Here is a 57,671-nt window from a genome sequence, read left to right on the forward strand (position 1 = left end):
TCAACTCGTTAAAAAAGGAGAATTAGTTATGAAAGTAACCGATTTGAAGATTAACGGAATCCATAATCCGGTTGGGTATTCATTCGAAAGCCTGAAGTGCTCCTGGAAAGTCAGGGATTCATATGCTGGCAGCTCAAAGAGAATCAAGATAGAGGTAAGCACCAGCCCGAGCCTGAGCCCTGTTCTGTATGTTAAAGAAGGGGAAGCTTTAGATTCAACAGGAGAAACCTTGGACCTACAGTGTCAGCCAATGACCAAGTATTACTACAGAGTAGAGGTTGAAACCGATAGGGATGAGCTGGCAATCAGTGAAACAGGTTTTTTTGAAACCGGGAAATTGGGCGATGACTGGACAGCTGACTGGATCGGTACACAAGAAGAAGACAGGTTCCATCCGCTTTTTCGGAAAGGGTTTGGTCTGGCAGCCGAATCGCCGGTAACAAGGGCACGACTGTATATAACAGGGCTTGGATTGTATGAAGCTTATATTAACGGTCGAAAGGTAGGAAACGAGCTTCTGGCCCCGCTGTATAGTGATTACAACACGGAAATTCAGGTTCAAACCTATGATGTAACGGATTACTTCTCGGAGAATAACACTCTTGAGATTATGCTTGGCAACGGATGGTACAAAGGCCGCTTTGGTTTAGGGAATCTGAAGGAGAACTTTGGAAGTGAGTTTGCTTGTATAGCTGAGCTGCATATCACGCACCACAGTGGTGAAGCACAAATAATTAAAACAGATGAAAGCTGGCGTTACGTTGGCTCCGATATACAATTAAGCGATATTTACGATGGCGAAATCTTAAACCGTATGCTCTGGTCCGAAGAGGATAATCCCGAAAAACCGGTACGTATCCTTGGCCTTGACAAAAAAAAGCTGGTGAGCCGTTATAGTATACCGGTCATAGTAAAAGAGGAGCGGTATCCGCAAAGCATAATCCAAACACCGGCCGGAGAAACAGTGCTGGACATGGGTCAGAACTTTTCAGGCCTCATTTCATTCCATAATAAATTCCCTAAAGGAACAAAACTGATTTTTGATTTTGGTGAAATTTTACAGAATGGCAGCTTTTACAACGATAACTACCGCAGTGCCAAATCACAGTATGTTTATATCTCTGACGGTACTTCTGAATATGTGAGTCCCCGGTTCACTTTTTTTGGATTCCGCTACGTAAGGGTAACCGGTTGGATCGGAGAATTGGCGATAACCGATATTTCAGGTAAAGTCGTATATTCTGATCTCGAGCAGAGCGGATTTATCCAAACATCAAATGAGAATATTAACCGCCTCTTTGAAAATGCGCTGTGGGGACAGAAATCAAACTTTATTGACTTTCCGACAGACTGCCCGCAGCGAGATGAGAGACTGGCTTGGACCGGTGATGCGCAGGTCTTTGCCAGAACAGCATCCTATAATATGGACACACGGGCTTTCTATCATAAATTTATGCATGATTTAAGAACGGAGCAGCAAAAACACAACGGTATTATCTCGATATATATTCCAGTACTGGGAGAGCCGTTGGGCTGCAGTGTGTGGGGGGATATCGGAACATTTTTACCGATGGTGCTATACAAGCAATACGGGGATAAAGAGATGCTGGCGGAATACTTTCCAATGATGAAAGATTGGGTGGATTATATTACCCGCGAAGACTTAAAACGAGGACGGCAGTATCTGTACAATTTCGGGTCGCAAATAACCGACTGGCTGGCCCAGGACGGCAGATCTCCGCAGAGCTTTAAGGGTGGCACAGATGATTATTTTATCAGCTCCTGTTACTACTATGAATCGACCCATCTGGTGGCCGAGGCTGCAGTGTTGTTAGGAAAAGAGCAGCTTGCTGAAGAGTATAACGAAATGGCGGACAAGATCAGGGCAGCCATTCTAGCGGAATATTTTACTTCATCAGGTCGTTTAAGCATTGATACTCAGACCGGCTATCTGGTCGCCTTGAATTTCGGGATTTATCTTGATAAAACGAAGCTTATGGAAGGGCTGCGGGAAAGATTCTACAAAGATTGCCATAAACTTACGGGTGGATTTGTCGGTGCGCCGATCATGTGCAGAGTACTGGCTGAGAACGGAATGGAGGAAGAAGCACTTGATTTTCTGCTCCAGGAAGAATATCCGAGCTGGCTGTATTGTGTGAATTTGGGGGCAACTACCATTTGGGAGCGTTGGAATTCGGTATTACCTGACGGGACAATTAGCGGGACGATGATGAATTCGCTTAATCATTACGCATATGGTTCGGTGATTGAGTATTTATACCGGAATCTGGGCGGGATCGAGCCGCTGGAGCCCGGATTTAAAAAGGTCCGCTTTGCACCTCAAATCAACCGGAAATTCAAATCGTTTCATGCCATTTATGATTCGGTCAGCGGAACGTATGCATCCGAATGGAAGATTAATGATAACGGGACCGTGCAGATCCGCCTTGAGGTTCCGTTCGCGTGTACGGCAGAAGTAGTATTGCCACAGTATGATGGAGAAATATTTACTTTGGCGCCGGGAATTCATGAATTAACCTATCGTCCTTTAACGGATTACCGGAAGCTATTCTCTATGAACAGCCGTTTGGAAGAAATGGTTAAGAATGATAAAGCGCTAGAAGTGTTACAGCGCCAACTACCGGGAATATTCCATTTCCTCTCGCTTGATGATATCGACGGAAAGACGCATTCTTTAAGTACGCTTGGAAAGATGGATTTCTTCGGGATCACACAGGAGGATATTCAATTGGCTGCCGCGGAAATACTGGAAATCCAGGACTAGGAGAAATGGACGATGAAATACTATACGTCAGAGCAAATATCGCCGCGCGTGAGAAGGATAACGAGTCTGTCGCAAGAATTCATGTATCTTATTGAGGGGGAGCATGAAGCCGTGCTCGTAGATACCTGTCTTGGTGTGGGCAATCTGAGGGCATATGTTGAGAGTCTAACGGGCAAGCCGATTACGGTTATCCTGACACACGGGCATGTTGATCATGCTATGGGAGCTCCGGAATTCAACAAGGTCTATATGAGCTCATTAGATAACGTTATTTATACTGAACACCAGGAATTGAAGGTAAGGCAGGAATATATGGAAATGACCCTGGGGCCGGCGATGCCTGACCTGGAGGAGCTTGAATTTGTTCCTCCTCAGCCACCTGACTTTCTTGAACTGAAGGAAGGGGATCGGTTTGACCTTGGGGGCATTCATCTTGGAATCTATTCAGCTGCGGGTCATACCCCGGGGACAATGGCAATTCTAATTGAAGAAGAGCGAACATTAATACTAGGTGACGCCTGCAACCATTCTACTTTTCTGTTTGATGAGCAATCATATACTGTAGAAAAGTACAAGAAATCACTGGAGAAGCTTGCCCGGAATGTTCAAGGTAAATTTGACCGGGTGTATTTATGTCATCTTGCAAGTGAAGCTTCCAGCGAAATGCTGGGGGGGGTTATCAAGCTGTGCGGTGATATCATGAACAGGCAAACGGACGATGTACCGTTTACATTCATGGATTATACATGCTGTATTGCTAAGACAGTAGACCAGCGATTTATGAGAGTTGACGGTGGTATTGGCAATATTATTTATAGTGTTAACAAAATATTTGAGCACCAGATCGGACGCTGAAGCAGTCGGTGTTAGTAACACAAGAAACCCGGGGGAGCTCCTCCCGGGTTTCTTGTGCGCTTGCAGCGCATCGTGCTATCGGGTGAAAGTCCCGAGTACACCGTGAGATGGCGAAGTATATAGCTGACTCATAGTGCTCTGTCCGTGAGGAAGGGTGCTGAGGATGAGAAGGCGAAACCCGGAACAGACGGCAAAACCAAGTCGGCCGGCAGAGCGGGACAACCTTGCAAGAGAAAGGGACGTCTAATACCATCCCTAGCTCTGCAAGTTGAGAGGACTGGACTTATTATAGTCCGTTTATATTCCACAGGGCCCCGCCTTTTCTGTACAGTCGAGAATACCCATGGCTGTAGCGGTGTTGATGTCATAAAAGGATATGCAAAGCCACCGTTCCTCCACTGGAAGAAGCTTTGTGAGCGGGATGGGAATCGTGCTGACGACAGAAGGGGTCTCCATATCCTGTGAGGGCATGGTGAACATAGTAGTAGATTTGATAAATGAGCAATATTCAAAGGAAATCATTTCTAGTCATAGTATTCACAGCAACTCAAATGTAATATAATACTAGCCTACATAGAGTGAACTTAAGAATCTAACTTGCTGGAATGGAGAAATCCTTGGTCCTCAAGGGTTACTCCATTCAGCCGTCTATCATACTTAAGTTCAGTTTATATAGCTCATAGTTTTTTGTGTGCTCAGGGAGGTTTAATGTCGTACATAACCAAATAGCTATCTCCAATAAAAATTTGCTCTCTTTGGAACGGCCGCCCAGCAGGGGCTAACCTTCTGCAATCCGTTGTTTGCGATTGAACGGGAGCTGAAGGAAGGGACGCCGGAAGAACGAGAGGCTGTCCGAATAGAGCGTAGCCGCCCTTCTGTCGGGTTTATAGATCCTACCTCATCCTAATTGCCGCCCTCATCTTGATGTCAAGGTGTGGGCGCCAGCGGGAGGTTTTTTTCTATGGTTGAGCCTCCCGGACCATATTAATACCAAGGATTTAATTCCACTAGCTCTTCAAAGGGGAGTCGCTTATGTCCCTGGGCATTCATTCTATTCAGACAAATCAAGACATAACAATATACGGCTAAATTACTCCGGTGCTGCTGAGCCTGATTTGGTGCATGGAATACAAATATTAGGATCTTTATTCAGTGAGGTTTGCAGTTAATGGTATCTAAATGAGGTAATGAAAGGGAGGCGGCATAGTGAATGCGTTTATATTAGTCATCCCGCTCTTTCTCATAAGGTTTGGTCTATTGGGAAGGATGAACAGGTCCGCTTTAAGTCGTGCTGCTTTATTTGCTCCAACAGAAGGAGGCGAAAGAGTTGCCAGCTTGTTGTACCAGATAATGAATATTTTCATTATTTTGTATCCGCTTTTTTTGAAGGTACAAACAAAGCCGCCAAAGTTTTCGATGGGCTTGTTTATCTACATCTTAGGCATTATTGTTCTTATATTTTCTACGATTGCCTTTGCAAAGCCTAACCGGAGCGGGTTAAATGCAAACGGCATATATAAGGTTTCTCGTAACCCAATGTATATAGGGTATTTCTTATATTTTTTGGGCTGTGCCGTCTTAATGAATTCAATTCTGCTATTTATCACTCTACTTATTTTTCAAATTTCAGCACACTGGATTATACTTTCGGAAGAAAAATGGTGTATCAAAAATTTCGGGAGCGAATATGTAAGCTACATGAATAGAGTAAGACGCTATTTTTAATTCGGCTTCTCTATATAATTTAAAACCACCGCGCGGTGGTAACGAGAGAAAAAGACCGATGCGTAGATGGTCCATTAAGGGTGTTGTTTAACTTTTTGCAACTTCCTTTTTCAACTTTGGTGAGCCAACATATTGAATATATGTGGTTTTTCATTAGGTTGAGAAAATAAGTTGCATTCGTTTTTTTTTTGAATAAACATAGGACTCAATACAATAAATAAGTCAGTGATATTGTTTAATCTAGTAAAAAGTAGGTTATGCAATTTCATTATAGCGAAGAAACAATAAATATTTTAACGAAAAGCTGTTATGGGATTTTACAAACGGACTTCTTATTATTCGGCCGAACCTATCATGAAATTATGAAGCGTAACCGGAAAATGATTATAATTAGTCGGGTTATTACTCGGAAAGTGAAGGATAAAAAACATCAAAGAAAGCGTTGACATCTTGAATAGAGTATTCATATAATAGATTTGAAATCGATTTCATTTGTAGCCTTATTCGCTTCAGCTGGTTTATAAGGTTTTGAGAGTGGAAGGAATGAACAGGGGGGAATCTGTTTTTTTATATCAAAATGAAATCGATTTCAAGAAAATGGAGTCGAATGGAGTCATGCTACATTGGATGACTTAGGTACTCAAACTTTTTATACGGTTGAGAGAGGGAGGAATGAAAAATAATTCTGTTTTCTTTTATCTAAATGAAATCGATTTCAAATAAAGAGAGTCGAAAGGAGTATGTATGCAGTCCATAAGCAAATCGGTTAAGCGCAAGCGGGGGCATAACAAATATTTCGCGGCGGTCATGGCACTGGTCTTGCTGTTCCCGGTAGTATTCGGGGGAATAGCACGAGATACCGCTTACGCGCAGGAGACACCCCCGCAGACACCGCCACAGACGCAGACAGACAGCAAGTGGTATCAGAACTTTGAGCAGGCCGGGGAGGGGAAGACCTATGGGATTTCTGCCGTCGGTACCTCATCAACGGCGTCGGTTACAGACCGGACACCGGGAGGCGGAAGCCGGGGAAGTGTGCGCCTGACCCAGACGAACGACAATAATCCCAGCGGCGGAGCCTGGAACACTGATATTTACGGATTCACGGTAACGCCACAGAAGGAGACAGTTACAGAAGGCACCTATTATGATGCTTCTGACTATAGCTATCTAAATTTTTACGTTCTGGACACCGATGTTCATAACCCGAATGTTGTCATCCGGGATGCAGACGGGAAAGAATGGAATGCCAATACAGACCAAACCCTGTCGGTGAAGGATCAGTGGACTAGGCTTTCGATTCCGCTGGATAAGACAAAACTCGATTTTTCGCGGATTGTCTCCATTTCGCTAGGCGAGTATTGGGGCTGGGGCAACATCTATTATTTTGACGAGATGTACTTTTCTAAATCTGCTGCCGCTCTGCCGCCGACTTATCCGGATGATGGCAATGAGCCGGTTGCACCTGTCATGTACCAGAGCTTCGAGCAATCCGGCAGCGATGGCAGCTATGGTTTGGCAGGTCAGGGAACCGCGACGGTCGCCCAGCGTGTCACTACGGATGCTGCTTATTCCTCAAGCTCCGGCAGTCTTAAAATGGTGCAGAATACCTATACGGACGGGGAAGGGAAGGAGCGGAACGAAGCCTGGAACACCGGCGTTTATGGAGCCGGAATTAAACCGGAAAGCTCGACTGTATCCGGTGCAACTTATATAGATGCTTCCCCTTTCAGTTATCTGTTGTTCTACGTTAAGGATACGACAGCCGCCGCCGGATCCAGTATACATGTTGTATTCAAGGATACTGATGGCGGGATCTGGGACACGGAAACAAGCGCAGCAGTCAAGACGCAGTCGAAGCAATGGGTAAAAGTGACTGTGAAGTTGGACAAATCAAAAATTAATTTGTCCAGACTACAGCAAATTGAGCTTGGGACGTACTGGGGTTACGGTAATGTGTACTACTACGATGATCTTTATCTGGCCCAGAACGAAACAGATGCTTCGCCTGCTGTTAAGCCAGAGCGCACGGCCTTGTTCAATGATTTCGAGAGCCAAACCGGCTACTCTGCAGGCAGCGCTGCTACCGCCGAGACTTCAGCAGATATAGCCAACGCAGCGGGCATGGCCGGTGTCAAGGTCACGACTGTCAAAAATGACTGGCCTTATGCGGCGGGGAGTTACTTGAGCGTACAGCCCAAAGCAGGCGGGACGTTCGATGCGTCAGCTTATTCATATCTTGCTTTCTATCTGAAGGACACCCAGGGCAGCAATGGTGTGGAATTCCGTATCAAGGATGCCAACGGGGGCGTCTGGGACACGTGGGGAACCGCCAAATCTACCAAGAATAAATATGTCAATATGCAGCTTTCGCTGAAAGAAGCCTCGAAGATTGACATGACAAAAATCGTATCCGTCGATATCGGCTTTTACAATGCCGGAGTGTATTATCTCGATGATATGTATTTTGCCATGGCCGAAGACGATGTACTGGCCGGCTTCATCAGCGGAAACCAGAATATCGGAGCGGTCTGGTATCATAATTTCGAGACGAAAGGGCAGGACGGACAATACGGGATTACGGCAGGTACAGGGGTGAGTACCACACTCAGTATGGATAAGTCAGCCAATCCATACAACTCTGCGAGCATTCGGGCAGTGCTGTCCCAGGATTCGACCAACCCTGCCACGAATGGCATAAACGTCAAGCCGCAGGCGCTCGAAGAGTCTCCGGACAAGAACCAGCCTTACGACTATAAGGCGGAGTTCGACGCCACAAATTTCAGCCATCTGGTCTTTTATGTATGGGATGAGCAGGGCGGTCAGACGCTGTCCGTACAGTTGAAGGATGCTGGCGGTAAAACGGTAGACTGGCAGACCGGAAAGACGACAGCAGCCGGCTGGAACCGGATCGCTATGCCTTTGGACAAGAGTCTGAACTTCCAATTTGCACGCCTAAGCACGGTGACGGTGACGCCTGCAAAAGCGGGGACCTATTATCTGGATGAGTTTTATTTCGCTAAAAAAGAAAGTGCAGGCTTCCCGAATGCCGGCTTTACGCAATTGGTGCTGAAGGATGTGGACGGCGAAGCGATGCCTTATTCAGGCAGTCTACCGTTGGGTTCTTTCGAGAAGCAGAAGGACAGAACGTACCTTTCCTTAAACGGAGACTGGAAAAAAGAAAGAACCACACTGGATTCCAATCTGTCAGCAGCACCACGGGACAGTGCCAGAACTGCTGGCCTTGAAGATGAGGCGGGCGGCAGACAGGAGACTGGCTACAACGATTCCGGCTGGGCCGGTAAGACACTCCCTCTCCCGGAGGATGAGAGCACAGCTTACGAATCGCTGACCGGACCGGAGAACAAGAGTGACAAGTCGGGTTATCAGGGCGGGGTATGGTACCGCAAGCATTTTGAGGTGAATAGCTCTCTTGCGGGGCAGCCTGCACAGCTTACTTTCCTCGGCGTCAACTATTTCGCGGATGTATGGATCAATGGCAAATATGCGGGCGGGCATCAGGGCGGCTACACGCCGTTCGCACTGGACGCATCCAATCTACTCAATTATGGCGGCGACAATGTGATCGCTGTGCGTGTTGACAATCCGAAATGGGATAAGTTCAATAACGGGGAAATCGTGCCGTACGCGACGTCCGACTGGTTCAACTACACAGGAATCCTGCGGGACGCCTACGTTGAATTTATGCCGGACACCTATGTGGTGCGCAGTGATGTGCGTACGCTGGGTACGGATGGAGATCTGTCAGTCCGAACCTTTCTGAATCATACGGGTAAAACAGCTGAACAGGTTCAGCTGTCCTATACCATCTATGAAGCGAAGATCGGAGAGAATAACCAGCTCAGCGAATATGCGCAGGATCTGACGGGTACGGAAGCGGCAGCGGCCCAAGGAAGCGCATTAACGGTTCCAGCCAGCGGGCAGGCGGTACAAACACTCAAGGTAAAAGTACCTAAACCGAAGCTGTGGAGTCCGTCTGAACCGAATCTGTATATTTTAAAGGTAGAGCAGAAGACCGGCGGAGCAGTAACCGACACCTTCTATACCCAGTTCGGTATCCGTACACTGGAAGCGGATGGTGTACAGCTTAAGCTGAACGGAGAGTTGGCCCCGTTCCTCACCGGGGTAGGTTATACGGAGGACAGCAGCGACAAAGGACCTTCACTGAATGATGCAACCCGGTACAGCGACCTGCTGAAGATCAAGGAGGAGCTGAAGGCTAATTTCGTCCGGACCGGGCATTTTCCGCACAGCCTGCCGACCTATCAATTTGCCGACCGGATCGGTCTGGCCATCTGGCAGGAAATTCCGGCTTATTGGTTTAGCGGAGAAGCCTTCGACCTGCAGCGTCAGCGGGGTCAGGCCAAGCAAATGATGGAGGAAATGATTTTCAGTAATTACAACCGAGCTTCCGTCTGGTTTGACGGGGTCAGCAATGAGTCAGGCGGGCAGCTGGAGCGTGTCAACTTTATCCAGGAGCTGCGGGATGCTGCACATGCCATCGATGGAACAAGACTGGTCGGCCAGTCCGCCGTGGCGAATCCGTACAAAGGGGTGAGCGACCATTCGCATTCCCCGGCCGATATCATCGGAATGACCATGTATTTCGGCGCTTTTTACGGTGCGAATCCTGACTTGGAGACACAGGAGGAAATTGAAGCCATCCATGCACTGCATCCGGGTAAGCCGATTATTGCTACAGAGTACGGCTACTGGTCAGGGGATGAAACCGCCTCGGACACAAGGCAGACAACGCTGTTCACAGGTACGTTCAATGCATTTGCACGGACAGCTACACGGGCGGAGGATGGAACGCCGAACCCGGGTGGACTGTTGAGCGGTGCAGCCTGGTGGACTGCATACAACTGGTATACCAATATTACAGGCCTGCAAACGATGGGCTTGTATCATATGGACCGGACAACGCCGAAGCAAGTGAAGGATATTCTGGCCGAGCGGTATAACCGGTATAACCGGATTTCAGCCGGAACACAGCCGAACCCGACCGGTATCTCGGCTTGGTTCCAGAGCTTTGAGTCAGGCCGGGGGTATTTATCCTCCTCCCCTCAGCTGCAGCTGGAATCAGCAGCAGACAGTGCGGCCGGCAACGGTACGAAGAGCCTCAAGATCACAGCAGGCGCCGGCGCCGACGGGACTTATGCCGCATTTGTTCCGCAGGGCGGCGCGATCAACAGTGATCTGACAGGTTACAATTACCTGAACTTCTACGCTAAGGACAGCGTGGGGGACAGACCTCTTTCCGTTACGCTCGTGGATGCCGAAGGGCATTCCTGGACAACGGAGACGGATGGGAAGACGGTGAAAAACGCATGGACACGGCTGAGTGTTCCGCTTCTGAAGTCGCAGGGCGTTCCACTGTCCAGCCGTCAGCTGAATACGCTGGCGATTACCCAGATCAGGATCGGTATGAACGCTTCTGAGCAGCTATGGGTCGACAACTTCTTCGCGGCAACCTACAAGACCGGTGTGGAACCCGCTTCGTATCCTGTCGGTTCCAGCGGCTGGTTCCAATCCTTTGAGGAGCCAGATGTGCAGGTCGGCCAGGGTGTGAATGCCATCGCGACGGTGGACCGGACATTCGGGGTCAATCCTGGAGGAACAGGAAGTGTGAAGCTGGAAGTCACTGGAGACGCCGGCTCACCGGGTGCGGATAAGCAATCTGTCATCATTAAGCCACAGGGCGGCGCAGCTTCCATAGATGCTTCCGGCTTCAATTATCTGGCCTTCTATGTAAAGGATATGCAGGGATCGAACACCGTCCACGTTACCTTTGTGGATACGGACGGCACGGTCTCCGTGAACAACTGGACCGATGTCAGTTCCGTCAAGGGGCAGTGGACAAAAGTGTATCTTCCGCTGATGAAGACCTCTGCGGATATCAGCGCTCTGAAGGAAATCCGATTGTCGGAGTGGAATCCCGGCACCTATTATTTTGACGATCTGTACTTCGCTGAGTATCCGTCGGATGAAATTCCCGCCACATATACGGAAAAGATTCCAGAGAAGAACCGTCCGGAAGGTCAAATCAAGGTAGCAACGGTCGGAGATAGTATCACAGCGGGAGCCGGGCTGAAATATGCCGGGGTAACGAGTTATCCGGCGCAGCTCCAGTCGCTGCTCGGCAGCAACTTTGCCGTCAAGAACTTCGGCGTCAGCGGCCGCACGCTACAAAAGGACGGCGACGATCCGTACTGGAATGAAGCCGCATTTGCGGCCAGCAAGACCTATGCTCCTGACGTCGTGGTTATCCAGCTGGGTACCAATGATACGAAAGCCTGGAACTGGAAAGAGGGACAGAACCACTTCCTGAGTGATTATACAGAGCTGATACAATTGTATCAGGCGCTGCCAAGTCATCCGAAGGTCTTTGTCAATCTGCCGCCGGCAATATTCAACGACGATCCGAACCAGGCTTATGGCATTGTCAACTCTGTCCTGCAAAACGGGGTCATTCCTCTGATCCGGAAGGCGGCCGAAGCGACAGGCGCAACCCTGATCGACGTGAATGCGGCCACAACCGGAAGCAGCAGCGACTTCCCGGATAAGATTCATCCGAATCCGAAAGGCGCCTGGACTTTAGCTGATACAGTGGCCAAAGCGATCCGGGGCACACTTTTCAACATCGGGGATACGGAGGTCACCACTTGGAAAGACGGCAAGGCCGGTGCGTATTCGATTATGTATGATGATGGTATCTACGAATCTGATTTACGGTTTGCCGGATTGCATGAAAAATACAAGCTGAAAGGAACGCTCGCGCTGATCAGCGGCTGGATCGACAATGCCTATAATGACACTGGCGCTTCCACGGGCACATGGGAGCAGTGGAAAGCGCTTTTGGATAAAGGGATTTTCGATGTAGCCAGCCATACGGTTACTCACCGCAATCTGACCACGCTCAGCGCGTCAGAGATGTCCTCCGAGTTAAAGGATTCTGTCGCCCGGATCAAGGAGAAGACTGGTTATAAGCCGGAATCGCTGGCGCTCCCGTACAATACGGGAAATGCAGCGGTTGCGGCAGAAGCAGCCAAGTATTTCGTTGCTGCACGCCAGGGAGGTAACAATGCCGGCAACGCCAGCAGCACAGAGCAATATTACAATCTGAGCAGTACAATGGTTGAAAGTACGACAACAGCTGTCCAACTGGATGATTGGACCGACTTTGGTATCGCCAAGGGCAACTGGCTGATTCTGACCGGCCATGGCAATGATGGTGAAGGCTGGTCCTCACCACCGCTCAGCCTGTATGACAACCATTACGGATATGTAGCCCAGCGGAAAGATGCTCTTTGGAACGGTACCTTTGCCGAGGTGGGCAAATATTTGCGTGAAAGACAGAACGCTACAGCAAAGGTTACGAAAGCCGCTTCCGGTGCAATCGAGGTTAAGCTGGAGGGTACACTGGACCCGGCAGTTTACAATGAGCCGCTAACCCTGAGAACGAAGGTTCCGGCAGAGTGGAACGAGGTTACTCTCACACGGGGAGCCACTTCTTATAACCTGAAGCCGGTCCGGGAAGGTGAAGGTACATTCGTCTATTACGAAGCCGTACCTGGAACGCAAATGCTGGTTATCAGTAAGAAGGGAACGGACACTCCTACTCCGACTCCGACTCCGGCTCCCACTCCTGATGCCGGAACACCAACAGCGACCCCTTCCGTTACCGTAGGCGCAACAGACAGTACGAAGTCTGTTCTTGCTCCCGGCACAGCGGAGCTTACGAAGGCGCTCGCCGCCGCTCAGGCAGATGCCAATGGAGTGCGGACGCTTACGTTTAAGGCTGGATCAGCTGCGGGTAAAACAACATTCGAATTGCAGCTGCCTGCCTCATATCTGGCTTCGATGAAGCAGGTGCGGATCCAATACATTACTCCTGCAGGAAGTCTGCTACTTCCGGGCGATATGTTTGCGGGCATGGCTAAAGATGCGAAGCAGATCGCTGTGTCTGTTAAGCTCGCGGATCTGTCCGGTGCGGATGGAAACGTCAAGCAGGCTGCGGGCAGCCGTCCGGTTGTCGAGCTGGGCGCAGCTGTAGACGGCAACCCTGTCAGTTGGCAGAACAATCTAGCGACGGTTACGTTCCGTACGCCTTACCAGCTTTCCTCCTCCGAAGCGCTCAACCCGTCTCAGCTGACGTTCTGGCAGATCGGGGCAAACGGCAAGGGACAGCCGGTAGTCAGCGGACGATATGACAGCACAGGCAGTGAGATGCAATTCACCACACATCACTTCAGCCGCTATGCCGTTGTCTCTGTAGCCAAGAGTTTCGGCGATCTGGGCCGCTACGGCTGGGCGCAGGCAGCGGTGGAAGCTCTTGCCTCTAAGGGAGCTATCCAGGGAGTTTCAGAGCAATCGTATTCGCCTGCTCAAACGATTACCCGCGCAGATGCGGTGGTCATGATTATGCGGCTGTTTGATCTGCAGGCGCAAGCCTCCCATTCCTTTACGGATATAGCGCAGGCTGATTATTACTATGAAGATGTGAATGCTGCCCGGACATTAGGCATCGTTCGCGGTACGGGCAGTGATGAGTTCCGGCCGAAGCAGCCGGTAACCCGTCAGGAAATGATGATGATGCTGGACAACGCCATGCTTGCGGCAGGCAAGGAGCACTCCGTGGGCAGCGGGGAGGCATTGCCGGAATTCAGGGATGCTTCTAAAGTATCCGCTTATGCCAGGGAAAGTGTAGCCCGTGCGGTTTCGGCTGGTTTGTTCCAGGGCTATAACGGTTACTTGCAGCCCGTTTCGCCGATCACAAGGGCGGAAGCTGCTGTCACGCTTTACCGGTTGTATGGAATCATGTATTAGTTGAATTGGCGGACCGTTTCTGTGAATATTTTGCGGTGACAGGCCACCTTCAAGTTTAAAAGCATACAAGTTAATAAGAGCAGCGCTCCTCCAGTTATTGGGGGAGCGCTGCTCCATTTTTGGGTCCATGGCTTCTCGCTTCAATAGATTATGGGCTAGTGAAAGCCAACCGGCGTCGAGCGTTATTTATCCGAGATCCTGAAGCAGAAAACGCCGGAAGCCCCGGTTATTTTTCAGTGGTCCAAATACACTTTCCGGCTCTGTCATTCAACGTACAGCTCCTTTAGGGGGCAGCCGTTGGAAATGCAGCATTTTCCCGGCTGGACACGTCCAGTACTCCATTTCCCGCTTAAACAGCGGAGAGGACGGTACGAATGTGGAAAGTGGCAGCGGTCGCCTTGTCCCCGGATTTTCACCGCTAAGGAGAATAGATAAAATCTGGGACAACAACGATTGGAACAACGGTCCGTTCACGGAGCATCTACCCAAGTAGCTTACTTATCTCCACGTATAAAAAACGGCTGAAGAAAGGGAGCGAAAGGTTATTGAAATCGATTTCATTGATGTTATAATGGGTTTATCAAACCTTGAAAGTATGTGAACTGATGAAGGATAGCAAAATTATCGATGTTGCCCGGATTGCCAATGTCTCACCTGCGACGGTATCCCGCGTATTAAACGGCAGTCCTCTGGTAACCAAGGAAACGCAAAATAAGGTATTGAAGGCCATTCAGGAATTGAATTACACACCGAACGCCATGGGCAAGCAACTCCGATCCCGAAAGACCATGACGCTCGGCGTCGTCGTACTCGATATCGGGATATCTTATCATGCCGAGATTATTAAAGGGATAGAACAAAAGGCAAACGCAATGAATTACAAAATCCTCATCTGCAACTCACAGAATGAGAAGATGAAGGAACTGGAGTATTTGTCGCTGCTTCAGAACCGGACTGTGGACGGCATTATCCTGGTATCGCCAATGCTGAGCGACGGGGAGATCGCATCCTTCGCAGGTGAAGGCTATGCCATTGGGGTGATCGGACGGCGCCTTGGACACCTTAACATTCCTTGCTCCACTACGGATAACTGGAAAATCGGCCATGATGTTGTCACTCACCTGGTGGCAAACGGGCACCGGCGGATTGCTTATCTGAACGGCTATGAGGACGCGCTGGACAGCATCGACCGGCTGGAAGGGTTCAAGGCGGGGCTGGCTGAAGCGGGATTACCTTTTCTGCCGACACTGGTTGACAAGGGAGATTTCTCCGAAGATGGCGGATACGCGGCTTTCCGCCGTTTATGGAAAGAGAGCAGCGATTTTACCGCGGTATTTGCCGCCAATGACGAGATGGCACTTGGAGTATACAAAGCTTGCTCTGAATATGGCATTGCAATTCCGGACCGCATGGCGGTGGTGGGTGTCGACAATATCCGGATTACCAACTATGTATCGCCTAAGATTAGCTCCGTTGAACAGCCGCTGTATGAGTTGGGGGGGCTACTCGCGGACAAGGTTATTGATCAGATCAACGGTGATCTCGAGCCGGGTCAAAAGGATTTTGTGATCAATTCCAGGTTGATTGTCAAAGGTTCTTCGCAAAAAGGAGCTGATTCGATATGAATGCCTACTCACGCGGCTAAGAACAAAACTATCTTTTGAGGGGGGATCATACATGAAAATGCCGCACAGAAAAGTAGATCGCTACTTCGGGAAGTTTTTTTCAGTAATGGTAGTTACGATATTTCTGACTATTTCCATACTGTCCATCATTCTGTATATGAATTTTGAGAAAATCGCGCTCGGCCAGTCCTACGATCAGACGATGGACAATCTGGCGCAGACGACGCAGGAAGCCTCCGTGATGGCTGTGACCGCCGCCACGTTCGCCAAGCAGATTCATAGCGACCAGAATATCGCCAATCTGCTTAATTTTCCCGACCTCAGCGCTCAGGACATCGATAGTTCCATCCGCCAGTTAACCAATTACCGTGAAACCTCGCCGTTTATCGATTCCATCTATGTTTATAATGCCGAGTCACGCACCTTCTATATCACTTCGGATATGAGCGTGCCCTCGGTGTTCAGCGAGGCGGAATTTTACGACCAGGAACTGAGCAGCATGCTCCAGCATGTGAATGATTACAAAACACTGATGCCGATTCCCCGTAAGCTGAAGATCGACGGGCTTGTTGGAAACATCGCGGAGCGGGAAAGGGATACGTATACTTTTTTGCTGTATGACACGCTCAGCAAGAAGCCGCGGAAGAATGCGGTTGTCGTCAACATCAAGGAGACGCAGCTGCAAAAGCATATCGACGGTTCGCTGACGAATGATCCGACGAATACCTTTCTGATCGACGAGAACGGCACGCTTGTCACGAACAGCTGGAAGACACCGATGCTGACCAACCTTAAGGGGACGCCGTATATTGACCGGATCTTGCGCGAACCGGACGATTCCGGGTATTTTGCCGCTGAGGTGGATCATGTCAAAAGTCTAGTCACTTACAGCAGTCCGGACTATTTGGGCTGGAGATATATCCGCATTGTGCCTTATTCAGTGATCAGCCGGAATATCGATAGTATGCGGATCAAAACGCTGATCGTTGCGGGGGCTATCCTGTTCGCCGGACTCGCAATCTCCTCACTGCTGTCCCGGCGGATCTTCAGCGGGCTGAACCATAAGCTCTCCCGGCTGGGAAAGCTGGAAACAGAACAGCGGGAGAGCGTCCAGGCGATGCGCTCGGAATATCTCCGCAGCCTGTTGAACGGGTATACACAGATGAACGCCGGGCATGCAGCCGCGCGGTTTGAACGGTACGGCATTCCGCTGGATCCTGCGCAGCCGGTCCGTGTCCTGCTGATTTTGGTGGACGATCACCTGCTGTTCGTGAACCGGTACAAAGCGGAGGACCGCAAGCTGCTGCTCTACGGAGTGCTCAACATTGCCCAGGAGCTCTTCGCCGCCGCTGGCATTCCAGCCGCTGCGGCGGATATCGGGGATGAACAGGCGGCGGTGCTGCTTCAGATGTCCGGCGAAGCCGAAGTTGACCGGGAGCGGTGCAGAGATTATGCCACTTGGATTCAAACTGCGGTCAGCGAATATTTAAAGCTGTCGGTTACAGTATCCTCTAGCCTGAGCGGTCCGGGGATCGAAGCGGTGCATGCCCTGTATCAGCAAGCAGTGGAAGCCTCATACAGCTGGGTATTCAGCGGAGCCGGCAGCCATATCGAAGCCGAAGAGGTGGAACAGAACAAGACCAAACGTTATGAATATCCGCTGCAGAAAGAGAAGCAGATGATTGATGAGCTGATGCTGGGGCGGATAGCTGATGTAAGGCAGCTGTTCCGTGAGATCATTATAGATACGGCTGATTATACCTATATATCCTACCAGTTTGCTGTTTCACACCTGACCTTTGCGCTGCAGAACGCACTGCGGATTATCCGGCAGCATTCTCCATTGAACGAGGACTGGGAGTTCATTAACCTGCACCTGTATATGCCTCACTCCCGGGCAGAGACGATGGGGCAGTTCATTGACCGTTGTATGTCCCTGTTTGATCAGCTGGAGAATCAGATGAATGAACGGAAGAAGAGCCGGCAGGATGAATTGCCGTGCCGGATCAAAAAAATTCTCGATGAACGTTATGCCGATCCGAATCTGTCTCTGGACATGCTGGCAGACGAGCTCGGCATGTCCGCCACCTATCTCGGGCGCGTGTTCAAACAGCATACGCTGCAGACGATACTCGGTTATATCCAGGAGGTGCGGATGAGCAGAGTGCGTGAGCTGCTCCTGCATACGGATGCCCCTGTCGGAGAAATCGCAGAACGCGCCGGTTTCTCGAACAGCCCGTATTTTTTTAAAGCGTTCAAGAAGTACAACGGTGTAACGCCTGCGGAATACCGCAGAACGGGCCGGGACCGAACGGATGAGGACGGTGTAGGGTCAGGCATTGCAGCTGAATAGAAGGGAAGGCGTTCCTTGGCGGAAATCGCATAGGAACGCCTTTTTTTACGGATTGAGGTAGCAATTAAGCAGTCAGTTCGGGATAAATTAGTCTGCTTTTTAAGCGGAAAGTGAGTCATATCGCATATGGTAAGTTGCCCGGAAATAGTCTCTCTCCTAGTATAGAGTTTGTAGCCGGGAGTACCGGCGGAACATACATAACAGAAGGAGAAGGAGGCCGATTCGATGTCCGGAAAGGGCGGGATCATCCGGGAGCTGCGTCAGAGCAAGACGCTTCTGCTAATGATTGCACCAACCATTGTGTTTTTCATTGTGTTTAGTTACATCCCGATGATAGGCGTGTATTACGCCTTTACGAATTTTGATTTTGACGGAGGGCTGTTTGGAAGCCAGTTTGTCGGGCTGGAGAATTTTAAGTTCTTATTTAATACTGGAGTGCTGTGGAATCTGACCAAGAATACCGTGCTGTATAATCTGGCGTTCATTTTACTGGGTAATATCATGCAGATTATTTGTGCCGTATTCCTTGCTCAACTGTCCGGCAAGCTGTTTAAGAAGACAGCCCAGTCGCTGATGTTTCTTCCCTATTTTCTGTCCTGGGTGCTGGTAGGCGCATTCGTCTATAACCTGTTCTCAGATCTTGGGGTAGTCAACAGCGTACTTAAGCAGATTGGACTTCATTCTTATGATTTCTACCTGCATACGGCACCGTGGAAGTTCATTATTGTGTTCTTTAGTGTCTGGAAAGGCCTTGGCTATGGCACTGTCATTTATTTGGCGGCCATTATGGCGATCAGCGATGAATATTACGAAGCAGCGAAAATCGACGGGGCGACTATCTTTCAGCAAATCCGCAATATTACGCTGCCGTTGTTGAAGCCTACATTCATTCTGCTGATTCTGTTCAGTCTAGGCGGCATTATGAAGGGGCAATTCGATCTGTTCTATCAGATTATCGGCAACAACGGTATGCTCTACGATGCCACAGATATTATCGACACATTTGTGTTCCGTTCCCTGACAGTCAATTTTGACATCGGTATGGGTACGGCAGCCGGACTGTATCAATCATTCTTCGGCTTTGCTTTAATCATGATTGTCAATTACATCATCCGTAAGACGAACAAGGACTACTCTTTGTTTTAGAAAGGAGGTATACGCATGAGTACCCAAGTCAAACAACTAGCCAAAGCGGATGCCTCCAAAGGCAGCCGGATCAAGCAGGACAAAGAAACCATCGTTTTTAATATCATCGGCTACACGCTGTTGACACTCGTTTCCCTGATCTGTCTCATCCCCTTCTGGCTAATCGTCGTCGGTTCTTTTACCGATGAGATGGAGATTATCTCAAAAGGCTTTCAATTGTTCCCGGACACGGTCTCTTTCGAGGCGTATAAGTCCTTATTCAGTACGCCGGAGCAAATATACCGGGCTTATGGTGTAACGATCGGTGTGACCGTCGCCGGTTCGCTGCTGGGCATTTTCCTGACCTCGATGGCAGGGTATGTCCTTTCCCGCAAGGATTTCGCGATGCGCAACAGTATTTCGTTCTTTATTTACTTCACAACGCTGTTCAGCGGCGGCCTGATTCCCTGGTATATTCTCATGACCAAAAATCTGGGGCTCAAAGACAGCTATTGGGCGCTAATTCTGCCTCCACTGCTGAGTGCCTGGAACATTATCCTGATGCGCAGCTTCATGAAGTCGATCCCTGAATCTATAGTAGAGTCCGCCAAAATTGATGGCGCCGGTGATTTCAAAATCTACCAGAGGCTGATTCTGCCGCTGTCGACGCCGGGACTCGCCACAATCGGGCTGTTTCTAGCACTAGGCTACTGGAACGATTGGTTCAATGCCAATATGTTCATTACAACGGATAGTAAATATCCGCTGCAATTCCTGCTCTATAAAATCCTGTCCAGCGCAGCGGTGCTGCAGACGAATAACGGGGCCTACCTGGCCGCTAATGTCGTGCCGCCGACAGAAACACTCAAAATGGCCGTTGCTGTAGTGGCGACAGGGCCAATTATCCTGCTGTATCCTTTCGTTCAGCGCTACTTCGTGAAAGGGCTTACGGTTGGAGCGGTCAAAGGTTAGAACCGGCTTGCCGGCTAACATAGTATTTTTTGTAAGTAATAAAGGGCAAGGTCAGACAGGCTCGAAGCATTTAGCACATTCATTGAGGAGGAATCAAGTTGGGAAAAATCAAAAAAAGATGGACGCTGCTCGTATCGCTCTCCATGCTGGCATCACTGCTGGCAGGCTGTGGCGGATCGAATAACAATGCGGCGGGAAAGAACAATCCGGATCCGTCTGGAAGCAATGCCAGTCCGTCGGCAAGTGAGGCTACAGCAAAAAAGGTAAAACTGACCTGGTATCTGGTCGGCGATACGCATAAGGATATGGACGAGGTGATGGCCAAATGGAACAAGATGCTGGAAAAGGATCTGAACACTACGGTCGATCTCAAGTTTACTACCTGGAACGACTGGCAGACTAAATATAATCTGCTGCTAACCTCCGGTGAGAAGATTGACATGATCTTCGCATCAAGCTGGGCAGATTTCTACAAGTTGTCCAAGCAGGGAGCGTTCCTGGATCTGACGAAGCTGCTTCCTGAATATGCGCCGGTAACCTGGGGCAATGTGCCGAAGGATGACTGGGGCTCCGTCACGGTCGGCGGCGGTATCTATGCAGTGCCGAACACGAATCCGGAATACACGCCATCCGGCTACGTCTACCGGGAGGACTGGCGCAAGGAATTGGGCCTGCCGGAGTTCTCCGACCTGAATTCGATTGAGGCTTACATGGATGCCGTGAAGACGAAGAAGCATGTTACCCCGATCAATGGCTTGGTCTATGATAACGTGAACGTCTTGTTCAAATCCTGGAATGATTTCCAGATGATTGGTGGAACCGAGCTGATCGGAGCCACTTCTTACGATACTCCGCGTGATATTCAAATCGTACCGTTTACCGACAAGTATGAAGCTTGGGTCAAGAAGATGAAGGAGTGGGCAGACAAGGGCTACTGGAACAAAAACTCGCTGTCCTCGAAGCAGGAAGCCGGCGATTTCATCAAGACCGGACAAGGAGCAATCTACTGGCGTAACCCGTCCAGTGCCGGGGGCTTTATTAATGAGGTGAAGGCCAAAAAACTGAATATGGATATCGGCTACTTCCCATTCACTCGGTTCCACAATTATGTAATGCCGACACTGCCAAGCTCGAACGCGATGGCTATTCCGAAGAGCTCGGAGAATCCGGAACGCTCGCTGATGGTGCTCGACAAGCTTCGCAACGACCCTGTTTACTTTGATCTGATGACCTACGGGATCGAAGGCAAGCACTGGGCCAAGGGCAAAGACCCCAAAACGATTGTCATTCCGGCACCGGGTGTCGATCTTAATGTGACGCCTCGTTTCGATATCGCAAGCTGGGGCTGGCGCTATGCGCCCAACATGCTGAAAGAAGAAGGAGGCTGGGACGGTCTCGATAAGCTGAAGGAAGAATTCAAGCCAATCAGCAAGCCGGATATTTTCGGACCTATTTATATGGATTATGATCCGGTCAAAACCGAGCTTGCAGCAGTTAACCAGGTGTTTGAGCAATACGGCAAACCGCTGATGCTCGGACTGATACCTGATGTGGACGCTGCACTCAAGACCTACCGCGACAAGCTGAAAAAAGCCGGAATCGAAAAACTCCTGGCTTATGTGAAGGAACAATCGAATCAGTACTTTGACGAAAAAGGAATTAAATAATACTTGGAATGATGAGGAACAGCGGCGGAGGCAATTTCGCCGCTGTTCCGTTCATAATCAGAGAAGAAAGGGTCAAGTCATCCAAACTGTTAGCACTATAAGGGCATTTTGAGAAGTTCATATTATTCAGGGAGAGTGAACTGTTATGGCAATCAAAAAAATGCTGACTCTGGCAGTTGTTCTGGCTATTTCCGTGCCCATGGGGGCGGTGTCCTCACCTCAGCAGGCGCAGGCTGCAGGTGAAAACGTACAGGTATGGTTGTCCAATCCCAATACAAATACTTGGTTGGCAAGACAATCGGATGTCAGCTTCTCTGCATCCAGCGCAGGTGCCGACTATACGATTGGTGTCAATGAGGGAAGAACGTATCAGACGATGGACGGTTTCGGAGCTTCACTCACAGATTCATCCAGCTGGCTGCTGCAAAATAAACTGTCTGCAGCCAAAAGAACCGAGGTCATGAACCAGCTGTTCAGCGCTGGCGGCATCAACATCAGCGCCCTCCGCCAGCCGATCGGCGCTACTGACTTCAACTGGGAAATGTGGACTTATGATGATACGTACGGGAATAGTGATGATATGAACCTGAGCGCTTTCTCCCTCTGGAGGGATGAAGCCTATATCCGCCCTATGCTTAATCAGGCCTATAACGTTAATCCGGGCCGCATCAAGCTGTTCGCCGCCCCATGGAGTCCTCCCGCCTGGATGAAGGAATCAAAAAGCCTCTACGGTGATGCGAGCGGCACCTTGCGTAAGGAATGCTATGATGCCTATGCCAATTATCTGGTGAAATATCTACAGCAGTATGCCGCACTTGGAACGCCTATCTATGCCCTCTCCCTGCAGAATGAACCGAAAAATGCCCCACACTATCCCGGACTTCTAATGTCTGCCGGTGAACAAAGCAATCTGATCAAAGTGCTGGGACCGAAGCTGGCACAGAACGGACTTAACACTCAAATTATGGCTTATGACCATAACTATGACGATATTAGCTATGCCAAGTCAGTGCTGGAATCTGACGCATCTGTCTATACGCAGGGCAGTGCTTTTCATTATTATTCAGACCTCAGCCATTCCAACCTGACCACGCTGCATAACATGTTTCCAACCAAACGGATCTGGTTCACGGAAGGCGGCAGCGGAACATGGATTGGCGGCGGGACGAACGCAGGAATGTTCCAGGATCTGATGATGCATACGATCCGCTTCCCCAGAAACTGGGCAAAGTCCTATATCATGTGGAATGTCGCGCTGGATCAGAATGGCGGCCCTGCGCTCGCCGGAGTTGATACGGCCAACCGCGGCCTGCTGACCATCCGCTCTGACACTACGGACTCAGTTACCTACAATCCGCAATTTTACGGTCTGGGGCACAGCAGTAAATTTGTCGACCTGAATGCGTCCCGTATTGATTCGAATACGTTTGAGAACAGCATGGAGGACGTAGCCTATAAAAATCCGGACGGCTCCATTGCGCTTGTGTTGTCCAACCGGCTCTCCAGCACTAAAACCGTCAAGATTCAGTGGAATTCCCAGTCATTCACGTACACGGTTCCTGCCGGTGGTGCGATCACATTCAAATGGTGGTCCAACTCGGCCCCGGTGACCGGCGGCACCTATAAGATTTTGAGCAAAGCAAGCGAAATGGCCCTGGATGTGACTGATGGTTCTACGGAGAATGGCGCGCTTGTCCAGCAATGGGAATATGCAGGCGGAAATAACCAGCGGTGGACGATCAGCGATGCAGGAAGCGGGTATGTCAACATCGTTAACACAGCCAGCGGTAAAGGCCTGGATGTGATAGATGGCTCCACCGCGGATCGTGCGGGCGTTCAGCAGTGGGCGCTTACGGGTACAGGTGGATATAATCAGCAGTGGAAGCTTGAAGCAGTTGGCGGCGGCTATTATAAGGTTGTGAACAGACAAAGCGGCAAAGTGCTGGATATTCCAAGCTCTTCAACCATGAACGGTACCAAAATCCAGCAGTGGTCCTATTTCGGAGCGGACAATCAGCTATTCTTCTTTGTGGCACCGTAAGGTTTGATTTGTACGCCAAAAAGCCCGCACAAACGCGGGCTTTTTGGCGTGTGGTGCGCCCTGCACGGGCGATAACCTGGCGGTGGAAGTTCGTTACAGGCTTGACAGTTAGCGCCGCAAGTCGATTTCAAAAGTCTTAATCTCATAAGGTTCAAGGACAAAGCAGATGTCAGCATCGTTATGCATTTCGCCATCTGATTGTTCCATCAGGTTCGTTTCTCTCCATCCATGAATCTGCAGACCGCTCGTCAGCTCCAGCGTGTTGGAGCTTCCGGAGTAATCGTGAATACGCACGATGATGCAGTCTGAATCCTCTGCTTTTTTGACTGCCGAGATCATAGCAGTATCTCCCGACAAGGCGAACATGGAGCGGCTTGGCTGTTCTGCATGCCCCTTCGTATAGCGAATTGGGGCATTCAGGAACCAGGCTTGCTTGACGGTCTGTCCGGCCAGCCAATCCCCCTGATGCGGTAGAAGGGCATAGGTGAAGCGGTGCAGCCCCTGATCCGCATGCGGATCAGGATGTGTAGCGCTTTTGATCAGCGACAGCCGCAGGACATTGTTTTTAATATCATAACCGTACTTGGAGTCATTCAACAGGCTGACACCGTACCCTTTGTCGGACAGATCAGCCCATTGATGCCCGACCGATTCGAAGCGCGCCCAATCCCAGCTCGTATTCCAATGAGTCGGCCGTTTCACGTTGCCAAACTGAATGTCATAGGTTGCCTCTGTAGACCGGATGCCAACCGGAAAAGCTGCCTTCAGCAATTGCTGCTTCTCGTGCCAATCGACTTCGGTCACATAATCAATACGCCGGTTCGCGGCATAGACAATCAGGTTCTGCGTAATTGTGGAATTCCGGTACTGCCAATGGAACCGGATGACGGCCCGAAGCGAACCGGTCTCCATTACTTCGATTGCCGAACAATCTCGAATCTCAGTCATTTTTTCCTGATAGAAGATATCAATATCCCAAGCTTCATGTGCCAGAGGCTTGTCCTCAAACACCTGCAACAGATTACCGTTAGCTCCTTTAGCCAGTACTTCCCGCCGTGCTGCTTTATCGTAAATGCGGGTTAACTGCCCGGCTTCGTTCCACGCTAATTGATAAAAAGGGGTTTCGATTCCACGTTCTGTATGAATGAATGGTGCCAGCCCGGAATGGACGGATTCAGCATCGTCATGGAAATGTATCGTTGTATACCCGAGCGAAGGTATATCTTTCACCTCAATATACCAAATGCCAGTATCCAGCTGTGCATTCAAGCGCAGCCCTGCATCGTTTAACCAGTAGCCCTGCTCCATGCCCGTAGAAGCGGGAATAGTCACAAGCTCTGTAATACACCATGGTGAGGAATTCCATACTGAGAAGCTGCCTGCTGTTATCCCTGTAGCGATCGCAGCCCGGGCTTGTGTGTCGATCTGACTGCCGATCTGCCACGCTTCTTCGTATTCGACTCGGCTGTCTTCGTACACCTCCTGGATGGAAGAGCCGGGAATGATGTCATGGAACTGATTGCGCAGAATGATTTTCCAGCCTGAAGCCAGCGGTTTGGCTTGGTACAGATTCCAGTCTTCCTGCAAAATGCTTTGCAGAGCATTCAGCCACTCGGCTTCACGATAGGCCAGTTCGAGCTTACGGTTCATCTGTTTGTTATAAGCTTGGCTGGTATACGTTCCGCGGTGATACTCCAGATACAATTCGCCGTCCCAGGTATGAATGTATGAATTGGTATCCGCCACCGTCTGCTGCAGCTTGTCAAAATAGGCATCCGCACGTCCGGTAGTTACCTTTGGGAGCCCGGGCAACTGATCCAGCCGCCGCCGCATCTCGAGCATTTCGCGGTTCACGCCGCCACCGCCGTCACCATAGCCATAGGACAGCAGCAGTTCCTGATTCATCTCCTTGTCGCGGTAGGCATCCCATATTCCTTTGACCGTCTTGGGGATGATTTTCCCGTTATAGGTGTAGAACCATGACCCTGGCTCCGACCACGGTTCAGGTGTTGTGATGAAATGGGTCAATACCTCCGAGCCGTCAATGCCGCGCCAATGGAACGTATCGAAAGGCATCCGGTTATACTGGTTCCAGCTGATTTTCGTGGTCATGAAGGTATGAATGCCCGATTTTTTCAAAATTTGCGGCAGGGACCAGCTGTAGCCGAACACGTCCGGCAACCATAAGTATCTGCATTCGGAACCGAACTCCTCCTTAAGGAAACGTGTACCGATCAGCAATTGCCGAACTAGCGATTCGCCCGAGGTAAGATTGCAGTCGGCTTCAAGCCACATGCCGCCACCAGCTTCCCAGCGTCCTTCCGCAATTCGCTCCTTGATGGATTCGTATAACTCCGGGTAATCTTCTTTCACATATTCATATAGCTGGGGCTGTGTCTGCAAAAAAACATACTCCGGGAACATCTCCATCAGCCGCATCACCGTAGAGAAGGACCTCGCACATTTCTCGCGTGTATGCTTAAGACGCCACAGCCAGGCAACGTCAATATGGGTATGGCCAATACAGGTGATGGTCACATCGGAAAGTTTGTCCATAGCTTCCAGGCAGGCGGTAAGATGGTCTCTGGCTTCGTAGACAGAGATGAAAAATGCCTCTGATCCGGGGTCTGCCCAGTCGATCATACGGAAGGATTGCTGGAGCACTTGCAGCAGCTTGGTCCGCTCCGGCGCATTTGGGTCCAGGATTTTTACGGTTTCGAGAATGGCCGTCCCGGTGAACACAAGATCGTCTATTTTCTCATCCAGCCAACATAACTCCGCCTGTTTGAGGGTATGGGTCTGATTGCGCGGTTGTCCGCCTCCTTCAAGACCCGACCATAAACGGAAGACCAGCTCAGCAGAGTGGCCTGCCGCCGAAGCCGGAAGAAACACTTCCTTATGATTGGAATCGACGCCTTGAAAGGGTTTGCCTTCCCAATAGAAAAGGGATTCAAATCCGGAGTTGTTTCCACCCCCGGTATCGCCAAAATCAAACAACCCGACGATGCGCTTATTTTCCCATGATAAAGGGATTTCAGCATGCGTATGCAGCCACAAATAGAGATCCCGGCCACTCCAGGTCTCGTTAATATGCATGGTCTGCCAATGGGCTTCGGCACCTGGTACTGTAGGATTAATATCTTCCCGGCGGTCTTCACAAGCAAGAAATACGCTCAGCGTCTTCCGGTCCCGGTAACGGAGTGTGGATAATTCATGAATACGTGCCTGTAGCTTGTTTTCGGTAAGGAACATTGTGTGGACCTCCAATTCATATAATCGGAGGGTGAATGGTTTATAGGGAAAGATCCAAATGGGGTAAAAGTGAAAAACTTAGGGGAATGCGCTCATTATAGCGGGTTCTTTTCCTTTTGACAATTGAAAGTTGAGGGGAAGGCACTGCATGTTCTATTTATTGCCTAAATTTAACGAACGGTGATACACTGAGTTGAAAATTGGCTCCGAAGGAGGCGGTCAGGCGCGAATGTCCAAGATACGGATTTTTTATCAAAATCATCTGAAGAAAAAAATGTTTAACAAGATCCTCCTGTTCTACTCCATGGTCATGGTTCTCTTGTTTATTAGTGTCTCTATTCTGGCTTATCGCTATTACGAGCAGCGGCTCGTACGGGAGCAGATGGATGCGAGTCTTCAGGAACTGGACATCATCAGCATCAGTCTGAATCAGCAGAACGAACGGATGTATGGTGCGGTGCAGCAGATTTATACGGATGCGATGATTGGAGACGATCTGAAGTATTTTTTGACTCATGAATATGAGAACTTCCTCAAGTGGCGTCTGAATCAATATGCAAACAGCTACAGGACAGAACGTAACAGCTTTGATTATCATTTGCGACAGCTGCTGAAGGAGGAGGCATCCATCTCGAACATTGTCCTGTACAGCTCGGATCAGGACTTTTTTTACGTTCTGAACCGGGAAACACAGCATTTTTACGATCAGCCGCCGTTATCCGCTGAGCACCAGTACTGGTACGAACGGTTCCAGAATCAGCCTTGGCAGTATACGGGCAACGAGCCGCTATTCAAGGGAAAAGCCATGGGGGAATCAACACCTTACAGTTACGTGAATGTGCTCAAAGATCCTGTGACGCTGAAAGAATACGGTGCCATTCTGTTCGAACTCAACACCAACCGTATTAAAGGGCTGCTGCAGGAAAAGTTGAAAAATACGAGCAGCCGGATCATGCTGATCACATCGCAGGGGCAAGTGATTTTTGATTCGCAGGGGCGATACGATAATACTGTCTATCCCTACTGGAAGCAGATGACGAAGCCTGGAGATTGGGTGAATCTGGAGGAACGTTCAAAAGTACAATTGCTGAATATCGGGAATACAGGAATGGCCGCTGCTGCTATTATTCCGGAGTCTCAAATTGTACAGAGCCTTCAGACCTTACGGTTTAGTCTTACAGGGATCGTGATCTTATGCATCATGATCAGCATCTCCGTGACATTCACCGTTATCCGCCGCTACTCCAAAAAAATCCACAGAATTATCGTCTACATGCGGCGCTGGCAGGAGGGTGATTTGAGCAAGCGGATCAAAATGGAAGGGGAGGACGAACTGCAGCAGATCTCGCAAAGCTTTAACCATATGTGTGACCGGCTGGAGTCCTATATCCAGACTGTCTACATCTCTGAGATCAAGCAGAAAAATGCACAGCTCGTGGCTCTGCAGGCGCAGATTAATCCGCATTTCCTGTATAATACGCTCGAGAGTATACGCATGAAGGCCATCAGTTCTGGGGCCAGGGATGTCGGTCAAATGATATATATTCTCGCCACAATGTTCAGGCATTTGGTCAAAAAACAGACCCATGTCACGTTGGCAGAAGAAATCGAACTGTGCGGGATGTATTTGGCCTTAATCCAATACCGGTACGAGAATAAGCTGCAGGTGGAAACGAATATCGAGATGGCAGTCGCCGGCACCATCGTAGTGAAATTGCTGATTCAGCCGATTATCGAAAATTACATCGTTCACGGCTTTCGGGCGGATGATGACGATAACCGGATTTCCATAACGGCTGCAGAACAGGGGAGACATATCATTATTCGTGTGCAGGATAACGGCAAGGGCATTGCGCCTGAGAAAATGATCGAGCTGCGCAAGGCGCTGCGAAATGAGGGGGGAGCACCCTTGCTATCCAGTGATTCTCTGGGTCTAAAAAATGTACATGAACGTATTCGTTTGAATTATGGCAGCGAGTATGGAATAAGTGTGATCAGCGAGCAGGGTAACGGTTGTGAAGTCATCATCGAAATTCCATTCACAAGGGAGGACTAACCGAATGAGGAACGTATTGCTGGTGGATGATGAGCCACTCATTGTCCAAGGGATGCAGTCCATCATCGATTGGAATGCGAATCAAATGCAAATTGCAGGTACAGCACGAAATGGCGTGGAAGCGCTAGCAACGCTGGACGGCTTATCCGTAGATTTAATTATCACGGACATCATGATGCCCCGGATGACAGGACTTGAGCTGATCCGGGAAGTCAAAGTACGCAGTCCCCTCACTAAGTTCATCATTCTGAGCGGTTACGAGGAATTCAATTACGTGCGGGAAGGCATCACGCTGGGTGTCGAGAACTATTTGCTCAAGCCGGTCAATATCGGCGAATTAGAAGCGACGATTAAGCATATGCAGCATGATTGGGAGCGGGAGGAAGTCAGACAAATCCATATAGATCAGAGCTGGCGGATTCTGAGAACCAATATATTGCAGCGGTGGGCGAACGAAACCATTGATGCCCAAGAGTTCCGGGAGCGTGCGCAGCTGCTGGAAATCCCTTTAACCAAGTCACGTTACAGTGCTGCTGCGCTGCGGATTGTAACCGGTCACGATATGGAGGAACCACAGTTGTACAGACCCATTATCGCTGAGCAATGTGAAATCATAGGCGGGGAATATGTACCGGACGGCTGTGAGATCATCTGTTTTCCTGATCAGGAAGGAGATATCATTGTGCTGTTCGCTTCAACCGGCAGGGAAGAAGAAGAATGGGAATATCATGCGCTGTGCGGGATGAAGCAGTGGATCGTCTCTAATACAGGAGCCTGTGTATGGGGGGTGAAGGGACAGTCCGAGCAATCCTATCTGGGATTTCCGCAAAGCTGCAGACAAGTGAAGCTGTGGTTTCAGAATCATTTGTTAGGCGATTCAGAGACTGTCTTAGTGACAGTGGACAACGGAAGTGAAGCTGATCTTGCGTATGAAAAAAGAGAGCCCGCTATGGATCAATTCCATAAGTTGCTCCGGGACGGGCAGCGTCTTGAGGTTGACGGGTTCATCGACGACTTCTTTGATGCTCAGGCAGAGGCCGGGCACTCCGCAAGAATGCCGTTTTTCAACTCCGCTATTCAGCTTATGCTGGCGGCCAAGACTCTGGAAAAGACACCGGATTACGGAGAGGTATTCGGTCCCTTATCCAGAATTCATACTCGCAGCGGGCTGAAGCAGCTGGTGACAAATGTGGTCCATCAAACCCTCGATACTTACCATGCGGCAGAAAGAGACTATAGCCCCCATGTAATGGCTGTACTGGATTTTGTAAAAAACACCTACAAAGAGGAGCTTTCGCTGAAGACGCTCAGCCAGAAGTTGGACCTTCATCCCAACTATCTGGGGCAGTTGTTTCAACAGGAGGCGGGCACCAGCTTTTCCGATTATGTCAATCAGTACCGGATTGAACGTGCCACCCATCTGCTGCTGTACTCGGACAAAAAGACGGCGGAGGTGGCAACGGAGGTTGGCTATTGGGATACTTCCTACTTTTACAGACAGTTCAAGAAATATGCCGGCGTTTCCCCGACGGAGCTGCGTTCAATGTATATGAAAAAGTAGGCTGCGGCCTGCTTTCTACCAAAACACACCTTGCAAAGGTGTGTTTTTTAGTGAAATGAAGGCGCTATCTTTAATTAATCCATCATTTTATTGTATTTTTCAACTTTCTCGGCGGCTGCCCGGCTTTCATAATAAAGACAGGGGTGAACGGGAAGATCCAAAACACCGAATGAGCTGAAGTTAACCATTGTTGATTATAGGGGATGAACAGTGGATGAACTCAGCTGCAAGTGAATCAAAGGAGGGACAGCCGTGCAAGGCATCTTGAAGAAACTGATAAAGAATAGGGCGTTTCTTCTGCTGGTATTACCGGGAGCAGCGTGGTTTATTATTTTTGCATATTTGCCGATGTTTGGGACGATTATTGCCTTTAAGGATTTCCGGATTCATCCGGGGGGATTTTTTGAAAGCGTTTTAAAAAGTGAGTGGGTCGGGTTCAAAAATTTCGAGTTTCTGTTCTCGACAGATGATGCTTATATCATAACGCGCAATACGATTCTGTATAACGTCGGTTTGATCATGCTTGGACTGGTGCTCGCGGTTACGCTTGCCATCATTATGAATGAGCTGTTAAACAAACGGCTGGCGAAATTTTACCAAACTGCGATGTTTATGCCGTATTTCCTCTCATGGGTTATTATTAGCTATTTTGTATTCTCGTTCCTCAATGTAGAAAAGGGCGTGTTCAACCAGCTCCTTGTCTTCTTTGGCGAAGACCCGGTCAGCTGGTATAGTGAGACGAAATTCTGGCCGTATTTTCTTATCTTTCTGGGTCTCTGGAAAAATGCCGGATACGGGAGCGTCGTCTATCTTGCAGCAATCGCCGGCATCGACCGCTCTTATTATGAGGCGGCAATGATCGACGGTGCCACCAAATGGAATCAGATCCGGTTTATTACACTGCCGATGCTGAAGCCGCTTATGATCATTTTGACAGTTCTGGCACTCGGCGGCATCTTCCGCTCGGATTTCGGGTTATTCTACCAGGTTCCGCGGGATTCCGGCGCATTGTATCCGGTCACTAACGTTATTGACACATTCGTGTATCGGGGATTGACGATCATGGGCGATACAGGTATGAGTACGGCTACGGGTCTATATCAATCCGTTGTCGGTCTGATTCTCGTTCTGCTCGCGAATTATGCGGTACGCAAAATTGAAAAGGATTATGCCGTATTCTAAAAAATCGGCAAGGGGGTGCTGCAATGAATGACTTAAGCAAATCAATGGAGAGAACAGTGCTCTCTGCTCCCGGGAAAAAGAAAGCCAGGGACATCAATGCGATTAGTCCATTATGGAATTTTATATTTAATGTGGGTGTGGGCTTATTCGCCCTATCCTGTATCTTCCCGTTTATTTTTATCATTGTCATTTCGTTTACGGACGAGAAGACATTGGCTCTCAACGGCTTCAGCATTCTGCCCGAGGTGCTCAGTCTGGACGCCTACCGGTTTCTGATGCGGTCCGGTGAGCAAATGGTTCAATCCTTGGGTGTGACCCTGGCTGTAACGGTCATTGGAACCGTTCTGACGCTGTATCTCGTTTCTACATATGCGTACGCAATCTCACGCAAGAACTTTGACCAGCGCCGGTTCTTCAGCTTTCTCGCTTTCTTCACCATGCTGTTCTCCGGAGGGCTGGTCCCGGGATATATCGTTGTTACGCAAGTACTCCATTTGCGGGATACCCTTTGGGCGCTGATCTTCCCGTCTATTCTGAACGCCTTCTATATTATCGTCATGCGCACCTTTTTTACGACAACGGTACCGGATGCGATCATTGAATCGGCCAAGATCGACGGAGCAACCGAATTCGGCATTTACACACGTATCGTGCTGCCAATCTCGCTGCCGGGTATTGCGACTATCGGGCTTTTCAGTACACTTGGTTTCTGGAATGACTGGTTCAATGCGCTTCTGTATATTGATAATCCTAATTTAATACCACTGCAGACACTTTTAATCCGGATTCAGAACAATATGGATTTCATCGTACAGAACAGCAGCCAGGTAGTATCTTACGATATTGCTGCGACCTTGCCGACAGAGACCGTACGTATGGCTATGGTTGTGCTGGCTACACTGCCAATCGCACTGGCGTATCCTTTTTTCCAAAAGTATTTTATCCAAGGGCTTACGATTGGTTCGGTTAAAGAATAAGTTGGATAAGTTGTATCTGCCCGATCCAGGGCAGTAACAATAGATATTTATATTGATTAGGGGGAGACATATGAAGTCCAAGAAAATGGTATTGCTGATGGTTGTGTTTCTGTTTGCACTCGCTTCCACATTGGCTGGTTGTGGCAACAACAACACGAAGGAGAACGGTAATGGGAATAAGCCGTCCGGGTCCCAATCAGCCAACTCAACTGAATCCGGCGATCAGACCGGGGATAAGCTGGAACCGGTGAAGCTCAAGGTATACCTGATCGGTGGTCCACAGCGTGACCTGCCAACGGTTCAAGAGGAAATGAATAAATATTTGACGGACAAAATCAATGCAACCGTTGACATCACAATGATTGACTGGGGCGACTATTCGAAACGGTTGCCGGTAATCACTGCTTCCGGGGAGAATTATGATATCGCCTTTACCTCCTCCTGGGCTTTTGACTATCTGCCGAATGCGACTCGGGGTGCATTTTTGCCAATCAATGATTTGCTGGAAAAATACGGTCAGGATATCATAAAAGAGCTCGACCCGCGTTTCCTGACTGGATCGCAGGTGAATGGTAAAAATTATGCTGTGCCGGTCAACAAGGAGTTGGCCTCGCAGTGGGTATGGCGATTCAACAAACAGTATGTTGATAAGTATAAGATGGATATTACCAAAATCCGTACCCTAGAGGATCTCGAACCATATTTGAAACAAATCAAGGAAGGCGAGCCGGCAGACATTACACCACTGGCCGTACCGAAAGGCTTCAAGCCTTATATGCCTTTTGACTTCCTCCTGGGCGATGAATTCCCGGTTGGGATAAACATGAACTCAACGGATGGGAAGTACGTCAATATCCTTGAATCCGACGAACTGAAAAGCTCGCTCAAAACCATTCGGAAATACTATCAAGCCGGTTATCTGCGCAAAGATGTCGCAACTCTGGAAGGTATTGATAACATCAAGACAGGCAAATGGTTCGCGGACCGCGAGCAAACGCAGCCTTATGCAGAATTGGGCTGGTCGAGAAGTGCGGGCTATGACATCGTGACCTCGCCTATGCAGGATCCGGTTATCTTCACAGGCTCCGCTACCGGTTCTATGCACGCAATCTCGGCGAATTCCAAAAATCCGGAGCGTGCGATGATGTTCTTGAACCTGCTCAATTCGGACAAATATTTGCGCAATCTGATCAACTACGGTATCGAAGGCACACATTACAAGAAGATCTCTGAAGACGTCATTGAAGATCTGCCGGCCATGAAAGACGGTTATCAGATGCCGGGATTCGCACTAGGCAATCTGTTCCTGACCTACAGCCACAAGGAAGATCCTGCAGATAAATGGCAAGCGTTCAAGGAGTTCAACAATTCCGCGAAGGTGGCACCAAGCTTTGGCTTCAACTTCAACCCTGATCCAGTGAAGACAGAAGTAGCGTCTATCTCGGCGATCGTAAAAGAATTTTATCCACCTATCATGACAGGTGCAGTCGACCCGGATGAACATCTGCCGAAGGCAATCGCCAAGATGAAGGATGCCGGTCTGGATAAAGTCATTGCCGAAGCACAGAAGCAATATGACGAGTGGAAAGCAGCCCATAAATAGGCTGACATTCACATCAATTGATCCATTGGAGGAGGATGGCATGAAAAAGATAGGTGCAGGTTTTATCTTCTTAGTTGTGATATGTGCTGCATTATCCACTTCTGCGTTAGCCAAACAGCCTTATTCATCCTATTGGTTTCCAGAGCAATTGCTTCAGTGGAGTCCGGCATCAGACCCGGACGCCGCTTTCAACCGCAGTACTATCCCGCTGCAGGACCGTTTTGTGGGAGCAGGGGTCAACTCTCATGCGACTAAAGCGCCGAAAGTCATGGCTTTATCAGCAATGAATCCGGGAACAAGCGGAGTCCCCTCCCAGGGCTCGGACAAATTCGGGGCAAACACGTTTACCTATTGGCAATATGTTGACCAACTGGTCTATTGGGGCGGCTCGGCCGGGGAAGGGATCATCGTGCCTCCAAGTGCCGATACGATCGACGCTGCTCATAAGAATGGCGTGCCGATCCTCGGAACGGTGTTCTTCCCGCCAGCCGTGTATGGCGGTAAATATGAATGGGTGAAGGAAATGCTGGAGCAGAAGAGTGACGGCTCCTTTCCTGCCGCTGACAAGCTGATCCAGGTTGCGGAGTACTACGGATTTGACGGCTGGTTCATTAACCAGGAGACAGAGGGTGGAACGCCGGCTGACGCACAGCAAATGAAGGCTTTCCTGAGTTATCTGGAATCGCACCAAACTGCATCTCTGCACACCGTATGGTACGATTCGATGACCAAAGAAGGCAGTATCAGCTGGCAGAATGCCCTAAATGATAAGAATGCGATGTTCTTGCAGGACAATGGAAAGCAGATATCAGACAGTATGTTCCTGAACTTCTGGTGGAAGGATCTTGGAAGCTCGGCGGAAAAGGCCAAAAGCTTGGGCAGAAGCCCATTTGCCCTGTATGCAGGCATTGACGTTGAAGCCAAAGGTTACGATACGAAGGTGAACTGGAATCTGTTGTTCCCGGAAGGGAAGCCTGCAGTCACATCTCTGGGGATTTACCGCCCGGACTGGGCATTTAACAGTGCGGAGAGTATGGAGGATTTCTTCATCCGCGAGAACAAGTTCTGGGTGGGTCCTAACGGAAATCCGGGCAATACCGCGAGCAACCAGACCTGGAAAGGAATCGCGAACGATGTGGTGGAAGCATCCCCTGTAAATAAGCTGCCCTTCATCACCAGCTTCAACACTGGAAGTGGACAGAAGTATTACGTTCACGGGAAGCAGGTACGGGATAAAGGATGGAATAACCGGAGCCTGCAGGATATCCTGCCGACATGGCGCTGGATCGCAGACAGCAAAGGAACACCGCTCACACCGGTGCTGGATTGGTCCGATGCGTATTACGGCGGAAGCTCGTTGAAGGTATCAGGTGTTCTGAGTCATGACAATGCGACACATCTGAAGCTCTATAAAACAGATCTGAAGATCGAAGCAAGTACGAAGCTGTCGGTTACGTACAAAACACAGAACAAGCCGAGTCTGAAGGTTGGCCTTGCTTTCGCAGACCAACCCGACCAATTTGTCTTTCTTAACGTGAAGGATAAAACATCACCAGGCTGGACTACAGAAACACTGAATTTGACCCCCTATAAAGGGAAACGGATCGTGGCGTTGTCACTGTATTTTGATACCAGGGATACGATAAGTGATTATGCCATACACATTGGCCAGCTCGCCATCCAAAATGCCAATGACTCGATTCAGCCGCTCCCGGCGGTTAGTGAGCTGAAAGCCACTTCTTCTGATTTCCGCAATGGAATCTATGGAGATGCCAGATTGCAGTGGAATCCGCTTGATCAGCAGGTGAAGCAGTATGAAATCTACCGGGTATTGCCCGATGGCAATGAGGTGCTAATGGGGGCAACGCCGAATCATGTGTTTTACGTCCCTGAGATGAGAAGAATAGACAAGGAAGCGGTAACAGTATTGAAGGTCGTTGCGGTCAATGGAAGATACGGGCAAGGTCAGGCCTCCAGCGTGAAGATCAGCTGGCCGGCTTATCCGAAGCCGACTGCAGACTTCAAGGCCGGTCGGACGCTGGTGGCTCCAGGTGAGAGTGTAAACTTCACCGACCTGTCGACTGAAGTGACAGAAGGCTGGTCATGGACCTTCGACGGCGGAAGCCCGGCTGTCAGCACCACGAAGAATCCGGTGGTAATGTTCAATCAGGAAGGTGTATACAGCGTGACACTGACTGCAACTAACAGCTCGGGCCAAGACACAATGTCAAAAAAGGCACTAATCACAGTAAGCAAGGAAGCCGGATCAGTGAAGAATCTGGCACTTGGTAAATCTGTAACAGCCGATCAGGCCTGCGGGGATAAGGAAGGAGCACCGAATGCCGTAGACGGTAAAGTGACGGACAACAGCAAATGGTGCGCGCTTGGCAATCTGCCTCACTGGCTTCAAGTCGATCTGGGCGCCGAGCATCCAATCAGTGCCTTTGTCATCAAGCATGCTGAGAGCGGAGGAGAATGGTCCGGGTTCAATACCAGCGATTATACTATTCAGGTGAGCAGTGACGGTACGAACTGGACCGATGCCGTCAAGGTCCAAGGAAACACGGCAGCAGAGACGACTGAGGCGATTGCGCTAGTTAAAGCCCGCTATGTAAAACTGATCATTACTAAGCCCTCACAGGGGGCCGATACAGCCGCGCGAATCTATGAGTTTGAAGTTAAGGGACTGTAATCATACACATAAAATATCATCCTTATAATGAAGCAAATAAACCGTACGCCCTTCATAAGGCATACGGTTTATTTGCTATAGCTATTGGATCACTTCATAACGTGCTAATGGCTGGCAAACAAAAAAGTTACTCAACTTAGCAAAAAAAAAGAAATAAAGAGTATTTAAGTATATTATAATTGACAAGTATGACTTAGATTAAATGAAAAGGTGAGACTAATGAAAAGGGAGTTATACCATTTAATCCAAATGGGCATCTTTGCAAACAATTGGAGGTTGAATAAGATTGAATAGGCATGAAAAAAGCAGCAATGCACCAAGCCTGCTTCGCAATCGGTTCCTGCAGACCATTCTATTATCAAGCGTGCTGCTACAGATCGGCATTTGGGTCCGTAATTTCGCTATTCTCCTGTATGTTGCGGAAAAAACAAACAATGATCCCTACGCCATTTCACTGATCAGCGTAGCAGAGTTCGCACCTATTTTTGTTTTTTCGTTCATCGGAGGTACCTTTGCCGACCGCTGGAAGCCGAAGCGAACGATGATCTGGTGCGATTTATTATCTGCGGTATCCGTATTCGCAGTACTTTTGACCATACATTTCGGTTCATGGCATTCCGTCTACCTTGTAGCATTCATATCAGCGATTCTATCGCAGTTCTCACAGCCCTCAAGCATGCGATTGTTTAAGTATCATGTACCGGAAGAACAGTTGCAGCAAGGGATGGCTCTATTCCAATCGCTCATGGCTATCTTCATGGTGCTCGGCCCTATGCTCGGCACCTTCGTGTACAGCACGTTTGGCCTTGAAACGTCGATTGCTATAATGGGCGTGGTCTTTCTGCTGTCCGCACTCGTCCTTATTCGCCTGCCTGAGGATCATTTGAAACCTCAAACGGCCGCTGGAAAAGGGCAATTCCGTAAGGATTTCAATGAAGGCTTCCGCTATGTCTGGCACAGTAAAGTACTGCGCATGCTCGGTCTCGCGTTTATTCTCGCCGGACTCGCAGTTGGGGTTGCCCAAGCGCTCAACTTGTTTATCGTAACGGAGCGGCTGGGCAAAAGTAAGGAGTTCCTGCAATATCTGCTGATGGTGAATGGCGCAGCCATGCTGATCGGCGGCGGGATCGTAGCCGTCTTCGCGAAACGGGTTCCGCCGCAGCTTCTGCTGGCAATAGGTATGCTGGCAGGCGCAATTTGCACTGTCATTGTCGGATATTCGACTAGTGTTCCGCTCACGCTGACCGTTCAATTCCTGAATGGGCTTGTATTCCCTTGCATTCATATCGGGATCAGCACAATGATCCTGAAATGGTCACATAGCTCCATTGTCGGCCGGGTAAATGGGGTTCTGAATCCGATGTTCGTAGGCATGATGGTCATTTCCATGTCTTTCGCTGGCGCGTTAAAGGATGCCTTTTCGCTAGGTACAATCTATAGCGGGGCAGGATTATTATTTTTTCTTGGTGCACTGGTCATGGTGCCGATTATGAACCAAAAAGCACCGGATCACTCACATGTTGCACAAGAGGCATAATATTGCGATGTGTATAAGGTTGTATACAGAAGAGCCCGTGTACGGTTCCTTCGCGATAGGGATTCTAACGTAACCAATAGACTGCTCCCCCGGGGCGGTCTATTGGTTGTTCCAACCTCTATTTCTTCGTACGAATCTGAAAAACCTTCCTCGGCCTCACCGCCCGAGTTACACCACACCCTGCTTCGCCTTCATGCATTTCAGATTGTAAGTCCGCCCATAGGCCTTGCCATATCTAACGATTCGGTTGATCATACGACGGTCCTGCAGTTTGGTGAACGGGCAGGGATCGGGAGCTGTATTCACTTCCAAGATCCAGGGCTTCAGATGCCGGTCCAAGGCAATATCTGCACCGATTTCCTGAAGGCCGGGGAAGGCAGTGCTTAACTGATGAGCGGACTTCACTCCAATTTCCTTCATTGCTGCGATCAATGCTGCACGCTTTTCTACATTTGTGTAGGCGTTCAACAACACCTCAACCGGATAAATAGTCCCGCCTTGACTGCCGTTGGTTACCACCTTGTGAGGATGCGCCACGCGTCCTGCAATCCCCGTAGCCTCCCACTCCCTCTTAAGATTCCGTTGCACCATCACCCGGATATCGAAGGGACGGCCATCATAGGTAAGCAGCCGGATTCCCTTTTGAACTAAATAGGATCTTTCTTTGGTTTCCCTATAGATTGCACGATAGGCGGTGTCGTAATCGGAGAATCTATGCACTTGCGAACCGGATTGATAGCGGTAGGACATCTCTTGCCCCGGGTCATGATCTCTTCCGCTGGTGCGTTTCAAGCATTTGACCGGAAGTTTATCAACCCGGATCACCCCCTGCCCCAATGAACCGCAGCATGGCTTAATGTACACCATGTGATATTTTTGCAGCATCTCTTTTAACACGCTAGGATTCATTTTTCTCGTTACCGGGATATGCATCCTTAATTCTTGGCTTCCAGCCAGCACCTTTGTTTTCGTCAGCTTGTTGGATATACGTGTGATTTGTTCCTTCATTTTGTCCCTCCGTCGCAATAAGCCTATAGGCTATCTTACGGGGATAGTTGAACTTTTGATTGGGCAGCAGACGGTAAAAGAACACACCCGGAGCGTGCTACATATGATGATTGAAGGTATGTATCTATTAGAGGCTGCAGCATGCAGTAGAGCGGGAGGCGGCGAAGATGCTGCTGGACAAATTACAGGATAAAGTGCTTGAGGTTATCGGGGTATTTCCCTGGTACAAGGGGTTGACCGGCGGTGGACAAACTAATTACAGCCTTCAGAAGCTTCCGCTGCTGACGACGGAGATTCTTGAAACCTATTATTATACAGAGCCAGCTGACCCTTCTCTTGCCGTATACAGGACATCGGGCACAAGCACTGGCGACCGGAAGGCGATTCTCTACTCGGAAGAAGATGACCAGCACTACATAGATATCAAAACAAAGCTGTTCGGTGAGCTTATCGCAGGAAGCGGGTGCACAAGAGCTTTGGCAGACATGGGTACCGGACATGCAGCGAACACTGCGCTAACCATATTTGAACGGCTGGGCCTGGAAAATAGCTCGATCCCCTTTGAACTGCCGATTCAGCAGCATATTGAACAGCTTGAGGCGTTTCAGCCGGACCTGCTGTATACGATGCCTTCTATCCTCGACCACATCGTATATGCTACGGATAATCCGCTTGCCTTCGGAATCCGCAAGATCATTCTGGTCGGGGAAATCGCCACACCTGAGTGGCAGTGCAACATGGCCCGCCTGTTCGGTCTGGAGCCTCGTGACATCATCGATACGTACGGCTCCATTGAAATCGGGACGATTGCTTATTACTCCCATGATCTTGGCCGGTATATTCTCGCTGACGGCATTTATGCGGAAGGGATTGGAACACAGGAGTTAGGCGGGGAATGGAGACCACTGGCAAAGGACGAGAGTATCCTGGTGCTTACCTCAAGCGTCCGCAAGATGCTGCCTGCCATCCGTTTTGTTACCTATGACGTTGTAAGAGACTTCAGGCCTGTGATGGATGGCGGTGTAGAGAGGCAGAGCTTTGCGTCTATTGTCAAACGGGTGGGCCGGGAATTGAAGCACGGGGAAAAAATCAGCCTGTACGATATTGAACGGGTTGTATACCGTCATCTTGAGGATGCGATCATCCGCGTAAGCGTAGAAAACAATGCGCTGACTGTATACATTCAGAGCAAATCTGCGAAAAACTCTGCTATTCCGGCCATCCGGGAGGAAATCGGGGAGTGCATTCCCGAAATCGGCAGAATGATTCGTAACCATCTGCTTGATGCGATTGAGGTCATTATCGTAGCTGCGGAGGAGCCACTGGAGCGCGGGCAGGTGAAGAACAAAAAACTGTATTACCAGAAAGACAAAGATAATAGCAGACCAGATATATACCTGAATGGCGGAATTTTGTCGGCCATCGGAAACACGCCCTTAATCAAGCTGAGTAACTTGTTCCAGAAAAGCGGATTTGAGGTTTACGCAAAAATGGAGCTGCTGAACCCCGGCGGAAGTGCGAAGGACCGTCCGGCTCTGCGGATGATCCGGGAAGCCTGGAAGGAAGGGGTCATTGGGCCGGGAACTTCCGTCATTGAATCGAGCTCGGGAAATATGGCGATCAGCCTGGCGATGATTTGCAAGGTTTTGGGGATGCGTTTTATCAGCGTGGTCGACCCCAGAACAACAGACACGAATCTGCAAATCCTGAAGGCATTGGACGCAAAAATAGATCTGGTCCCGGGTCCCGACCCCGAAACAGGCGAGTATTTACCCGCCAGGCTGAACCGTGTGCAGCAGCTGCTGGCGGAAATACCGGGCAGCTACTGGCCGAATCAGTATGCGAATCCCCATAATTATCTGTCCCACTACCATACGACCATGAAGGAAATTGTGGCTGAGCTTGGGCGGGTAGATTATCTGTTCTGCAGCGTCAGTACCTGCGGCACGATTCGGGGCCTCGCGGAATATGCAAGGGATCACGGGCTTAAGACTAAGATCGTGGCTGTTGACGCAGAGGGGAGCGTTATTTTTGGCGGAAATAAGGGCCAGCGGCGCTTCCCGGGACTCGGTGCCGGTATCGTACCGCCTTTCTGCAGAACCGGTCTGATCGACCGTATCATCCATGTCTCGGACTCGGATATTGTCAAAGGCTGCCGGGCACTCGCCCGGAGCGAATCGGTTCTGGCTGGCGCATCCTCCGGGGGAATTATTGCAGCTGTTAAAAAGATGGAGCCGGAATTGACACCGGGATCAGTCTGTGCGGTCATTCTGCATGACAAGGGAGAACGTTACCTCGATACTGTATATTCAGACGCCTGGATTCAGAGCCAATTCGGCCGGGAACTTTCGGCTGAGGACAGAACCGACCTTGGAAGATAAGACAGGATATGGGGAGGAAGCGGGATGCTGTACTTAAACGACCGGGATCTTCGGGAAGTTGGGCTGGATTGGCCTGCCCTTGTGGAGTCGGTAGAGTCTACAGTGCGCATTATGGATTCAGGTGATTACGCCCAGCCAGTAAAGCCATACCTAAGGTATAACAATCCCCGAAACCGGATTATTGCCATGCCAGCGTACGCTGGAGGAGAGGTGAATGCAGCAGGGATCAAGTGGATCTCCAGCTTCCCGGATAATATCCAGGCGGGTCTTCCCCGCGCGCATAGCATTATCGTGCTCAATAATCCCGCTACGGGCGAACCTTCAGCCATCCTCAACTCGCCGATGCCCAGCATTGTAAGGACGGCCTCCATCAGCGGGCTGATGATTCGTTATTTTATAGAGGCACGCCCGCTGGTCCGAATTCATCTAGGCATTATCGGCTGGGGGCCGATTGGTCAGTATCATTTTCAAATGGCTGCAGCATTGTATGGAGACCGGATCGAATCTATCCGTATCTTTGACATAAGGGGAGCAGATTTGTCAGGAATCCCGCCTATATACAGGGACAGGATCGAAGTAGCTAAGACTTGGGCAGATGTCTACCGGCATTCCAATATCTTCATCACTTGTACCGTATCCAATCATCGGTATATTGATCTTCCCCCTGCAAAAGGCAGTCTTTTGCTGAATGTTTCACTGCGTGATTATAAGCCGGAGGCGTTAGCTTCAGTAAAAGCCATCATCGTGGACGATTGGGATGAAGTGTGCCGTGAGAATACCGACATTGAGCAGCTCCATCTGGAGCAGGGACTAACTTGTGAAGGTACGCGAACGATTACCGATGTCGTCAGCCGCCGCTGCTTTGCGGATTTCGCCGCAGATGAGCCGATCTTTTTCTGCCCGATGGGTATGGCCGTCTTCGATATCGCTACAGCGGTGTACTACGTAAAGATTGCAAGGGAAAAAGGGATAGGAACGGAGCTTGAGTAGGGGGTGGGTCTGTCTTACTGAAGCTGTTTCGGTCCCCAAGAGGGTGTTGATATGGCTCATACTTCAGCAGAGGACGGACTGATTGTGGAAAAGCGGCAGCGGCCGCCTTGATCTCCGGATTTTCACCGCTAAGGGGAATGAAAAAAATCTGGAGAGCACAGCGATTGGAACAACGGTCCGTTCGCGCAGCGTCATCACCAAGTTCCCATGTGCATCCTACTTCAAAACCAAGGGGCGTCCCAAGAAGCCATTCATGGCTTTTGGGACGCCCCTGTTTTTTTGCATGATGAGAGATGTATCTGAAATGCATCATAAAGGGAAGTATCAAATAACCCAGACTTTATAAAAGCTAGAAGTTAAAGACTTTACTCCTGTCATAATCTCCTGAAGTCTCCACGTTTTTTGACAGCTAGCACACCACTGAGGCATAGAAGGATTTTCTACCCGGTCAAGACTGGGTGTGTAGGGCTTAATATCCAAAATGGGGGATCCATGCCCGACATCCATATAGGCTAACCCGATCACACCATTTTCTGAGTTCCCTCTCTATCTACGCAAACTTTTCCAATTGATTTAACTGTAAATAATTCCATGAGTAAAACTCCTATTTAGTTTATTACGGCGCCGTTAAATCAATTATATCTTTGTGTTTTTACACTACAAGCGTTATTTTTGATGATCCCCCCTATGTATGTGAACCATGGAAAAATGGATAATAATGTAATTCGGTAGTGTGATCAGCTGTTGTGAAAATGCAAAATCAGCAGAATAAGAAAAATATTTTATTTTATATTGTTAGATTTATTAGAAAAACTGTGTTCATTCTGGTGGGATTTGTAAGATTTAATGAACGTGAAGGATCAATTCCCCGGTTATTTTATCTCTGCCCCAATATAGGATGTTCGGGTGTTGCTATTTTGCGACTGTTGCTGAAAGCGATAGCGGGAAAAGCGGGATTCATATTACCGGTCGATACTGCCTGGGGTAGATATTATTAGGGGGGAATGCTCCCTCATAAGGGGGCTTCCCGTAAGGGGAGTCGCAATTTATCTACAGAAAAACGGCTCGGTTTTAAGCCGTTTTAGGAGCCTTGACCCTATATATTTTCTGTAATACTATGACGGTGTGAAATGTTTCACAATCACTTTTGACCTTAGGCATACTACGGATTTATTGACTTTGTTATGAATGTGAAAATGTTCACGAAAGAGGAGTGGGGAAATGACAAAAGTAATTTCAGCCGCAAAAGCTGCAGAACTGATTCAAGATGGAAGTACAGTCGCAGCAAGCGGTTTTGGATTATCCTGTTGGGCAGAAGAAATGGGTATTGCGATTGAAGAGCGGTTCTTACAAACCGGACATCCGAAGAACTTGACGGTGATGCATGCTAGTGCAGTAGGCAACCGCCGTGATAAAGGAATGACCCACCTGGGTCATGAGGGGTTAATTAAACGCTGGATCGGCGGGATCGCAATCGCTTCCCCCGGCATGGCAAAACTCATCGAAGAAGACAAATGTGAGGCATACAATTTGCCCCAAGGCGTAATCACTCAGCTGTACCGTGAAATTGCAGGTAAACGTCCAGGAGTCATTACTAAAGTGGGTATGGAGACGTTTGTGGATCCCCGGGTAGAAGGCGGAAAAATGTCTCCATCTACAAAGGAAGACATTGTGAAGGTCATTGAACTCGAAGGTGAAGAGTGGTTATTCTATAAATCTTTTCCGATTCAGGTTGGATTGATCCGCGGAACCGTGGCTGATGAAAAGGGGAACTTAACGCTTGAAAAGGAAGGTCTTCATATGGAGGTTCTTCCTATTGCCCAGGCTGTGCGGAACTCCGGAGGTATCGTCATCGCTCAAGTGGAGACGGTTGCCAAGAATGGCACACTGAATCCGAAAGATGTCAAGGTGCCGGGAATTTTAGTGGATTATATTGTGGTCTCTAAACCAGAAAATCACTTCCAGACTGAAAACACCTACTATAATCCGGCATTCTCCGGTCATGTAAAAGTTCCTGTTGAGAACATAGATACCATACCTTTAGATGAGCGTAAAATCATTTCCCGCCGGACTGCAGTTGAACTGGTACCGAACACCATCTTGAACCTTGGCGTAGGAATTCCGGTGAATGTTGCAACTATCGCTGCAGAAGAAGGAGTAAGTGACCAGCTTATTCTAACCACAGAGGCGGGATCCATTGGCGGTGTGCCAGCCAGTCTGAAGGACTTTGGACATGCCTTTAACTCCGAGGCTATTGTAGATCATGATGCACAGTTTGATTTTTATGATGGCGGCGGGATTGATTTATCCGTGCTTGGCCTAGCTCAGACCGACGAATATGGCAATGTGAATGTGAGCAAGTTTGGAACTCGTGTAGCGGGTTGCGGTGGGTTTATCAACATTTCCCAGGCAGCCAAAAAACTTGTTTTTGCCGGAACATTTACCGCGGGCGGTCTTGAGATCAAGGTGGAGAATGGAAAACTGCAAATCGTTCAAGAAGGAAAAGCAAAGAAGTTTATTAAAAAGGTGCAGCAAATCACGTTCAGTGGCTCTTATGCCGCGAAAGTACAACAACCGGTTGTATATGTGACTGAACGGGCAGTGTTCGAACTGCTGGACGGAAAAGTTACGTTAACGGAAATCGCACCAGGGATTGACCTTCAAACGCATATCTTAGACCAAATGGAATTTGAACCGGTTATCTCACCAGACCTCAAAGAAATGGATTCTGCCATGTTCGAGGAACACTGGGGAAAACTGAAGTCTATTATTAACGGGAAAAACTAAAATATACAATAGAGAGGGAAGATGATATGAACGTAGTGTTGAACCGGTGGAGGATCCTGATCGCGTCAGTGATCATTAATATCTGTGTGGGTGCAGTGTACGCCTTTAGTATCTTTGCATTGCCTTTAACCAAAGTTTTCGATGTAACAATGCCGGATATTATGTTGGCATTTACCATTAACGCGGCTATCGCTCCAATTCCAATGATTTTAGGCGGGAAATTGGTGGACAAAGGGGGAGCCAAAACAGCCATATTCATTGGCGGTGCCATGTTTGGGCTTGGATTTATCTTATCCGGCTTGGCAACCGCACCATGGATGCTGTACATCACTTATGGTGTGATTACCGGGGTGGGCCAGGGGATTGTATATTCCGCAACCATTGGTAACACAGTTAAGCTATTCCCGGATAAAAGAGGGCTGGCTACAGGGATTGTAACAGCTGGATATGGCGGTGGAACCATCGTTATTGCTCCTATAGCGAATGCGCTAATTTCCAGCAATGGTGTCCAGTCTGCACTCATTACGCTCGGTATTGCCTTTTTAGCACTTATTTTAAGCCTGGGCCTATTGGTTAAACCAACCCCGGTCGGTTATATCCCTCAGGGTTGGACGCCTCCAACTGCTGGAGCTTCTAAGGGCGGGGTTAATATCCCATGGTACGAAATGATCAAGAAGCCGATATTTTATGTAATCGCCTGTCTATTCCTGATCGGTGCATTGTCAGGAATGATGGTAACCGCAAATGCTTCCGTAATCGGCCAGAAAATGTTTGGTCTTTCAGCCGCAGCCGCAGCCCTGTATGTAAGTTTATATGCTTTCAGTAACTGCATGGGCCGTATCTTCTGGGGGGCCGTATCAGACAAAATCGGACGTGTGAAATGTCTGCTCATGATCTACCTGGTCATTGCCGGCATGATGTTGACCATAGCTTTGTCTAACTCAGTAGCCGGATTTGGAATAGCAATCGTAGGAATTGGCTTGTGCTTTGGAGGAACGATGGGGATCTTCCCGTCTATTGTCGGTGAGAAATTCGGTATGAAATACTACGGCGTGAACTATGGTGTAACGTTTATCGGGTATTCAGGAGCTGCGTTCTTCGGACCGAGAATTGCCAATAAGGTTGCAGCAGCGAACGATGGAATGTTTACGAATGCTTTTTACATCGCTTTGGTGATCTCCTTGGTTGGTTTTGCCTTAACCTTTGTTTTCAAAGCAATGGAAAAACCAAAAACCAAACAGGAGTTAACAAAAGCAGCATAGTACTCTTCAATAGAATAATATTTATAAAAATGGAGGATTTCAAACATGTCTATTACCAAATTATTAGGGATTAAATATCCAATATTCCAAGGAGGCATGGCTCAAATTGCCGTCTCTCCTCTAGTAGGCGCTGTTTCGAATGCGGGAGGACTCGGCGTCATTGGCTCAGGCGGATTTACAGCGGAACGTCTTCGTGAAGAGATCTGCAAGGCCAAAGCCAGTACGAACAAACCCTTTGCCGTTAACTTGATGTTGATGATGAACAATATCCCGGAACTGATCGAAGTGATTATTGAAGAAGGCGTAAAAATTGTTACCACAGGCGCAGGCACTCCTGCCCCATACATGCAAACCTTTAAAGAAAATGGGATTATCGTTATTCCAGTAGTGCCATCTGTAAAAATCGCTAAGAAGATGGAAGCCTTAGGGGTGGATGCCATTGTAGCTGAGGGGACTGAAGCAGGGGGTCATGTAGGTGAAACAACGACGATGGCTCTGCTCCCTCAAGTGGTTAGTGCGGTTTCCATTCCGGTTGTCGGCGCCGGGGGGATTGCGGATGGCCGTGGAGTCGCAGCAGCCTTTGCTTTGGGAGCTCAGGGAGTTCAAGTGGGCACCCGTTTCTTAGCTACTGTTGAATGTCCTACTCACGAGAACTTCAAGCAAGCCGTAATTGCAGCAGACGATACCAGCACAACGGTTACCGGACGCAGTCTAGGCGGGCCTGTAAGAAGTATTAAGAATAGTATGATTGCAGAATTTCTTAAGCTTGAAAATGAAAATGCATCCCGTGAAGAGTTAGAGAAATTAAGCTTGGGATCTTTGCGTAAAGCGGTGTTTGAAGGCGATACTGAACATGGTTCAGTAATGGCCGGACAAATCTGCGGGATGTGTAATGAAATTACAACAGTTGAAGAAATGATTACCACGATGTTTGAAGAAGCTCAAGCCGTTCTGCAGAACCTGAGTAAAATATCTGTTATTGGCGCATAATTAATTTCTGTATAATTAAAAGCTGAGTGGTATCTGTACATGATGATACCACTTGGCTTTTTTTCTAAGCGGTATCTTAAATGAAAGCGGTATTTTATAATGAAGTAAGCATTTAATATAACGATATGGGACTGATAACTATGACTAAAAAAAACAAAAAGACAGCTAAATGTCCTATAGACGAAACGAATCAGGAATTGCCCTCTACTTTATTTGTCACTGATGCCAATGGAAATATATTAATTTCAAACGAATTTACGGCGTTGACCATTGGGGTTCCGCTGGAAGAGCTGCTCAAAGCCAATGTACAGGATTTGGTGAAGGCAGGCTTTTATAATCCATCCATTACGATGGAAGCCATTCAAACGAAACAAAAAGTGTCACGGAATGTAAATACAGCCAGAGGGTTTCATGTATTTTCTACAGCTATTCCTATTTTGGACAAGGATGGGGAAGTACAGCTTGTAGTGACCTCTTCCAATGAATTCAAGAAGGAAAATATAAATTTAGAAGCAAATGCCCTTGCAGCCCTCCAAATTAGAAAGAAATTAGAAGAAACATCAGCTGCGGGAAAAACGACAGGAATTATTGCTGAGAGCTTAGCCATGAAGCAAATTATTAAAGTCTGCAATCAAATTGCCTCTTACGACAGTAAAGTATTAATTTATGGTGAATCCGGAACGGGTAAAGAGGTCATCGCGAAATACATCCACCGGAAAAGTGAAAAGTGGAAGGGGCCCTTTATTGCCATTAACTGTGCGGCCATCCCTTCTGCTGTTTTTGAGTATGAATTATTTGGCTATGAAAAGGGAGCTTTTGCAGGCCAGGCAGAAGAGAAAAAGGGCATGATCGAAATCGCCAATGACGGGGTTCTTTTTCTGGATGAAATTGCTGAAATGCCATTGGATATGCAAGTCAAATTGTTGCGTGTTCTGGAGAACAATGAAGTGAGAAGAGTCGGCGGGATTAGTAATATTCCCATCAATTGCCGAATCATCTCAGCGACGAACCGGGATTTATGGGCATTGGTGAAAAAAGGCCTGTTTCGGGAAGATCTGTATTACCGGATTAATGTGATTCCGATTCATATTCCACCGCTCCGCAACCGGAAATTAGACCTTGTGGGATTAATCTCAAGTTTTATCGCTAACTTCAATCAAATGTACGGGAAAAAATTCAAGTTAAGTGCAGAAGAATTCCAGAACATGTTAGTACAGCCTTGGCAAGGAAATGCAAGAGAGCTTAGAAATTATGTGGAGAGGCTTGTTGTTACGGAACCCACAGATTTCAACCCGCAGCCTGAGGAGAATGTTGCAGATTGGTTTTCTATCGACCACTTTATAGATAAAAATCAACATAACCTCTCGAATCTAAAAGACTTCACAGCAGTTGTAGAGGGCCGTTACATCAGACAAGTACTGAAAGGATGTAAGGGTAACGGCACCGAGGCGGCTAAAAAACTGGGTGTGGACCGATCGGTCATCTACAGAAAGTTAAAGAAGATGGAGGAAGTGCTGGATTCAAATGGTGACTCATCATCACAATAAAGCTAGATTTCATATGATAAACAATCTTACGAGCTGTAGATCGGCTGATCATCATCCTTTTCTTGAAGTGTCCGTATCTCAATCAGCTTCATTGCGGTAACAGCTGTGATTCCATGGCTGTCTCCCCTGGAGAATGTAAATATTCCGCCTGACTGTGCTTCAATGGTCAGGCCGTTCAGAATGACTGCGCCGTCTCCGGACAAGATCACCCAGCTCTTACTGGAATGGTGACAGAGCTGTTCGGGTAGTGTCTGGCCTGGCAGCAGGGACAATTTCAGCGTAAGAACCAGGCCGGCACTGCTAGAGGTCCGGTCGAGGACGGTATAGCTTCCCCATTTGGTTTCGCCATATCTGGGTTCTGCTGAAGCGTCCTGGATGATTTCTTTTATCCCGTTTGCGTCCTCTTTTCGGGCAAGCAGGATCCCCTCCGGACCACTTACAGCAACTACGCCGGATAAACCGATTACATGCAGCGGAATGTCCAGTTCGTTAACAATGTGGGTATTCCGGCATTCCCCCCAAATTCCGCCTGCTCCAACCACCGGCTGAGCAAGCTGGGCGGTGAGCGTTCCCCAGCTTCCCAGATCCAGCCATTCACCTTCATGCCGAAGTACGACAGCTTTGCTGCTGCGTTCAGCAATCTCCTTGTCAAAGCTGCGGACCGGGAATCCGGGATACTGTTCTGTAAATGCAGCCAGTTCCACGGGCAGACCCATCTGCTGTAAATGGGAGAGCATGAAACGTAACGAAAAAGCAAAAACTCCACAGTTCCATAAGGCGTTGTGCCCGATCAACTCCTCAGCCTTGGCAGTATCCGGTTTTTCTGCAAAAGAAATCACCGGAGAATACCGCTTGCCAGCGGCGTCTCCCGGGACAATATAGCCATACTGGTCTGAGGGGTGGGCGGGCCTTGTCCCAAGCAACACAAGATCGGCCTTAGATTCAGCCAAAACATCCGAAAATTGATGAAATAACCGGAAGAATCCGTCATCCGCATACATATCCGCGGGGGCCACACACAAGGTGTCTTCCGGTTTAGCTGTTCCTGAGGAATATAAATAGAGGGCCCCCAGCGCGGCAGCCGTGAATGTACCGCGTTTATAAGGCTCCCCAATCACCGGATATCCGCCACGGGTATGCCGCTGCATCAGAGCCAGCTGATCCTTATGTGTGACGAACAAGACCGATTGATCCAGTCCGGCCTGGTCAAGCTGGCGGCATACCCGCCCGATCATTGACTCCGTACCTCCAGCCGGAGCAGGAAGCAGCTTCAGAAACATTTTGGAACGGATGCTGCCTGAGAGCGGCCATAGACGCTGTCCGGAACCGCCGCACAAAAAAATAGTATGCAAGGCTGTCTGCCTCCTTAGCGCTTAGCTGGAATGGAATAACCCTTTCGATGATGGAAGGAAAGCGAGCGGTAGGTGCGGGCCAGTTTTTGAAGCCGAGTGGTACCCAGGGCGGCTGCAGATGTTGACAGAGCTTTATTATTGGCCTTCTTGAGCAGGACTGAGGTGCTATCCCTGCTGTAAACATAATTGGCGTAGGTTTCAAATTCGGAGAAGCCGAACTGTTTCTTCCTGTCGATGCTGCGTAGGATGGCGGCATGCCATGATACCCCGTGCCGGGCTTCGATTTTTCGTTTTAACCCCGCAAGCTTTGCCCTTTCAAACAGCATGTAATGGGTGACAAAGGATTTGGGAGAAGGTGCGGCAACGCCCATAAGCTTACGGTACGTGCGGAAATACTCCGGCTGGCTCCAGCTGCGGCAGTAAAAGATGCTTTTGCCCCCGGAACGGAAATGGTGGGGACGGATTAACACCGTGTCGGCATCAATGACCAGGAAAAAGTTCTCCCGGCAGATCTGATCGCCGTTCATTTTCAGCAGCTGCTGATACAGCCAGCCGGAACGGTTCCAGCGGGAGGAGGAATAGTGGATATCCTTTTTGGTAAAAGGAAGAACGGTGGTCTCATTGACAAAAATACAGCCTTTTCGAGCACACAGATTCCTGATTCTGCTGCTGTTCGGCGAGACAATGTAGATATGGCTGATGGGATGCCGTACATAGCGGCGAAGACTATCGATGACATAGGGGAGGGTCGCCAGATCCTTTTCAATGGCCGGGATAAGGACATCAATCGCGGGACCGCTGGTCGTTAAACCTGTAATTGCTGACATAGGCTCATCTCCGTGCACGTATTGACACTTAGGGCGTCTGAACTAATGTATGCTTCATACGTACTGCATGACCGGGCAAAGACCCCTGTAAATATTATCTTTCCGTATGGGATATTTGCTTCATTCAGCCGGAGCTGATCCTGCATACAATGCAGTGACTATGTAACCCAGCGAGGGCGAAACCCCTCTCAGACAGGAGAGTGAAAGAGTGAAGACAAAACCGGTGAACGCTGTACAAAGCAAATGGATTAAGACCAAATTGCTGCTCCGCAATGCGTCGATCAAGCCTTTTATCCCCGATACCCGAAAATTCAACAAAGGAAATCTGGAGCAGATGATTCACAGCTACGGAATGATCTATGTGAAGCCGGAACGGGGCACCTATGGGAACGGAGTCATTCGCGCTGAGCGGGGGGAACGGCAAGGATTCAAGTATCAATATGAGGAGAAGGTCCGTCACTTTGACACCTTTGAAGCCTTTCACAAGAGTCTGGCGAAGAAGACAGGCGGGAGAAGCTATTTGATTCAAAAAGGTATTCATCTGCTGAAGCATAACCGGCGCCGTTTCGATATCCGGGTGATGGTTCAGCTGAGCCCCAAGGGGATCTGGGAAGCTACGGGAATCATTGGAAGACTGGGGCATCCGCAGAAAATTGTTACCAACTACCACAGCGGTGGCAAACCGATGGCTATAGAAACCCTGCTCTCCTCTCATTTGACTTCGCACCGGCTGGGGATGCTGACAGAGGAGCTGAATAGACTGGGTACCCGAATGGCTGCGCATATGCAGAAAACCTATCCCCGTATCCGCCAAATCGGCGTGGATGTCGGTCTGGACCGGTCCCTGACGCCATGGATTATTGAAGTGAACATGAATCCGGACCCCTATATCTTCAATCAGCTTAAGGATAAATCCATGTACAGAAAAGTAATGAGGTACCGTCGGTTTAGCATGAAAAAATGAAGCTGTCGCCCTGGATCGACCTGTCGCTTGAATTGGCTCTATAAGAATCGTAAGCCATAACCCCACCCAGTGGGGTTATTTGGGCATGTGTCTGACTTCAATGGCTGACATCCATTATTATTGTCGAAAAAAAGCGAAAGAAGCTAAGAGTGTGATGTACTTCAGCGAAAAGAATGAACGAGCGATGTAGAGTTAAGAAGTTAAGCTATCAAAACTCCAAATGATTAGAACAATTATCTTGTGAATCTGGTGGGTACTGCCGATAACTATTAGGTATACATACAGAGGCTCAATAACGGGATGGAGAATCAGTGGATTAATGGGGGGAGATATTGTGGAATTATTGGAAGAAATCATGTTCCTGCACAAGGGGGGGAAACTTGAAACAACCTTAAAGAATCCGATCCGGACGAAAGAGGATTTGTCAAAAGTATACACACCCGGTGTAGCGAAGGTTTGTCAGGCGATTGCTGCGGATCAGGCCCAGGCTTATGAATTGACAACAAAGAAAAACACGGTAGCCGTGATATCCGATGGAACCGCAGTGCTCGGTCTGGGAGATATAGGCCCGAGAGCGGCCATGCCCGTTATGGAAGGCAAAGCGGCGCTGTTCAAGCAGTTCGCCAATGTGGATGCTGTACCGATCTGCCTTGATTCGAAAGATACGGAAGAAATTATTACGATTGTAAAAGCACTCGCCCCTACTTTCGGAGGCATTAATCTGGAGGATATTTCCTCGCCCCGTTGTTTTGAAATCGAAAAGAGACTGCGTAATGAACTGGATATCCCGGTATTTCATGATGACCAGCACGGTACAGCCATCGTTGTGCTTGCCGGGCTGCTGAACGCCCTGAAAGTATGCGGCAAGCAGATCAAGGATGTCAAAATCGTGGTGAATGGTGTTGGTGCAGCCGGCATCTCTGTTTCCAAAATGCTGCTGCAAGCCGGGGCTGTGAACCTGATCGGTGTAGACCGGGAAGGTGCCATCAGCCGGACGGTTTCCTATAGCCGGACACATTGGAGCGAATTTGCCCAATTGACGAATCCCAACCTTGAGAGCGGCCAGTTGTCGGATGTAATCAAAGGTGCGGATGTCTTTGTCGGAGTTTCTGCACCGGATGTGCTGAAGCTGGAGGATGTGCTGAACATGGCTAAGGATTCCATCGTGTTCGCCATGGCGAATCCTACGCCGGAGATTGATCCCGCGATCGCTGCACCGCATGTCAGAGTGATGGCGACGGGCCGTTCCGATTACCCGAATCAGATTAATAACGTGCTGTGTTTTCCCGGTATTTTTAGAGGGGCACTGGATTGTGAAGCTACTGACATTAATGATGAGATGAAGCTGGCGGCGGCTGAGGCAATTTCCTCGGTGATTGATCCTGCGGATCTTCATGAGGAATATATTATCCCGGATGCGTTTGATCCGCGGGTGGTGGAGAGAATCCGCGTAGCCGTCGCTGAAGCGGCCTTCAAAAGCGGCGTATCCAAAAAAGACCTGCAGATCGGCTTTCATTCATGAATATAAGGAAATAAACAGCGCGGCCGTCCATTTGGGACGGCCGCGCTGTTTTTACAATGTCAGAAGGTGTTATTTCATGCTACCTGCAAGCGCCGTGAAGATTACACCGAGTGCGAAGGCTCCGGCATCCGGGTAGCCGATGCTGCGTTCACCTACGGTGCCGGCTCTGCCCATCCGGGCTACGATGGCCTCTGTGCTTTTGGCGCCATGAACGGCGGCCGCAGCGGCTTTGGTGAAAGCGTCATGCAGTGTGTCGCCCTGCCCGGCGCTGCTCTGCCACGATTCAGCGCAGGGAACCAGAGCATCAATCAGGGTTTTATCGCCGACTACGGCTCCCCGGCCGAAGGAACGCTCGCCCGTATCCTGAATGCCCTTGACAGAGGCGGCAAGCAGTTCAGCCACTTCATGAATAGACAGGGAGGTCTTGCTGTCAGCAGATTTCCCTGCCGCGCGGAATGCAGAGCCCCAGATTGGACCGGAAGCGCCTCCGCAGTGCTCCATAATAATCAAGGAACAGGCCTTAAGGAAGCTGCCAATGTCCTTGGAGTGATTCTCCAGGAGATCAGGCCATTCCTTTTTCAGCTGCTTGAAGCCTTTGGCTACACTCATGCCGAAATCTCCGTCTCCTGCATGGGCATCCAACTCGCAGAAAGGTACTTCGTTTTCGATGATAATTTCGCTCATCTGGTCGATGAGATAGATGATGTTATACAGCGACAGGCTTTCGTTCTGAATAACTGCGTGGGCAGGATCTGTTTCATTGGTATAGCTTACTTCTCTGGACTCAGACTGCTGTTCCAGCGGATCGGTATACAGAACAGGTTCTGAGGGTCCTGTAATTCTCAGGGCAGGTGTATCGCAGGGGGCGGCCAGCCATTGGTTCAGCTCATCGTCAAGATGCATCAGGGTCACTGAAGCACCGGCCATATCGATACTGGTCATATAGCTGCCAACGAGTGTCCGCCGAACCGTAATGCCGCGTTCGGCCAGCTCCCGCATGACAGCATTGTTCAGAACATACAATTCCTGCAGCGGCGTGGCTCCGAAGCCATTGATTAGAACAGCTACTTCCTGACCGCTCTTACCCTCAAGGTGCAGATTTTCCAGCAGTGAGGAAATCATACGTCCGGCAAGCTCATCGGCACTGACCACCTTTTCCTTGCGGATACCCGGCTCACCGTGGATACCGACACCATACTCCATTTCATCCTCCGCCAGCTGGAAGGTAGGCGTTCCCTTGGCTGGAACGGTGCAGGAGGTAAATGCGAAGCCAATGCTGCGAACCTTATCCGCTGCATGCTGGGCTGCCCGCTTCACTTCCTCCAGAGACAGACCGGCCTCCGCCGCGGCACCCGCGACTTTGTGTACAAAGATGGTTCCGGCAACACCTCTTCTGCCGATGGTATACAGGCTATCCTCTACCGCGATGTCATCTTCCACCTTCACATAGTCGACCTGAATGCCGTCTTCAATGGCCAGCTGCGCCGCATTCTGGAAGTTCATCATATCGCCGCTGTAATTTTTGATGATTAGGAGAGTACCCTTGCTGCCTGCGGTATTGCGGATAGCTTGATACACTTGGATCTGGGACGGGGAGGCGAATACATCCCCGCAGACTGCCGCGTCGAGCATCCCTTGACCCACAAAGCCCGCATGGGCAGGTTCATGTCCGCTGCCGCCCCCGCTGATCAGGGTAACCTTCTGTTTGTTGAGCGCTTTTTTGGCAATGACCTTGTGTTTGCTGTCAAACACAAGCTCCGGATGAGCCATCACAAGCCCATTACCCATTTCGCGGACTAAGGTTTCCGGCTGATTGATTATCTTTTTCATGCGCGTCTATACCCTGCCTTTCTTGAAGGCCTGACCCAGCTGGTCGGCAACCGTAATCGCCGCAGCTACCGCTTCCGGTGTGACCGGGAATGGCATGGAGTGGATTGATTCTTCCGGGATGCAGGCTTTGCGGGCGACGTCCAGCAGTTCTTCTTTTGTAATGGATTGAACGCCAATGTCTGCAAGGCATACAGGAAGACCTACCGAAACGCAGAAAGCGAGTACTTCCTGGATTTCGCGGCTGTCTGCATTCTCCAGCACCAGCTGGGCGAGAGTACTGAAGGCTACTTTCTCGCCATGGTAATAATGATGGCTGCCCTCCAGCACAGTCAGACCATTGTGGATGGCATGCGCTGCTGCAAGTCCGCTGCTCTCAAAGCCGAGACCGGATAACAAGATGTTGGTCTCAATGATATTTTCCAGTGCAGGCGTAACCACATTCTGATCACAAGCGAGCTTGGCCTGAACGCCGTCCTCCAGCAGAGTTTCATAGCATACCCGGGCCAGTGCAAGAGCGGCTTTGGTTCCTTTGCCCTCTGTACTCACGCCTTCACGCACACCGCAGGGGAGTCCGGCATTTACGTTGGAGAAGGACCGCGAAGTAGCTCTTGCCTCAAAATAAGTAGACAAAGCATCTCCCATTCCGGATACCAGGAACCTCGTAGGGGCTTCGGCGATGATGGTTGTATCGATCATGACTACGGATGGGCTTTGTTTGAAATAAGCGTAGTCGTCAAATGCGCCTTCCGGTGTATATAGGACAGCTGAGTGGCTGGTTGGTGCGTCTGTCGCAGCAATGGTAGGAACGATGATTAAGCCATCTCCTTCGGCTACGCATTTGGCGGTATCAATCGCTTTGCCTCCGCCTAGGCCAATCGTACAGGCACAAGTATGTTCACGGGCCAGCGCCTGCAGCCTGGCAACTTCCTGGCGTGAGCACTCTCCGTGGAAATTGCCCGTAATCAAAGTGATCCCGAACTTACTGCTAGTGGCATCCAGCTTGGCTTGGACCCGCTGCACATCGTCCGGGTGGGCGATCAGCAGGGCCGAGTCTCCGAAGGTTTTCACAAAATACCCCAGGTTAAGCAGCTCGTCTTCCCCCTGGATATACTTGGTAGGGCTGATGAACACTTTTCTCATGACTTATTCCTCCTAAAGTTTTGTGAGCAACGCTTCCTTGATCAGAATTCATACAAAACTGGCCTCGGAAGCCTATGCTTTCGTATATCTACATTATAGACAGGGGCTGTGACAGATGCATGGAAGGAAACTAGCGAATTTAAGCGTTTTCAGATCGTAAATTTTTGTTATTTCCCATGAAAATATAATTATCTTGTCCTTAGGTGGCAGGAT

The 57,671-nt window shown here is 49.2% G+C and carries 31 protein-coding genes and 1 pseudogene; 25 read left to right on the forward strand and 7 right to left on the reverse strand.

The annotated features are described in order from the left end of the window. The first annotated feature begins 28 nt into the window (after positions 1–28). From A3849_RS30335 to A3849_RS30350, 4 genes are all read left to right on the forward strand, one after another. Entirely contained in the window at positions 29–2,785 is a 2,757-nt protein-coding gene (locus A3849_RS30335; RefSeq protein WP_074114787.1) for an alpha-L-rhamnosidase, read from the forward strand. A 12-nt stretch (positions 2,786–2,797) separates the two neighbouring features. Next, positions 2,798–3,640 carry an MBL fold metallo-hydrolase gene (locus A3849_RS30340; protein WP_074114788.1) on the forward strand — a complete coding sequence of 281 codons (843 nt, stop codon included), beginning with the start codon at positions 2,798–2,800 and terminating at the stop codon, positions 3,638–3,640. Positions 3,641–4,846: 1,206 nt separating this feature from the next. Next, positions 4,847–5,365 (forward strand): methyltransferase family protein, encoded by a 519-nt coding sequence (locus A3849_RS30345; protein ID WP_074114789.1) that lies wholly within the window; start codon positions 4,847–4,849, stop codon positions 5,363–5,365. A 744-nt stretch (positions 5,366–6,109) separates the two neighbouring features. Further along, positions 6,110–14,215, forward strand: coding sequence for a glycoside hydrolase family 2 (locus A3849_RS30350; RefSeq protein WP_074114790.1), 8,106 nt, complete (start codon positions 6,110–6,112; stop codon positions 14,213–14,215). 189 nt (positions 14,216–14,404) lie between these two features. On the opposite strand, the pseudogene A3849_RS34135 reads toward A3849_RS30350, so the two are convergent. Continuing rightward, positions 14,405–14,482, reverse strand: a pseudogene (locus A3849_RS34135) (transposase); the annotation flags it as partial. Between the two features lie 338 nt (positions 14,483–14,820). Here A3849_RS34135 and A3849_RS30355 point away from each other — a divergent pair. The 6 genes from A3849_RS30355 (at position 14,821) to A3849_RS30380 (ending at position 23,998) form a co-directional block, all read left to right on the forward strand. Then, positions 14,821–15,840: a LacI family DNA-binding transcriptional regulator gene (locus tag A3849_RS30355; protein WP_074114791.1), complete on the forward strand. Its 1,020-nt coding sequence runs from the start codon at positions 14,821–14,823 to the stop codon at positions 15,838–15,840. 52 nt (positions 15,841–15,892) lie between these two features. Beyond that, the gene (locus A3849_RS30360; protein WP_074114792.1) at positions 15,893–18,193 is read left to right on the forward strand and encodes an AraC family transcriptional regulator; all 2,301 of its coding nucleotides are present in this window, start codon (positions 15,893–15,895) and stop codon (positions 18,191–18,193) included. A 225-nt stretch (positions 18,194–18,418) separates the two neighbouring features. Continuing rightward, positions 18,419–19,339 (forward strand): ABC transporter permease, encoded by a 921-nt coding sequence (locus tag A3849_RS30365; RefSeq protein WP_074114793.1) that lies wholly within the window; start codon positions 18,419–18,421, stop codon positions 19,337–19,339. 15 nt (positions 19,340–19,354) lie between these two features. Next, a complete protein-coding gene (locus A3849_RS30370; protein ID WP_074114794.1) occupies positions 19,355–20,290 on the forward strand; it encodes a carbohydrate ABC transporter permease in 936 nt (311 codons plus the stop codon). A 98-nt stretch (positions 20,291–20,388) separates the two neighbouring features. Next, positions 20,389–21,957 carry an extracellular solute-binding protein gene (locus tag A3849_RS30375; protein WP_083613736.1) on the forward strand — a complete coding sequence of 523 codons (1,569 nt, stop codon included), beginning with the start codon at positions 20,389–20,391 and terminating at the stop codon, positions 21,955–21,957. A 145-nt stretch (positions 21,958–22,102) separates the two neighbouring features. Next, entirely contained in the window at positions 22,103–23,998 is a 1,896-nt protein-coding gene (locus tag A3849_RS30380) for an RICIN domain-containing protein (RefSeq protein ID WP_074114795.1), read from the forward strand. 108 nt (positions 23,999–24,106) lie between these two features. On the opposite strand, the gene A3849_RS30385 is transcribed toward A3849_RS30380, so the two are convergent. After that, positions 24,107–27,250 (reverse strand): alpha-mannosidase, encoded by a 3,144-nt coding sequence (locus A3849_RS30385; RefSeq protein WP_074114796.1) that lies wholly within the window; start codon positions 27,248–27,250, stop codon positions 24,107–24,109. A gap of 229 nt (positions 27,251–27,479) precedes the next feature. Here A3849_RS30385 and A3849_RS30390 point away from each other — a divergent pair, with 229 nt between their 5' ends. From A3849_RS30390 to A3849_RS30420, 7 genes are all read left to right on the forward strand, one after another. Then, positions 27,480–29,306 (forward strand): sensor histidine kinase, encoded by a 1,827-nt coding sequence (locus A3849_RS30390; RefSeq protein WP_074114797.1) that lies wholly within the window; start codon positions 27,480–27,482, stop codon positions 29,304–29,306. A 4-nt stretch (positions 29,307–29,310) separates the two neighbouring features. Beyond that, complete coding sequence (locus A3849_RS30395; protein WP_074114798.1) at positions 29,311–30,867, forward strand: response regulator transcription factor; 1,557 nt, start codon at positions 29,311–29,313, stop codon at positions 30,865–30,867. Positions 30,868–31,119: 252 nt separating this feature from the next. Beyond that, on the forward strand, positions 31,120–32,049 hold the full coding sequence (locus A3849_RS30400) for an ABC transporter permease (RefSeq protein WP_074106841.1): 930 nt from the start codon (positions 31,120–31,122) through the stop codon (positions 32,047–32,049). Between the two features lie 23 nt (positions 32,050–32,072). Further along, a complete protein-coding gene (locus A3849_RS30405) occupies positions 32,073–33,026 on the forward strand; it encodes a carbohydrate ABC transporter permease (RefSeq protein WP_074114799.1) in 954 nt (317 codons plus the stop codon). Between the two features lie 70 nt (positions 33,027–33,096). After that, complete coding sequence (locus A3849_RS30410) at positions 33,097–34,629, forward strand: ABC transporter substrate-binding protein (RefSeq protein ID WP_074114800.1); 1,533 nt, start codon at positions 33,097–33,099, stop codon at positions 34,627–34,629. Between the two features lie 40 nt (positions 34,630–34,669). Next, complete coding sequence (locus A3849_RS30415) at positions 34,670–37,321, forward strand: endo-beta-N-acetylglucosaminidase (protein ID WP_074114801.1); 2,652 nt, start codon at positions 34,670–34,672, stop codon at positions 37,319–37,321. A 286-nt stretch (positions 37,322–37,607) separates the two neighbouring features. Beyond that, a complete protein-coding gene (locus tag A3849_RS30420; protein ID WP_074114802.1) occupies positions 37,608–38,858 on the forward strand; it encodes an MFS transporter in 1,251 nt (416 codons plus the stop codon). 168 nt (positions 38,859–39,026) lie between these two features. Here A3849_RS30420 and A3849_RS30425 read toward each other — a convergent pair whose 3' ends face one another. Beyond that, positions 39,027–39,866: a YheC/YheD family protein gene (locus A3849_RS30425; RefSeq protein ID WP_074114803.1), complete on the reverse strand. Its 840-nt coding sequence runs from the start codon at positions 39,864–39,866 to the stop codon at positions 39,027–39,029. Between the two features lie 167 nt (positions 39,867–40,033). Here A3849_RS30425 and sbnA point away from each other — a divergent pair, with 167 nt between their 5' ends. The 6 genes from sbnA to A3849_RS30460 all read left to right on the forward strand — a co-directional run bounded on the left by sbnA (position 40,034) and on the right by A3849_RS30460 (position 49,823). Next, entirely contained in the window at positions 40,034–42,247 is a 2,214-nt protein-coding gene (gene sbnA, locus A3849_RS33910; RefSeq protein ID WP_306010724.1) for a 2,3-diaminopropionate biosynthesis protein SbnA, read from the forward strand. 24 nt (positions 42,248–42,271) lie between these two features. Beyond that, complete coding sequence (locus A3849_RS30435; RefSeq protein ID WP_074114804.1) at positions 42,272–43,237, forward strand: 2,3-diaminopropionate biosynthesis protein SbnB; 966 nt, start codon at positions 42,272–42,274, stop codon at positions 43,235–43,237. A 1,221-nt stretch (positions 43,238–44,458) separates the two neighbouring features. Continuing rightward, a complete protein-coding gene (locus A3849_RS30445; RefSeq protein ID WP_074114806.1) occupies positions 44,459–46,024 on the forward strand; it encodes an acyl CoA:acetate/3-ketoacid CoA transferase in 1,566 nt (521 codons plus the stop codon). 26 nt (positions 46,025–46,050) lie between these two features. Next, positions 46,051–47,286: an L-lactate MFS transporter gene (locus A3849_RS30450; protein ID WP_074114807.1), complete on the forward strand. Its 1,236-nt coding sequence runs from the start codon at positions 46,051–46,053 to the stop codon at positions 47,284–47,286. Between the two features lie 45 nt (positions 47,287–47,331). Then, complete coding sequence (locus tag A3849_RS30455; RefSeq protein ID WP_074114808.1) at positions 47,332–48,276, forward strand: DUF561 domain-containing protein; 945 nt, start codon at positions 47,332–47,334, stop codon at positions 48,274–48,276. Positions 48,277–48,416: 140 nt separating this feature from the next. Beyond that, complete coding sequence (locus A3849_RS30460) at positions 48,417–49,823, forward strand: sigma-54 interaction domain-containing protein (protein WP_074114809.1); 1,407 nt, start codon at positions 48,417–48,419, stop codon at positions 49,821–49,823. Between the two features lie 26 nt (positions 49,824–49,849). Here the strand turns inward: A3849_RS30460 and A3849_RS30465 are convergent, their stop codons facing one another. Continuing rightward, entirely contained in the window at positions 49,850–51,175 is a 1,326-nt protein-coding gene (locus tag A3849_RS30465; RefSeq protein ID WP_074114810.1) for a sugar phosphate nucleotidyltransferase, read from the reverse strand. A 14-nt stretch (positions 51,176–51,189) separates the two neighbouring features. Continuing rightward, on the reverse strand, positions 51,190–52,002 hold the full coding sequence (locus tag A3849_RS30470) for a DUF6492 family protein (RefSeq protein ID WP_074114811.1): 813 nt from the start codon (positions 52,000–52,002) through the stop codon (positions 51,190–51,192). A gap of 208 nt (positions 52,003–52,210) precedes the next feature. Between A3849_RS30470 and A3849_RS30475 the strand changes: the two genes are divergently transcribed. Then, on the forward strand, positions 52,211–52,966 hold the full coding sequence (locus A3849_RS30475) for a YheC/YheD family protein (protein ID WP_074114812.1): 756 nt from the start codon (positions 52,211–52,213) through the stop codon (positions 52,964–52,966). Positions 52,967–53,285: 319 nt separating this feature from the next. After that, entirely contained in the window at positions 53,286–54,488 is a 1,203-nt protein-coding gene (locus tag A3849_RS30480) for an NAD(P)-dependent malic enzyme (protein ID WP_256701115.1), read from the forward strand. Between the two features lie 69 nt (positions 54,489–54,557). Here A3849_RS30480 and dhaK read toward each other — a convergent pair whose 3' ends face one another. Together dhaK and A3849_RS30490 are read right to left on the reverse strand one after the other, a co-directional pair. Further along, positions 54,558–56,318 (reverse strand): dihydroxyacetone kinase subunit DhaK, encoded by a 1,761-nt coding sequence (dhaK, locus tag A3849_RS30485; protein ID WP_074114813.1) that lies wholly within the window; start codon positions 56,316–56,318, stop codon positions 54,558–54,560. 6 nt (positions 56,319–56,324) lie between these two features. Beyond that, complete coding sequence (locus A3849_RS30490) at positions 56,325–57,458, reverse strand: glycerol dehydrogenase (RefSeq protein WP_074114814.1); 1,134 nt, start codon at positions 57,456–57,458, stop codon at positions 56,325–56,327. Between the last annotated feature and the right edge of the window lie 213 nt (positions 57,459–57,671).

Origin of the sequence: Paenibacillus sp. P46E, assembly GCF_001909095.1 — a bacterium.
In the GTDB taxonomy this organism is placed as follows: Bacteria; Bacillota; Bacilli; order Paenibacillales; family Paenibacillaceae; genus Paenibacillus_AQ; species Paenibacillus_AQ helianthi.

What these genes read in the sequence shown, in the direction of transcription:
- A3849_RS30335 (WP_074114787.1), top strand. Translation starts at nt 29, where the DNA reads ATGAAAGTAACCGATTTGAAGATTAACGGAATCCATAATCCGGTTGGG.
- A3849_RS30340 (WP_074114788.1), top strand. Translation starts at nt 2,798, where the DNA reads ATGAAATACTATACGTCAGAGCAAATATCGCCGCGCGTGAGAAGGATA.
- A3849_RS30350 (WP_074114790.1), top strand. Translation starts at nt 6,110, where the DNA reads ATGCAGTCCATAAGCAAATCGGTTAAGCGCAAGCGGGGGCATAACAAA.
- A3849_RS30355 (WP_074114791.1), top strand. Translation starts at nt 14,821, where the DNA reads ATGAAGGATAGCAAAATTATCGATGTTGCCCGGATTGCCAATGTCTCA.
- A3849_RS30360 (WP_074114792.1), top strand. Translation starts at nt 15,893, where the DNA reads ATGAAAATGCCGCACAGAAAAGTAGATCGCTACTTCGGGAAGTTTTTT.
- A3849_RS30365 (WP_074114793.1), top strand. Translation starts at nt 18,419, where the DNA reads ATGTCCGGAAAGGGCGGGATCATCCGGGAGCTGCGTCAGAGCAAGACG.
- A3849_RS30370 (WP_074114794.1), top strand. Translation starts at nt 19,355, where the DNA reads ATGAGTACCCAAGTCAAACAACTAGCCAAAGCGGATGCCTCCAAAGGC.
- A3849_RS30380 (WP_074114795.1), top strand. Translation starts at nt 22,103, where the DNA reads ATGGCAATCAAAAAAATGCTGACTCTGGCAGTTGTTCTGGCTATTTCC.
- A3849_RS30385 (WP_074114796.1), bottom strand. Translation starts at nt 27,250, where the DNA reads ATGTTCCTTACCGAAAACAAGCTACAGGCACGTATTCATGAATTATCC.
- A3849_RS30390 (WP_074114797.1), top strand. Translation starts at nt 27,480, where the DNA reads ATGTCCAAGATACGGATTTTTTATCAAAATCATCTGAAGAAAAAAATG.
- A3849_RS30395 (WP_074114798.1), top strand. Translation starts at nt 29,311, where the DNA reads ATGAGGAACGTATTGCTGGTGGATGATGAGCCACTCATTGTCCAAGGG.
- A3849_RS30405 (WP_074114799.1), top strand. Translation starts at nt 32,073, where the DNA reads ATGAATGACTTAAGCAAATCAATGGAGAGAACAGTGCTCTCTGCTCCC.
- A3849_RS30410 (WP_074114800.1), top strand. Translation starts at nt 33,097, where the DNA reads ATGAAGTCCAAGAAAATGGTATTGCTGATGGTTGTGTTTCTGTTTGCA.
- A3849_RS30415 (WP_074114801.1), top strand. Translation starts at nt 34,670, where the DNA reads ATGAAAAAGATAGGTGCAGGTTTTATCTTCTTAGTTGTGATATGTGCT.
- A3849_RS30425 (WP_074114803.1), bottom strand. Translation starts at nt 39,866, where the DNA reads ATGAAGGAACAAATCACACGTATATCCAACAAGCTGACGAAAACAAAG.
- sbnA (WP_306010724.1), top strand. Translation starts at nt 40,034, where the DNA reads ATGCTGCTGGACAAATTACAGGATAAAGTGCTTGAGGTTATCGGGGTA.
- A3849_RS30435 (WP_074114804.1), top strand. Translation starts at nt 42,272, where the DNA reads ATGCTGTACTTAAACGACCGGGATCTTCGGGAAGTTGGGCTGGATTGG.
- A3849_RS30445 (WP_074114806.1), top strand. Translation starts at nt 44,459, where the DNA reads ATGACAAAAGTAATTTCAGCCGCAAAAGCTGCAGAACTGATTCAAGAT.
- A3849_RS30450 (WP_074114807.1), top strand. Translation starts at nt 46,051, where the DNA reads ATGAACGTAGTGTTGAACCGGTGGAGGATCCTGATCGCGTCAGTGATC.
- A3849_RS30455 (WP_074114808.1), top strand. Translation starts at nt 47,332, where the DNA reads ATGTCTATTACCAAATTATTAGGGATTAAATATCCAATATTCCAAGGA.
- A3849_RS30460 (WP_074114809.1), top strand. Translation starts at nt 48,417, where the DNA reads ATGACTAAAAAAAACAAAAAGACAGCTAAATGTCCTATAGACGAAACG.
- A3849_RS30470 (WP_074114811.1), bottom strand. Translation starts at nt 52,002, where the DNA reads ATGTCAGCAATTACAGGTTTAACGACCAGCGGTCCCGCGATTGATGTC.
- A3849_RS30480 (WP_256701115.1), top strand. Translation starts at nt 53,286, where the DNA reads ATGGGGGGAGATATTGTGGAATTATTGGAAGAAATCATGTTCCTGCAC.
- dhaK (WP_074114813.1), bottom strand. Translation starts at nt 56,318, where the DNA reads ATGAAAAAGATAATCAATCAGCCGGAAACCTTAGTCCGCGAAATGGGT.
- A3849_RS30490 (WP_074114814.1), bottom strand. Translation starts at nt 57,458, where the DNA reads ATGAGAAAAGTGTTCATCAGCCCTACCAAGTATATCCAGGGGGAAGAC.